The sequence below is a fragment of the Rickettsia endosymbiont of Ixodes pacificus genome (genome assembly GCF_000965155.1).
Taxonomy (GTDB): domain Bacteria; phylum Pseudomonadota; class Alphaproteobacteria; order Rickettsiales; family Rickettsiaceae; genus Rickettsia; species Rickettsia tamurae.
This window is the reverse complement of record NZ_LAOP01000001.1, coordinates 403,403-460,685: the sequence shown is the minus strand read 5'-3', so window position 1 is coordinate 460,685 and position 57,283 is coordinate 403,403. Positions and strand designations below refer to the sequence as shown.

Here is a 57,283-nt window from a genome sequence, read left to right as displayed (position 1 = left end):
AAAGACAACGTATCGGGCTTGCTAGAGCTTTTTACGGTAATCCAAAACTCATCATTTTAGATGAGCCTAATGCTAATTTAGATGAAGCAGGTGAAGTTGCCCTTGCAAGTGCCTTAAAACAAGCAAAACTTAAAGGAATAGCAGTTCTTGTAATTTCACATAGACCATCCGTATTATCCGTTGTTGATAAAATTCTAATATTACAGGATGGAGCCGTTGCAGTTTACGGAACGGAAGAAGAGATTCAAAAACACTTTAAAACTTTAACTTTAAAAAGCGGTACAATTCATATTAATAACTAAAGTGTCATATCAAAATAAGTTTAATTGTCATACCGTGGCCCCGCCACAGTATCCAGAAACAACTTAAAATACTAATAATTTCCTGGATCCCGTGAATAAATCACGGGATGACAGAGGAGAATAATGATTAAATATTATGCAGGACTTAAAACACAATAAACCTCAAATTATTCCGGAACAATTAAAACAATTATTGTCCTTAAGAGAAGATGCGTTAAACCTTAAAGGTCAGAGTTCTAAACGTAAAGCTTTAATAAACACTACATTAAAGAAAATCTCTCATGCTATAGAATTCTTATTAGTAAAACTTGATAGGTTTGTTAATTTTATTACCAAGAAAACCGATAAAGATCGTAATAACGTAGCCCAAGCTGCAAGATCACCTATACTTTTCGGTATTTATGTTATTATCTTTTTAGTATTAATAGGCGGATTATGGTCGGCTCTTGCTCCGCTTGATAGCGGTGCTGTAGCTGTCGGTATCGTAATACCAAGCACAAATAAAAAAACGATTCAACATCATGAAGGCGGAATAATCAATGCTATTTATGTTAAGCAAGGTGATAAAGTCAAAGAAGGCGATAAATTAATAGAACTTGAAGAAACTAGAATAAAAAGCGAACATGAAAATATTCTTGGTCAGTACCGTAATTTTTTAGCAACTGAAAATCGTTTAATTGCCGAACGTGATAATTTAGAACAAATCGAATTCTCTGATTTTCTAATGCAGGATATAAATTTACCGGAAGTAGCTAAAATAATTCATACACAGGAAAATTTATTTAGATCTAGAAAAGAAGTATATAACTCAGAGAAAGATGCATTACATCAAAATATTGCTCAACTTGAGAAAAAAATTGAAGGTTTAGAAGCAAAAAAAGTTGCCGCCTCCAAGACTGCTGAAGTTTATCAAGACCGTTTAAAAGCTTTAAGAACGTTAAAAGAAAAAGGCTTTGTACAAAAAGCAGCCTTATTAGACCAAGAGGCAAAAGTTGCCGCTTCAAAAAGCGATGTTGCAACAACTGAAGCCGAAATAGCAGGAATACGCCATGCTATTACCGAAACTCAAATTAAAATTATAAATCAACAAAATAAATACACTGAACGGACTTTAACCGAGCTTCGTGAAGCTCAAGTACAAACAGCATCTCTTAAAGAAAAATATAATTCCCTGACGGATTCGCTTAATCGTGTGATAATCAGATCACCTGTTAACGGTATAGTTAATAATTTAAAATATCATACAATAGGCGGTGTTATAAGTCACGGACAACCTATTATGGAAATTTCGCCAATTAATGACCCATTAATAATAGAAGCAAAGGTATCTCAAAAAAACATTGACTCAGTACATGAGGGATTAGTTGCAAAAATACGTTTCAGTGCATTTAAATCAAGAACAACTCCAACATTTACCGGTAAAGTAGTAAGCATATCTCCCGATATAGTACAAGATGAAAGACAGCATCCGGGACAACAGCAAGATAATTATTATGTTGCAAGAGTTGAAATCGATATGGATGAATTTAACAAAGTTGCTAAAGTTAAAAATCTTGAATTACACCCCGGTATGCAAGCTGAGGTACAAATCGTAACAGGTACTAGAACACTACTTAGATATTTACTTGATCCCGTTACTGATACTGCATTTAAAGCTTTCAGAGAAAAATAGATAATTTGAAAATTTTAGGTTAGATAACTTTACGGAACCTAGATATTTTGTAACAATATTTATTAAAAATTATTAATTTTTATTGACTTTAAACCAAAAAAGTATAACTTATTTGTAATCTAATTATATATATAAGGTTATGTTAGGCTACGAAAAAGAACAAAGAAGTTTAAATAAAGAACAAAAACAAGCTGTCGGATTACTTTCTATAGGTACATTTCTAGAGTATTTTGACCTTATGCTTTATGTGCATATGGCGGTGCTTTTAAATAATTTATTTTTTCTGGAATATGATTCTTTCACTTTTTCGTTGCTTACTGCCTTTTCTTTCTGTTCTACCTATTTGCTAAGACCTATAGGAGCATTAATATTTGGGTATATAGGCGATCATTTTGGCCGTAAGATTGTAGTTGTTTTAACTACCCTATTAATGGCTATTACTTGTGTGATTATAGGCATCATGCCAACATATGCACAGATAGGTATAACAGCCTCTTGGGTTCTTACTATATGTCGTATAATTCAAGGTATGTCGGCAACTGCAGAAGCACGAGGTGCAGAGCTGTATTTAACCGAAAATTCATCTCCTCCTATACAATATCCATTAGTAGCAATTATAACCGTATTTTCTGCCATAGGCACGACGGTAGCACTAGGTATTGCATCAATTTTTACTAATCAAAATATTTATCACCATGAATCAAGTTGGCGTATAGCCTTTTTCGTTGGTGCAACTATCGCTTTTGTAGGTACTATTGCAAGGACTAGTTTAAAAGAAGCAGATGCATTTTCAAATAAAAGAAACAAATTAAAACTAAGACTTCAAGAAAATAATATTATGCTTGAAGAAATTGACAAAGATATTCTAGATCAAAAAGTTCCAAACGCCACTTCTATTTGGTATTTCTTTATCCAGTGTGCTAGACCACCGTGTTTTTATTTCGTGTATATATATTGCGGTGATATATTAAAAAGAGAATGCGGATTTACTCCGAATCAAATTATAAATCAAAATTTTTGGGTATCTATAATAGATTTACTCGGTATTATCGGTCTTGCATTTATTAGCTATAAAATTCATCCTTTAAAAATCCTAAAGGTAAAATTATATCTATTTTTTACCTCTCTCATTTTTTTTCCTATAATGTTAAATTATAACCCTATTCCTTTATATATTTTTATTTTTCAATGTTTAGCTGCATTATTCGTATTTGATCACGTACCGGCATCTCCTATATTTTATAAATATTTTCCGGTTTTTAAGAGATTTACATATACTAGTATGCTAAGTGCAATAGCAAAATTATTTACTTATATTATAACGTCATTTGGTTTAGTTTATATTACCAATTATCTAGGATATTGGGGATTATTTTTAATTTTCATTCCGGTAGGTATAACTTTCTTCATGGGAGTAACTTATTTTGATAGAATGGAAAAGGATCGAAATTTATAATTTTATTAAAAGTAGAATTTATATTAAACTTTAAATTATTTTTATAACATTCAGCATATATAACCTCTGAAACTAAAGGTATTTCAAGTATTTCACTTAACACTAAAAAGCTTCTTAATGTCTCTTTAATTATTTTATGAGCTTTTTCAGGCGATTTTGCTTCTAAAGTTTGTAAATTATGTATTCTATCAAAAAGTTTTATAAGAGCAGTATCGTATCTTTTTTGTTTAATTAATAAAACAAGACTTTTCTCGCTACTTATTTTTCCACAAGGTTTAATTCTAGTTAGACCTTCTACATGCCTTGCTACTTCTTCATCAAAAATGTTGCTAATCATTTCTTCAGTAAGTTCAGTATCTTCAATAGTGTCATGAAGTAATGCAGCTTGTAGCATTCTAAAAGTAAAGAGTTTAGGCACTTCTTTTGCTACAAATTCCGCTACCATAATTGTTACTGCGATTGGATGAGAATAATAAGGGTCACCCGATTGACGCATTTGCTCACCATGATATTTACGAGCATAATAAATACCTTTTTTAACTTCTCTAATATCGATAGGTTGTTTTACTTGGGTATTTAAAAATAAAAGCCTATCGATTAATTTATCTGAATATTTACAGCTTTCAAAATTTTTTTCCCAATATTCTATATCTTTCATAAAATCTCCTAATTCTATATATTATTTTATTGGTTCTCTTATGATTATCTTTTATATTTTCTTTTTAAAATCCAATTATTATTTATTAAAAATCTCTATATTTAATAATTTTTCTATTTTTAATGCTAAAAAATAACTATATATTAAAAATAGTTTTTTATAAAGATTTACATGTCATCCTTAACTATCACCTACATTTTTCTCATTACAACAATCTTAATATCTTTATTTTGTCGTGATAAAAGACCTGCATATTTAGGCATAGGCATTACAATTTTAGCCGCTTTATTCAAGGCGTAATAAATATTATAGGAGTTGGGGCTTTATCTATTTTTGCTGCTATTACCTATGCCTATTCTAATTTACAGTTAAATAAAGTACTAAAAACCTTATTATTTATATTAATCTCCCTTTGTTTTACTTTATTTGCTTTTCATAAAGTTCCGGGATTTTTTAATATACTTGCTATTAATAAAGTACAGTTAGTTATCAGAATTATCCATACCGTTTTCTATGTATCTAAATTTTGATAAGGTAATGCCGGCTTTAATAATTTTCTCTATCAGTGATTTATATATTAGACATCTTTCTAAACCAGCTTATAGAGAGGAATTTAAAGAAGACACGGAACGCAGCACCGCAGCGTATATAGACACGTGAGGATGCGAGTACCGGTTCGACGTCTAAATTACCTCTAGAAACGAAGTTGGGAAAGATGTCTTTAGAAAAACAAGAGAGTAGCGGCACTGTAAAATACACATTACTATCTTTATTACTGTGTATAATAATTATTATGGTTCTATCTTTAATAAGCGGTTACGTAAAATACCAAGCATATTACCGATATGGGCAATTAATAATTTCTTTCTTGTTTGTATGGCTGAGGAAGTATTCTTTCAAGGGTTTTTACAAAACATTACAAAATCTTTTACTGAAACAGCAAATTTTAGCTGTTATTATAGCATCTTTAATATTTGGGGTCAACACAATTTTCAAGGCGGGCTAATATATATAGCTTTAAGCACTATATGCGGTTTTTTCTATGGTTATGCATATTATAAACAGGCTATGCTCTATGATAGTCCATTTTGGTCTAAATCTATACCATTTATTGTTATTTACTTATCCTGCTCTTAAAACTTTGTGAAATAAATCTAATTTTAATAGACAAAGTTATAGAGTTTTTTTATTTATAAATAGTAAACATAATAACTAAGTTTTATGAACAAAGACATCCCTACGGATTTATTACCTTCAGAATATGAGCTAACAAGCTCTAGTAGTGCTGCTTTGACTCTACTTTTAATGGGAGCAACTTTATTATTCTTGATAGGTTATTGCTGCTATTGTTGTTTTGATAATGAGCGAAAAGATATGGGGTTTGAATTAATCGGTGATCACCACGAACATGATGAATAATATTTTTAAATTATTGCATGGTTCTTAATGTCATTCCTGCGAAAGGCTTGCCTACGTGGCTCGAAAATAGTCATTGCGAGGAAATTGCATAGCAATTGACGAAGCAATCTCAGGAGTTTGTTATTATTTCATGAGATTGCCACGCAGTCTACGACTGCTCGCAATGACGGGGTGGTATCCACACAGGCAATGCCCAACCTACAATTTACTCGGATCAAAGCTAAAATTAATCTCTTTCCAATGGTTAAAACGAGCAGGATCAATGTTTTCGATAGGGCTTGCCTGCCATACTGCTCTAATTGCATTATCCGCTAAAGCTTCACAAACGCTAGCCGGAATATTAGGACAGATTTTTTCTTTAACCTTTGCCTGTTCAACATTACCTGCTTTATCTAGTGTAATGCTAATAATAACTTTTACCTTATTATTACCTCTAACCCCTGCCGGTACATTACTCCAATGTCTTTCAATTTGTCTTTTTATTAAAGATGTTTCACTATCGGAAAGAAGCAGCCCATCCGTATAAACCCCTTTAGCTTCTTTTGCATTATCAGCTTTTTTTGACCTTTGATGCTTATTGGATTTTACATTATTCCCTTCCGAAGATTGTTCTAAATTCTTCAGCAAAGAATCAAGCTCATCGGTTTTAGGCTCTTTTTTCTTCACCTCTTTAGGTTTCTCAGCCGGTTTCTTTCCCTCTTTCTTTTCTTCGGGCTTCTTCTCTTCTGCTTGTTTTTTTTCCTCTTCTTTAGGTTTTCTTCCTTTACTTCTTCTTTTTTCTCAGGCAACGCTTCTTTCGCTTCTTCAGGCTTTGGTTCTTCTATAGGTTTTTTCTCTTCTATTTTAGGCTTTTCTTCTATTGTTTTAGCCTCAGGCTCTTTTGCTTTTTCTTCTTTAGGCAAATCTTGCGGTTCTTCTTCTTTTGGCTTACTCTGCTCAGATTTTTTAGCGTCTTCGTTTTCTATGGGGGCTTCTTTTTGCTTTGTCTGAGTGATAATATTTGATTTATCGCTAACATGTAACATTTCAAAAGTTATAGTTTGCTCTTCCGGTAATTTTTCAAAAAGTGACGGCATACTGAATAGAAAAAAATATAAAAGAAGTAAGTGCAGAACAACAGAGAAGGTAAGGAAAACCGTAAAATTATCCTTATTTTGATTACTTTTCATTATTTTTAATATTTGAAATAAGAGCTACACGAGAAAAGCCAGCAGCATGAATTTCGGCAACTATCTTTACTACCTGCCCATAAGAAACATTTCTATCGCCTCTTACAAAAATTCTAGCATCCTTTTTTTCTTTAGTGATATTTGCAAGCTTGTCGGTTAAATGCGTTCTTTCTATTGGAGTTTCAAGTAAGAAAATTTCGCCTTTATTATTGATAGTAACAACCAAAGGCTCATCCTGCCCTGAAATCGGGCTTGAATTTGTCTCAGGCAAATCCACATTTACCCCTGAAACAAGCATTGGAGAAGTAATCATAAAAATAATTAATAGCACAAGCATCACGTCAACAAGCGGCGTAACGTTAATTTCGCTAACTACCGCTCTTTTACTTTTTCTATTACTTCCGGCAAGCTTTATAGCCATTACATTTTCTCCTGATCAATTGCCTTAGAAAGTATAGAATTTAACTCACTAATAAAATCTTCAATCTTATTATTGATAAGAGTAATACGGGAAATCAGATAATTATAAAAAATTACTGCCGGAATAGCTGCAAATAAGCCTATCGCAGTTGCAAGTAACGCCTCGGCAATTCCGGGAGCTACTACGGCAAGAGAAGTATTTTTTGAATTAGCAATCGATTGGAAGCTGTGCATAATCCCCCAAACGGTACCGAATAAACCCACGAAAGGAGCACTTGACCCGACGGTTGCCAAGAAGCTTAAATTCTTCTCAAGCTTTTCGACTTCTCTATTTTGAGCTAGATACATTGAATTTGTGATACGCTCTTTATGGTTATTTTTTAATGCATCAGAAAGCCCTTTAGTACTTAAACTCTTACACTCATCCATAGCGGATACGAATATTAAAGCTAGCGGATTATTAACCGACCTCTTTATGCTTTCATATAATTGCTCCAATACTCCACCGGACCAAAACACATTTTCAAAGTTCTTCATTCTTCGCTGTACTTGTGCTAGCTTAAATATTTTGTCCCAAATAATAGCCCACGACCAAATCGAGGCAATAAGAAGCATCAACATAACCGACTTACCGATAATGTCGGATGAACTTATTAAAGAAAAAATCGATAAATGATCTTGCGTAACAATTTCTAAGCTATCGCTAATATTAGTATCTGCACTCATTGAAATGTATATTATTTAATTATTCTAAAATTAAATAATATATTCATATTTTACTTTTGTCATTAGGTTATGTGAAAAATTTTTAGTGATCAATTCAGTGTCATACCGTGGCTTGACCACGGTATCTAGGAAAACAATTTAAAATACTAATAACTATTAGTATTTTAAGCTGGACCCCGTGATCAAGTCACGGGGTGACAAATACTTTTTATACTATTAATTTAATATCTCTTGACTTATCTCAATTTTTGCCGCCCTTAAATTTAACCTACGGTTGCATATGAAATTAATTGAATATTTTAAAAAACTTGAATCTATAGCTTTTGGCCCATGGCTTAATAAATACAAACAATTATTTACCTTAAAATTGACATGTTTGATGTAATGATTTCAAGCAAAGAATTAAAGAACATTTTAATAAAGAGTTAGTTATATTATCTAATGACGTTATTGAAAGAGAGATAGGAGCAGATACAAAGCAATCAGAAGTTGCGGTTATTTTTTCTTCGAACCATAGAGAAAATTTATATTCTATATTTACTTGGTTAACAAACTTTCAGTTAGAACAATATTCTAGATTTATATTAAATCTTCCAAAAGATTATAAGGATTATAAAGATTATTTTTTACAAGAAGAACAACAAAGCAGATATTCAAAAATCAAAACTTTTAATAATGTTCAAGATAAGAAATGGTTAGCAAGGAAATATTTCAATTTATCAAAGCACGAACCATCAAATAATTACCCATTATTTCAAGAAAATACTTTAAAATTGCAAAAATATTTAGAATATCCTTATGAATATAATACTGCAATTTATAAATCTGAATTTCTAGGTTCTGTAGATAGCTATTATAATTATTCTTGTGATAATATATAAAAATTATATATTAAGAAAACAATTAATTTATTAAGGAAATTAATATGCCAAAACAAGAAGATCTAAGACCTTATGTAAAAAAAATTGGTAATTATACTTATTATATTAACCCTAAAGGTGGAACGATAGTAACAGAACCTAATGGTGATGCTTATCGTTATGATATAATACATGGTCGAGGTGTTATTATCCCCTTAGAAAAACCCTTTATACCTAATTTGAATTTTTACGTTGATGAAACTAAGGTTATAGGAGACTCAAAATATGATACCGGATATTTTCATAAATATTTTGCTGGATTTGGATTTGAATAATACAAAAAAATATTGTACAAAATAGAAATTGGATTTATAATTTGTACAATATTAAATAAATTATATTATGTTTGATCGTGATATAACCGATTATATAAAATATTCAGCAAAATATTATCCGGTAGTTACTGTTACAGGGCCTCGTCAATCCGGCAAGACTACTCTAGTAAAAATGATTTTTTCAGATAAACCTTATGTCTCGCTTGAAGATGTAGATATAAGAGAATTTGCTAAAAAAGATCCTAGAGGTTTTTTATCTACTTATAGCCAAGGAGCAATTATTGATGAAGTACAATATTGTCCTGACTTATTTTCATATATACAAACGAAAGTAGATAATGACCAAATCGCCGGACAATTTATTTTAACAGGCTCACAGAATTTTTTATTACTTAAAAGTATCTCACAATCCTTAGCAGGTAGAGCAGCTATAGTATATTTACTGCCTCTTAGTCATAACGAAATCAATAGTAAATTACCTGTTACGGGAGAACCTCTAAATTTTATATTTAAAGGTTTTTACCCTAAACTTTACACTCAAGACTTATTGCCTACAATATGGTATAGAAACTATATACGTACCTACATCGAAAGAGATGTTAGGCAACTTAAAAACATTACCGACATTTCAACATTTCAAACTTTTTTGAAAATCTGTGCTACTCGTATAGGACAATTAGTAAATTTCTCATCTATAGCTACTGAGCTATAACACGGTAAAGTCATGGCTTTCTCTATTACAAACAAGCTTTATAATCTATTTAGTTAAACCACATCATAAAAACTATAATAAACGTTTAGTTAAGCAAGAAAAATTATATTTTTATGATACCGGTCTTGCATGCACTTTACTTGGACTCGAATCAATTGAACAGTTAGAAAAATATTATGCTAAAGGAAGTTTATTTGAGAATATGATAGTAGTTGAAATACTTAAAAATCGTCTTAATAAAGGGCAAGAAGAAGGTATATATTTTTGGCGGGATAGCCATGGACATGAGCTTGATATATTAATTGAAAGTAATACGCTAACTCCAATTGAAATTAAAGCAAGTAAAACTATAATTCAAGAATTTTTCAAAGGAATTAATTATTGGAACAATTTAGCAGGTCAAGCAAACGGTTATATTATATATGCAGGCACTACTGAGCAAATAAGAGGAAACATAGAAGTTTTACCTTGGAATAAAATTAATAAAATCATTACATCTGTATCACCCAAAACTCCAACTTAAATATAAAGACCTTTTTATTTCTAACTAAACATTCACTATCATTTTAAATTAAAAACTCTATATGGCTAAATCGTTATATTTTTAGATGTCGTGGTTAAATTTAGGGTAAAAAGAGATGGTTTTATTTTATACAACCCTTAAAAAGACCTTATTGGCATTATTGTGTGGATACTGAGGCGTCATTGCGAGCAGCCGTAAGCGTTGTTGCGTGGATCGGAAAACGCACTAGGTGTCATCCCGTGGCTTGACCACGGGATCCAAAAAACTACTTAAAATATAGTATTTTTAACTGGATCCCGCGATCAAGTCGCGGGATGACAATGAGAATCCGATCCGTGCAACCCCCTCTCCTCGCAATGACGATATCAACTACTTCGGAGCAATGCTAATATTTCTTCAATAACTCAAGAGCTTTTGCAAAATCTACTATATATTCTTCTTCTTTTTTTAAGTCTTTGATTTTTAAGCTATTATTCGTCTGCTCTTCGTCACCTATAAAAATAATAAGTTTAGCATTTTCATTAAGAACGCGTTGCATTCTTTTAGCTATTTTACCTAGGGGTTCTATGATAGTAGCAATATTTTCTGTTCGCAATTTATCTACAATTTCTAAAGCATAGCAAATATTATTTTCGCCTATAGGTAATACAAATACCGGCTTTACTTCAGATATATTATATTCTCGCATTAAAGCAATTCGCTCGATACCGGCAGCAAAACCGATAGCCGGTACATCATCGTTATTACCCATGATTTTAGCAAGCCCGTCATAACGTCCGCCGGCTAGAATAGTAGATTGTGACCCAAGCTTTTTCGTAGTGAATTCAAAAGCAGTATGACAGTAATAATCAAGTCCTCTAACCAAACGTGGGTTTATAGTATATTCTACGCCTAAAATATCTAGATACTTTATTAACTCCTCAAAATATTCTTTAGACCCATCAGTGTAATATTCAGATAAAACCGGTGCGTTTGCTATTATTTTCTGATCGGTCTCACTTTTAGAATCAAGTATCCGCATTGGATTTTTGGATAACCTTATTTTGCTTTCTTCTGATAATTGATCTTTAAAATCATTTAGATATTCTACTAATTTTTGCTGATAAACGCTTCTTGATTCACTACATCCAAGAGAGTTAAGCTCTAAGGTAGTATCCTGCTCTATTTCGAGTGCTTTTAATATATCAACGGCTAACTTCAAAGTTTCAGCATCAGTAATTGCTCCTTTAGCACCGATATACTCATAATTTAGTTGGTGAAATTGTCTTTGACGCCCTGCTTGCGGTCTATCATAACGAAAAACAGGACCGGTAGAGAAGAACTTTAATGGTAATTTATGTTGTAATCCGTTTGAGATAAGGCTTCTTATAATACCTGCTGTAAATTCAGGTCGTAATGCTACGGAATCATTGCTTTTATCTAAAAAACTATAGATTTCTTTGCTGATTACGTCAGAGCTTTCACCCATCGAGCGGTTAAAGACTTTAGTATACTCCAAAATAGGAGTACTCATTTGCTTATAGCCGTATAATACTCCAACATCTCTTGCTTTGTTAATTATATAGTCGTGAACTTTATAATCATCCGACAAAAGATCTTTCATTCCTCGGAGTGGTTGCAGCTTTTCAGTCATTTGCTTAATTTTGTGGTTTTGTGTGGATTAACGTCATTGCGAGGAGGCGTTGTTGCATGGACCATTTTATGTCATTCCCGCGAAAGCGGGGCCCCAGTAAAATCTAAAAAAACTTGTTTTTTAGACTTATTTTACCAAATATGTAACTTCTATATCAATATTGAAGTTATTTTTCTGGATCCCCGCTTTCGCGGGGATGACATCGAGTAGGTTTTTCTATCCACACAACAATACCTTGCGAGGAAAGGCAAAGCCTCGACGTGGCAATCTCAGGAATTTTTTACTACTTCATGAGATTGCCACGCTCCTTTCAGTCGCTCGCAATGACGACTCGGGTATCCATGCAACAACGCCGACTTGACCACGATATCCAGTTTTTTTTATTTTTTCTAGATACCGTGGTCAAGCCACAGTATAACATACGTCCCTAATTTTGCTCTTCTTTCATAAAGAACGATCTTATAATATATAAAACAAATATCGTAATAAACCAATATATTAACGCACGACCTGCCGTTAATATATTAAAGTTTCCTTTATATATTTCATCACCATACATTTGTGTAAGTAATAGATAGATACAAGCAAACAAAATAAACGGTGCAATAACAAATACTATAGGACATTTAAATGCTCTTTGAGCAGTCGGTAATTTTATCCTAAACATCATTACTATTATTGCTACAACAATATAATCAATAAGTGCTCCCATTGAAGTTAATTGCGTTATAATTTCAGTAGGACAAAAACCTCCTAAAAACGCTGCAAGTGCAGAGAATATTATAATCGTAACATATGGGCTATCATATTTAGGATGCAATTTTGCAAAACTTTTCGGTAGTAAACCGTCACGTGCGATAGCATAAAAAATACGAGAAGTACCGTAAATATTCATCATCAACACCGTCATCATACCACAAACCGCTCCGGTTGAAACAATTGCTGAACCAATTTTACTATTATTGATAGTTAAGGCATAAGCAAGCGGACGATCATTATTTAGCTGATCAAAAGGAGCTATACCGGTAACTAAGCCTGACATTACCACATATACTAAAGTAGTTAAAACTAGTGATCCTATAATACCGATCATTATATCACGCTTTGGATTTTTACATTCTTCAGCTGCAGTTGCAATTGTTCCAAATCCCGTAAAAGCTAAGAACAAAATAGAAGAACCCATCACGACTCCACCGAAACCGAAAGGCATAAAATTACTCCAATTAGTAGCATCAAAATGCGGAGCAGCTGCCACAACAAAAGCAAATATTGCTGCCATTTTTACAAAAACTAAAATAGCATTTATTTTTTTACTATCTTTAGTACCTAAAAATAAAATAAATCCAATAAATGCCGAAATTAAAAATGCCGGTAAATTTATTACTCCACCATTTGAAGGTACGGTAGTTAAGGCTTTTGGTAAATATACTCCGCCTGCTTCCAATATTCCTTGTATATAACCTGACCAACCGGCAGCTACTATTCCAGCAGATACTCCAAGCTCTAATATTATAACGCTACCGATCATCCAAGCTAATACTTCACCGAATGCAACATAAGAGTAAGTATAAATACTGCCGGAAGTCGGAAGCATAGCAACAAGTTCGGTATAAACAAGTGCGACGAAAATACAGGTAATACCGGCAATCATATAAGATATCATCACTGCAGGTCCTGAAAATTTAGCGGCAATTATACCGGTAACAACGAATACGCCCGTACCAACCATTGCACCAAGACTCAGTAATATTAAATCGAATGCTCCAAGCGTCTTACTAAGACCGCTTGAGCTACCTATCTCTTTTACTGATTCAAAACTTTTCTTCTTAAAAAAACTCATTATTTTCTCCTGTTTTAGTGAGCTTATTTTTTTGTGAATTGTGTCATTGCGAGCGACTAAAAGGAGCGTGGCAATCTCAGGAGGTCTAACTAGATTGCCACGTCGCTTCGCTCCTCGCAATGACGCAATTACCTCATATCCCTAGTAATCCATCCGCCGCCAAGTACCCTCTCTCCGGCATAAATAACGCATGCTTGTCCAGGGGCGACGGCTTTTTCTTCGGATAAAAATTTTATCTTCATTTTATCATCACCGAGTTTACTTATTTCGGCTAAACGAGGCGGTCTTGTTGAGCGGATTTTAACGGCTACTTCTAGCTTTTCGTTATCTTTAGTCTCATCTGCAAGCCAATTCACGTCTTTAATTATAAACTCCTGCACATGTAATGCAGACTCCGGTCCTACATATACTATATTGTCCTTAGGATCAATCTTTACTACATATAAAGGCTTGTTATAAGCTATACCAAGCCCACGACGTTGCCCTATAGTGTAATTAATTATACCACTATGTTCTCCTAGCTCAAACCCGTTTACGTGAACAATCTTACCGCTTTCGCTGCTACCGGGACGTATTTTATTTATTACGCTCTTATAATTCCCGTCAGGTACGAAGCAAATATCTTGGCTATCCGGCTTATCCGCTACCTCAAGCCCAAATTTACTAGCAAGCTTTCGTGTTTCATCCTTAGTAAGTCCTCCAAGAGGAAAGCTTAAATATTCTAATTGCTCTTTAGTTGTCGTAAATAAAAAATAACTTTGGTCTTTTGCCGGATCAAGCCCTGTATGTAATTCCGCTCCATTATCACCGTTTATTTTTCGTACGTAATGACCGGTAGCAAGCTTATCTGCCCCAAGTTCTCTAGCCGTTTTAATTAGATCCCTAAATTTTACCGATTTATTACATTGCACGCATGGAAGCGGTGTTTCACCTTGTAAATAGCTATCGACGAAATTATCTATTACCAACTCTTTAAATTTGCTCTCATAACCAAGTACGTAATGGGGAATACCTAGCTTATTTGCTACCATTTTAGCATCGTAAATATCCTGACCGGCACAACAGGCATTTTTTTTCCCTACTGCCATACCGTGATCATATAGCTGCAAGGTAATACCTATAACATTATGTCCCTGTTCATGCAGCATTGCGGCAACCGCCGAACTATCAACCCCGCCTGACATTGCGACAACTATAGTAGACTGCTTATCCCCTAAATTAATCATACCAACCTTAAACAAACAGCAAATTATACTAAATTTATAATTAAATTACAACACTATCTTTTAATATATTAAAATGCTATAATTGGCGTTGTCTAATAATTATCGATTTCGTCATTGCGAGCAGGCATTGTTGCGTAGGCCGATAAATCCACTGTGTCATACCGGGGACAAGCCCCGGTATGACATCGCACGCATTTTTTGATCCACACAACAAGACACATAGCTTAAAAAATTATATGTTATTTAAAATATTATACAAAACAGTTATTACATTAGCTCTAATTTATTTTCTACTGATTATTTTAGAATATGCACGTCAAGGTTTTATTAATGACCTATCATTACAAAAAGTAGATTTATCTATTCAGAATTCTATAAAGGAGCCTATTTATTTAGTTTCTTATGCCGACGATCCAGAGTATGTTTATCGTAATCAAAATGCAACTACTCATTATGCGATTAATAAAGGTATAGATTTCATATTTAACTACAAGAAAAAGCATATAAATCAAGCATTTATAGAAAAAAATCAAGAAATTTTTAATGAACCTGCAGGAGCGGGGTTATGGCTATGGAAGCCTTATATTATACTTGAAACAATGAAAAATGCACCGGAAGGAGCTATTATAGTATATTTAGATTCAGCATTTGTTATTAAAAAGCATATCAGTAATTTAACAAATCTTTTAGGCGATAATGATATATTACTGGTACATGATCGCAATCGTAAAAACGGTAGTTTTGTTAAAGGTGAAACTTTTGCTTTAATGGATTGTCTTACTGACGAATGCAGAAATGACGATCACATTTGGTGTGCCGTTATTATTGTACGTAATACCAAGCTTTCTCGTTCTTTTATTGAAAAATGGCTAAAAAGTTGTGAAGATATTAGAATTCTTTCAGGCAAAGATTATAATATTTACCCTAATTACGATGAATATAAATGGCATCATTCCGACCAATCGGTACTTAGCCTTATATATCACAAAAATCCACAATCGGTTAAAGTAATAGAGTATGAAGAAACAACACCTTCTTTATCTTGGTTTCACCGTAAATATTCAAATAGCTCGCCGTTAAAGCCTTGGTATAGCATATACGGTATAGATCCTATAATTAACTTTAATACTAACGGCAAAGTTTTACCTTCTACTGCTCTTATAAATACTCCGCCGATTGTTAGACTTCGTAAATGGGTTATTGAACATCAATGATGGGCTTTGTTGCGTGGCTCTTGAAAAACGCTCCGTTGTCACCCCGTGGTCAAGCCACGGGGTGACAGCTATAGTTCTCTTACTTTAAAGAAACTATAAGATAAAGTAAGTACTTTAATGTCTTGCATTTCAGGATCAAGCTCAAAATCCTTATCTATATAAAATGTAACCGGCATTAAGACTTTTTCGCCGGCTTTTAATAATTGTTCTTCAAAACAAAAACAATGAATTTTTACGAAATATTTTCCTGCTTTATTTGGAGTAACATTATATACGGAAGTACCTATTATATCGTTATCACTTAGATTCTCCGTTTCATAGAACACTAGAGTATTCTGCCCCGGAACAATTTGCACTCTTTGCTGCCTTGGGATAAAACGCCAAGGCAAATCTTTATCAACATTAGCATCGAACTCGATAATTATAGGTTTAGTGCCTTTTACCTTAGAATATACACTCACCGTTTCTTTTGCAGTAGTGCCGCCATATCCTGTAACTTTACAAAATAAATTATAGATAGGTACGGAAGCAAAGCTTAGTAACACCATGCTAATTATTAATCCCAGCAAGGAAAAAGCTAAATTTTTATTGGATTTTTTAGACATTATTTGATTTTATTTAAAAATACTCTAGAAAAAGTTTATTTTAGATCATATATGTGTTAGTATAAAGAAAAATAGTTTTTAAGGTTAGTATGACTAATAATATTAATGCATTAGCAATTTCTAGCGAATCAGGATTTTATAGCTACTTACAGAAAATCAATAAAATTCCTTCACTTACGCAAGAAGAAGAATTTTTATTAGCGAAATCCTATTTAGAAGAGAATGATTTACAAGCTGCACATAAATTAGTAACGAGCCATCTTAAGCTTGTTGCAAAAGTTGCAAGCGGCTATAGGACTTACGGTCTTCCTATTACCGAATTGGTTTCAGAAGGTAATATAGGTTTAATGCAGGCAGTAAAAAAATTCAATCCCGAACTTGGTTTCCGCCTATCAACATATGCAATGTGGTGGATTAAAGCAGCCATACAAGAATATATATTAAAATCTTGGTCATTAGTAAAGATGGGAACAACGGCCGCACAAAAAAAATTATTTTTTAGTCTTAATAAAGTTAAGCATAAAATTACTAATTTATACTCAAGGGCTATTACTACCGATGATTTTGCACAAATAGCAGATGAGCTAGGCGTTTCGGTTAATGAAGTTTCCGAAATGAATACTAGAATTTCAGGTCCTGATTTATCGTTAAATAACTCTATAAATAGTGACGATGCAGAATCCGGAGAGTTAATAGAACTACTACCGGAAACACGCCCTACTCCCGAAGCTATGGCTATTAATAAGCAAAATTCTACCAGTAAAAGGAAGTTACTATCAAATGCTATGAAGATTTTAAACGATAGGGAACTTCGTATTTTAACAGAGCGTAAATTAACAGATACTCCTAAAACTCTAGATATTCTAAGCAGTGAGTATAATATTTCTAAGGAACGTATTAGACAAATAGAAAATACGGCTTTTGAAAAAATAAAGAAGTTTATTTTAAACCATAGTAGAGAAGTAGCTTAACTTCATTCCTGCAGAGGTATGACCTTGTTGCACAACTCGTTTATGTCATTCCCGCGACTTGATCGCAGGATCCAGTAAAAAAATGATAAAAACAAAGAAAATTATATGAAAATTTAGTATATAATTTGCTTAAAAAACTGGATTCCTACTTTCGCAGGAATGACATTAGTTCAGCACACCTGACCATTCCGGATCAGAAGCATCTGCCGGTGTTATAATTTCTCTTTCATTATGACCTGTTAGATCAATTGCAAAAATTTTATTCTTTCCTGGAGCTTTAGCTCTTGAAGGCCAACCTTTAGCAAACATAATAACTCGTCCGTTAGGCGACCAACAAGGGCTTTCGACTAAATACCCGCTTGTTATTATCCTTTCGCTATTCTCATCATCTTGGGGGCATGCTTTCATAATTCCGATATTAAAAGTTTTTCCTCCGTCTCCTCTAGTAATCTTAGTAAATACTATATAATCTCCTCTAGGCGACCAGCTAGGAGCAGTGTAAGAACCTCCACCAAAACTAATACGCTGAACGTCACTTCCGTCCGAATTCATGATATATAATTGAGGTACACCGTTTCTATCGGAATTATACACAATTTTTTTACCGTCCGGTGAATAGCTAGGAGAGGTATTAATACCAAATCCGTCAGTTAATTTATGAAGCCGTTTAGTAGCAAGGTCGATTTCATAGATATGCGTCGAGCCGTTTTTAGCTATCGACATTACAGCTTTTCTACCGTCCGGTGAGAATCTAGGAGCAAAAGATATACCGGAAAAATCACCTACTACACTTTCTTTGCCTGTTTTTAAATCTTTTTCATAAACAAGTGCTCTTCTTTTGGTAGCATATGAAACATAAAAAATCTTATCCGCCGAACGAGCAAATCTTGGGGTTAAGACTAATGACTTTCCATTGGTAAGGTATTTATTATTAGCCCCGTCATAATCCATCAAAGCAATTCTTTTTATTTTCGGTAAAGAACTGCTTTCTGATACATACACTATTTTGGTATCAAAATAACCGGCATCACCGGTAATTTTTTCATAAATTTTATCGGCAATTTTATGTGCCGCTCTTCTCCATAAGGTTTCAGGTACTTCAAGAATTTCACCGGCGAGCTGTTTTTCAAGCAATGTATCCCATAATATAAAGCTAATTTTAAGTTTACCGCTTTCTAGTTTCTTAACTTCACCATTTACTAAAAGACTAGCATTAATTTGACGCCATGCAGCAAAAAGCGGTTTATATTCTATTCCTGTCTTCTCTTCTATAAAAGATGCAGAGGAAATAGGACGGAATAATCCTGAAAGCTTTAAATCATTAGAGATAACTTTAACCACATCGTGACCTACTACGTTATCAGTAGAACTATCAGCATTAAATTTATTTACTGCTATAGGCGTAGGGTCGGCTCGCCCATGCTCAATATTTATTGTTTCAAGTGCATAGCCGGTAAAGCTAAATAATAGTGATAGTATAAAATATATAATATTTCTCACTCAAAATACTCCTTTTTATCAAATTCCGTCAGTACGGTGTCATCCCGCGACTTGATCGCGGGATCCAGCTTGCAACACTATTATAAGTTATTTTTTTGGATACTGCGATCAAGTCGCAGTATGACATTAAAGGTTACTAGATTCCTGCTTTCGCAGGAATGACATCCACTACCCAAAAATCTTCATTAATTCTTCCCATTCTCTTTTAGTCATGCCGCTAGTTTCATGGGTAACTTTTTCACCTTTTATCATTCTTTTAATTACATCTAAACCTTTACGTGAAATATTCGCTCCCTGCAAACGATATTCCTCAAAAGCTTCGTAAGTAAAAGGTACCCAAGCTTTAACTATCTCAAGCATTTTTTCGGCATAAACTCTAATTTCATATTGTGCGTGAGGGGCGGCACGCAACCTTAAGAAATGAAGTAAATTATGTAAATTAATCTTCCAATACCATTCCGTATAATAATTTAAAGTTAAATTCATACGAGCAAGCTCTCTTGCTATCCCTGTGGCGTTCTCATCTATAATATTACCTTCTTCATCGGCATTCATCAGTTCCTTATAATGCCCGTAGCACTGTCTAGCATCTTCCTCTAAAATTGCAAGGACCTTTTCAGCCACTTCTTTCGGTAAGCTATCCCCTTCCCTACATTGTTTATTTACGGCAGATTGGGAAGCAATATTTGCCAGTTCAGGTAAATAAAATTCGTTGCCTAAAATAGAATACCTTGCCGAATATTCGTTAACGCTAGCTGTTCTATGCCTAATCCATTGCCTTGCAATAAATATCGGTAGTTTAATATGGAACTTGATGTCACACATCTCAAAAGGAGTGGTATGATAATGACGAAGCAAGTAGTTTATCAGCCCTTTATCTTGGTTTAATTGCTTCGTACCCTTACCGTAAGAAACACGAGCTGCTTGTACTATAGCACTATCATCCCCCATATAGTCGATAACTCTAATAAAGCCGTGATCTAAAACTTTTATAGGCTCATATAAGATTTCTTCAAGTGCCGGAACTGTTACTCTTTTTGTGGTGTTGTGCATTCTATTTATCCTTTATGTTTTTCTTTAAATTAACCTTTCCGATGTCATTCCCGCTTGGTATTGTTGCGTGGATCAATTTCACCTCTGTCATGCCGTGGCTTGACCACGGGATCCAGTTAAAAATACTAAAATTATTAGTATTTTTTATTGTTTTTCTGGATGCCGTGGACAAGCCCACGGCATGACATTTCATGACAAATAACTATATAAATTTTTACCGTTTCTTTTTAGCCATAATTTTGCCGGTTGGTATTCAGGATATATATCCTCAACTAACTGCCAAAAATTTTTGCTATGGTTCATTTCTTTTAAATGTACCATTTCATGAGCTACTAAATATTTTAGTACTTCAAAGGGGGCAAAAACTACCCGCCAATTAAAAGCAAGATTCCCTTTGCTACAACAACTCCCCCAACGGCTAACATTTTCCATTATTCTAATATTAGAATAAGTCAAATTATGTTTTTTGGATATATTCTCTACTATTATTTTTATTTCTGCTAATAATTTCTTTTTAAGGAATACTTCTATACTAAGTTTTTTTAGTACCTTACTGCAATACACTTCTAACGTAGAATCATTTAGTTTTATCTGATTTTTAGACGAATCAATATGTATTATTTCATAAGATTTACCCAAAATAGAAATCTTATCTTCATCCTTTGGTATCTCAGTTACATTACGACGTAATTTTTGCCTAACCCAATATTCTTTACTTAATAAAAAATTATGACCTTTTTCGACTTTTACCTTAAGAGGTAATACAAGCTCTGCACCTTTAGACGTAATTCGGATGGCTATATTTTTAGCTTTGCTACTCCTCCTTACTATAACATTTTGAGGTTCGCCGTATTTGGTAAGAGTAATAAAATCTTCCATTTAAAATTCTATATATTTGCTTGGATCAACCGCTATTTTGTTTTTACGCATCGCAAAATATAACTTATGTTCTACATGTCCGATAACACTATTTTTAGCAATTTTATCACCTTTTTTAAGTAACAAATCGTCTAAACTCGCATATGCTACTTCCAAATCATCTTTATCTAACTTAACTATTACTAAATTACCGAATTGTTTATTAAAGCCTGAATATATTACCGTTCCTGCAGCAATAGATTTAACTTCGCTATATTCTTTAGCGGCAATATCTATCCCTTTACTTTTACCGGCTTTAAACTCGGTAATAATTACCCCATTTAACGGTTTTACAAAATTTAATTGTTCTATCGCTTCTTCATCTTCGTCTTCATTCCGAAATATAGGAATCTCAATATTATCATTATCATCTTCTATAATTTTTGCCTTTGGTTCTTCGAGTCTACCACTAACTTTTTCTGATACGGGATCGTCTTCCATAGTTCTTTGAACTATCAACCCCTCGTCGTGTTCTAGTTCGGTAGAATTATTATTTGCAGTAACATCTCCTACTTTATACTCAATTGGAGCCGGTGGCTGATCAACACAAGAAACTAAACAAAAACATATAACGATACTAAGTGCAACAGGATATTTCATATATTTAACAAAACTATTATTTACATTAGAAAACAAATCTTACATAGTATATAATTTTTATCATTATTTTCCATCAAAAAATTAACTATGAAAACTTATAATATTGTCATAGCTAGTGATCATTCAAGTTATGAGCTTAAGTCTGAAATTATCAATTATTTAGAGCAGAAATCTCTAAAGATTTATGACTGCGGAACGAATAATACACAAACCGTTGATTATCCTGATTATGCTAAGAAAGTAGTAGATATTATTATTGAAAAATTAGCACCTATCGGTATTTTAATTAGTGATACGGGGATTGGTATGTCTATAGCTGCTAATCGTAGCTCGGAGATAAGAGCCGCTTTGTGCAATGATATATTAACTGCCGAAAATGCTAAAGCTCATAATGACGCTAATATTTTGATACTCGGAGCAAAAACCGTAGATCACAAAATAGTATTTGATATTATAGATAAGTTTTTAACTACCAAATTTGAAGGCGGCAGACATAGCACCCGCCTATCAAAGATAAAGTAGTTTTATATAGATAGACGTCGTCATTGCGAGCGGGCATTGTTGCATGGATATAAAAAAGCACTCGGTGTCATACCGTGGTTTGACCACGGGGTCCATAAAAACAACTAAGAACACTAATAATTTTAGTATTTTTAACTGGATCCCGTGGTCAAGCCACGGTATGACAATTAGGAAACTGGTCTACGCAATAAAGCCTATATCTGATAAACTAATATATAACTTTGCTTAATATGAATCTTCAAGAGTTTAAACAAAAATATAATTACGATGTTGCAACGAAAATGATGCAGCAATATCTAGACATTAAATTTGCTCATTTAGATTGTTTATTATTATTTAGAATGGGTGATTTTTATGAGATGTTCTATGAAGATGCAATTCTAGCAAGCAATGTACTTGGCATTGCTTTAACAAAGCGAGGCAAAAACGGCGAAGAAGAAATTGCGATGTGCGGAGTACCTTATCATGCTCTTGAGAATTATTTAACTAAGTTAATTGAAGAAAATTATAAGGTTGCTATTTGTGATCAACTAGAAACACCTGAAGAAGCAAAGAATAGAGGCGGTTATAAAGCGGTAGTTACTAGAGACGTCACACGTATTATAACTCCAGGAACTATAATTGAAGAAAATCTAATTGCTTCAGCAGAACCTAATTATTTAGCAAGTCTCGTAATACCAAAAAATAAAGAAACGGCTAGCCTTTGTTATGTTGATCTTTCTACTTCCGAAATTTTTGTAGTTAATGTACCGGAAGCCGAAATTCTTAATGAACTTGCCCGTTTAAAACCTCGTGAAATTTTACTTAGCGAAAATCTAAGATCTTCTAATCTTGCGGATAGTATTTTTAAACAATTAAATTTTCGTATTACCTATCAAGTTGATAGTTTTTTTGCAGTTAATAAATGTGGAAAAATTATTTTAGATTTTTATAAAATGAAAGATATTAAAGGAGTTGGAGAAATATCTAGCAGTCAAATTTGTGCCATAGGTAGCATTTTAGAATATTTATCGTTAACGCAAAAACAAAATATTCCTCATTTGCCAATCCCTAGAATTATCAATTTTCATAGCTATATGACTATTGATTTTGCAACTAGACGCAATCTTGAAATTGTAACAAACTCACAAGGCGGCTCGAAAGGAAGTTTACTAAGCACCCTTAATCATACGGTTACTAAACAAGGCGGACGTTTACTATATAATTTTCTTTCAAGTCCTTTAACCGACATTGCTAAAATAAATCATCGTTTAAATATTACCGAGTTCTTTTATTCCAACTTAGAAATAGTAAAAAGAACTAGAGAACTTCTAAAAAAAACTAGTGATATAGAACGCTGCTTAACCCGTATTACGATGAACAGAAGTTCGGGTCGTGATTTACTTAGTATTAAATATACCTTGGAAACTGCAACGATTATTAAAGGAGTATTTTTTGATGCTTACGGTTTTAATTTACCTGATTTTATTGAAAAAATTATTAAGCCACTGTCAGGTAATGAAGAGTTATATAATTTAATAGATGAAACAATACGGGAAAATGCACCGAATAATTTAAATGAAGGGGGTATAATAAAACATGAATATCATCCGAAAGTAGCACAATTACATGATTTAATTAATAACGGAAAATTACATATTGAAAAGCTAAAAGAGCAATATCGCAAAGAAACGAGAATAGACAGTTTAAAAATATCCCATAATAATGTTATAGGGCTTTTTATCGATATAACTGCTAAAAATGTCAATAAAATCACTGATTCCAAATTTATTCACCGTCAAACCACAGTTAATAATGTCCGCTACACTACTGCCGAATTACAAAAGCTTGAAAGCGACTTAGTCAATGCCAAAACCTTAGTAATAAGTTTAGAAAAAGAATTATATGCGGATATTTGTAGCCAAGTAATTGAAAAAGCTTCCTATTTACGAATACTTGCAAGCTCTTTAAGCGGACTTGACGTATTTTGTAATTTTGCTTACATCGCTGATGAATATGATTATGTTAAGGCTGAATTTACCGATGATTTAAGCTTTGACATCGTTAAAGGACGGCATCCTGTAGTAGAGAAAGCACTACAGCAAGAAAGCAAAAGCTTTGTATATAATGATTGTCATTTATCGGAGCTTGAGCGTATTTGGTTAATTACCGGTCCTAATATGGCAGGTAAAAGTACTTTTTTACGTCAAAACGCCATTATTGCAATCATTGCTCAAATAGGTTCGTTTGTGCCGGCTAAAAGTGCTAAAATAGGAGTAGTCGACAAAATATTTAGCCGAATAGGTGCTGCCGATGACTTAATTAAGGGACAATCGACCTTTATGGCAGAGATGCTTGAAACCTCAGCGATTCTTGCCCAATCTACAAAAAACTCACTAATCATACTTGATGAGGTAGGTAGAGGGACATCCACTTATGACGGGGTATCTATAGCATGGTCGGTGCTTGAATATATCCATGATAAGCTAAAATGTCGCTGTTTATTTGCAACGCACTATCATGAGCTAACCGTTATGAGTAATTTCCTGCCGGCTTTGCAAAATTATACTATTGCTATTGAGGAGTCAGGTAAAGATATTCTATTTTTACATAATATTATATCAGGTGCTGCCGATAGGTCTTACGGTCTTCATGTTGCGGCTCTTGCCGGTCTTCCTGCGAGTGTTATAAACAGAGCTGAGCAGATTCTGCTTAAATTTGAAAAAACTTCTACAGGTAAAGGAAAAAATATCTTATCGACGGAATCAAATAATTTGAGTTTGTTCAATCTTGAGCCTAATAAAACTACTATAAGCAACAAATTAGATGAAAAATTTAGAACTATAGATCCTGATAAACTATCCCCTAAAGAAGCACTTGAGTTAATTTATGAGTTAAAGAAGTTGGTTTGATGCGAGTTTGGCAGTGTCTGCGTGGATCGAAAACGCGTTCGATGTCATCCCGTGGCTTGACCACGGTATCCAGAAAAACAACTAAGAACACTAATAATTTTAGTATTTTTAACTAGATCCCGCGATCAAGTCGCGGGATGACATTTTTGCCTCCCTTTCCAATCAATATTTACTACAGGCTACAGGCGAAAAAATTAGGATTAGCGAAATTTTCTTTGCCGTAAGTAATTTCTTGTCCATGCGTATCTAAAATATTACCGCCGCCGGCTTTAATTAAAGCATGACCTGCCGCTATGTCCCATTCCATAGTTTGACCAAATTTTGGATATATATCAGCTGCTCCTTCAGCAATTAAGCATAGTTTAATTGAACTGCCTATTGCATTTATTTGACCGAATGAATATTTACTTAAAAATTCTTTAGTAGCTTTATTTGAATTATAAAAACCTATTACCGCGTTAAGCTCTTCATGTTTAAATTCATGATTAACAAATATTTCTTTAGAATTCTGTTCGATTTTTAACCGACCGTTTACATCGGTATAATATAGCTTTGCTGTATATCAAGCCGATGGTTGGAAAACCGTTTTCAATAAGCCCCTATATTTACCGTATATGTACTTTTACCGTTTACATAGCTCCGTGTCCCCATAGGATCAATTAACCAAAAAGTATCACTGCTTAATATAGGTAGCGGCTGCTCTTCACATACTATAGCTATTTGAGAAGTTAAGGTTTGTAGAGTTTGATAAATTATTTTACTAATTTCCTTATCGGCATTAGTGACTACTGACCCATCTGATTTAGTATCAGTCAATATTCCTGCCTTTTTTATATCTAATGCAACCTTACCGGTATTAATAATTAAATCTTTTAAAGCATTAATTAAATTGTCATTCATAATTATTTATTTAACATCTTTGCAGCTGTATCATCTTCTAACCACTGACCGGTATTTAAAAACGTAGATTGCTGCAACTCAGCGATTTGATGATCAGGTGACCCCGGTAACATTTGCCATCCCAAATATTCAATTCCATAATACCCTATATCAACCATACTTAAATAAGAGTCCATATTTTCTAAATCTTTTTTATTATTTGCAAAAATTACTATTTTTTTAGGTTGTTTTGGTATAATTTTTAAGAACTCTATAAGAGTTTTTACTCTATTTATATTACCGGTAAATATTATACCTAAATAAAAAATAGGGGCTCCAGCATCGCTTGGATTAAATCTAAATACATCTTTATCATTAACCTTATTAGTAAAATTAATATTGAGTCCGTAAAGTAAGGTATATAACCATCCTTCATAATTTTCAATTAAATTACATGGAGCCGTTATTTCTTGAAGACCTAAAACTGTTGCACCTTGCTGTTTCATCTTATTAATTAAATCTACCCACTTAGATTCAACAAGCATCATTTGACGCTGCACTATCAATTTTGCAATAGTTTTATTAACTGATGCGTTATCCGCTGCAAGACTATATAAATATTTAGTAAAATTTATATAAGAATTATCCTGATATCGAAATAATTTGGATTTCGGTGTTATAATAGTATTATCTATATTTATAAGTACCAGCGTATCTGCATCTATCTTCGGTAATAAATTTTTCATTGTTACTGAATCTACGGAGTAAGTAGGAATAATTTGACCGTAGCCCACATACGAAATAACTAAGCAAAGTAAACTCAATAAAACTTTATTTATTCGTGTCATAAGGATTTTTACCTTTCGCATTATTATTCTTTAAAGGTGGATTATTTCTTTTTAGCTTATTTATTTGAGGTATTAAATCACCAATGGTTTTATTATAATATGCAGCATCTTTATTTTCCGGGGTATTTTTATTATTATAATGATAACCAATAAATAATATATTAGAACTATAACTATTAAGTTGAAATTCCATTGAGCTTAGCAATTCTACGCTACTACTAATCATTATAAAGCATTTCGGTATAAAATTCATTTGAACAAGGAAATTGATCATCATTTCCGCTTCCGATATATTATTACTCGTCAATATACCCTTATAAAATACCGGATAAGTATTAGCAAAACTGTCTAAATTATTAAAAATAATATAATTATTGTTTGGAAAACTATTTGAAAAATCAATATCGAAATTTTTCTTTAAATAATCGGCAAACCATATTTCAAATTTAGGAATATTATTAAAATTACCGGTAAAGCCATCATTTACTGCTATTATAGGGATTTTGCTATTACTCATTTCATTTACAAAATTTGGAAAATCAGATTCTTGTAATTCTTTCTTATAACTATCATTAGTTAAAATCAATTGATTTATATAAATAGCTTTTGGATTTTTATTAATATTACGCAAAAGAGGAGTTAGTGTAAGATAAATATCTTTATCAATTTGTTCACCAATAGGCACTAAAGACTTAAACAAAAATTCATCTAAAACCGTTACTACTAATAAATCCTGAGGTACATAATTTTTATTATAATTTTCTTTAAAATCTTGTTTTATTTTATCTAAGTTATCTACTTCGATAATCTCTGCACAAGCTATAGACGTAATAAATAATATTAGAATAAATATATATTTTTTAAACATTTATGGTTCCGTTTTTTAAAGGTAGCGTGTCATACCGTGGTCAAGCCACGGTATGACAATTGTTATATATTAGTGTTACCACATCATACTGCTAATATCAATCCATATTAAACTATAATATGGTAAATATGTTTATGTTTGAAAGTTTTTTTAGTTCGCTTGGTGGTACTGTTGGAAATGCATTTGGCGACGGCATATTTTCAAGCGTGGGAAGATTTGCTGGTAAAATGCTCGGGGAGTATTTAGATCAATTAAATCATGAACCGATAGAATATGATAATATTAAAAATTTCAAAGAAAGCTTTAAGTATGTAACGACAAATTATGGCGAAACTATACCTCTAATTTTCGGTACTGCAAGAGTTAACGGAAAAATAATTTGGGCAGACACAATAAAAGAAGTCGCAAATAGTACCCGTCATAAAGAATATTTCCATTATTTTCATAACTTAAAATCCGTTACTAATTTCACTGAATATAGCTATTTCTTTTCTTTTGCAGTTAGTATTTGTGAGGGAGAAATTACTGAAATTAATAGAGTATGGGCGGGTGATGAAGTTATAAATTTAGGTAAGTATAATTTTAGATTATATAAAGGATCAGAAACGCAATTACCTGATCCTTTAATTGAAACCAACTTAGGTAGCGGTAAAACTCCTGCTTTTAGGTCACTTAGCTATATAGTATTTGAAGAATTACCTTTAGAAGATTTCGGCAATATTATTCCAAATTTCTCATTTGAGGTAACAAGAAAACCAAATATTTATTTACCGAGTAATTATGCAAAAGTTGAAAATTTAATCAGTAGCATTAACATGATCCCGGAATCAGGGGAATTTGTTTACGATACGGAAGTTCAATATAAAACTCAAGAAAGTTCTTACGGCGGTGTTGCCATGAGGCTATTAACTCCCATAATCATTATAATATTGCAGATAGCGTATTTAGTCTTAATCAGCTACAAAACACCTGCCCTAATATTAAATGGATAGCACCTGTAGTTTCTTGGTTCGGCGATAGTTTAAGATATAGGCTATTGCAGCATAAAACCGGCTATAGAGTTTAACGACCCTCTAACCTCATATTCATGCACTTGGCAAGTCGTTAGTTATAATAGAGAGAATGCTAAAATTATCTCTAAAGATGAGCGTGACAACCCTCATTACGGCGGCACGATTAATGATGCTAGTTTAGTGCGTTACTTAACCGAGTTAAAAAGACGTAATTTAAAAATTATGTTTTATCCAATGTTTTTCATGGATTTATCAGATAAACCGTGGCGTGGACATGTAACAGATTCTGCAAATGCAGTAAGCAATTTTTTCATAAAGCGGACGGTTATAATAATTTCATCCTGCACTACGCACGACTTGTTAAAGATTATGTCGATGCCTTTATATGTAAAACTCTACACGGGCTGTTGAAAAAATCAACAAGGTTGCAAATACTTTAATATTTTTTTATCTTTAATAGCAGTAGATAAAAAAACCAAAAAATAATTTTAAGTATCCGTTTAAAATTTTGTACTATCGCAATCATCAGTATTTGAATCTGTGTTTTCTGTACACTTCTAAATTTTGCTCCTCGTAAACCATGATTCTCCTTAGCTTCACCAAATAGACCTTCTATTTTCCACTTTCTCTCAATTAGTTTTTTCTTAAAATCAATTCTATTCTGTCTGACCTTTACCTCATCTATTTCATCCTGATAAGGATTACGATAAATAAATCGTCCTCTATTACTATAATTATCAGAAATACAACCTGATTTTAGAGAGCAATTTTTACAATGCCCTCCTGTAATACGATAACGTTTTATTTGTTTTTTATCTAATTTATCATACGGATAAAGATAATGTCCCTGTGGACACTTATATCTATCCTGTTCTCTATCATATTGAAATTCCCCCCTACTTATTTTTCCTTCACCAAGATTATCTACATGTAAAGGTATATAAGTTGTAATTCCAAGTAATTTAAAATATCCATAGGTTGGACCTCTACCATAACCTTTGTCTGCTATCCATTCTTTTACTCTAAAAGAAAAATTATTTAATATATTCCAAACTCTACTTGGAAGTACAATACACTCATGTTGTGATCCTGTACTTACATAACAATCTATTATAATACGTGAATCTGAATCAATTGAGTAGTGGGTCTTATAACATAGCTTTTTATAACCATTAGTTCTTGATACAAGACTACAATCAGGATCTGTCCTACTGACATGAGTTTGATTAGATATTTTCCTTACTTTTTTCCCTTCTCGGAAATCATGATAACGACGTTCATATTTTTTTAATTCTCTCTTTTGTGAATCACCTTGATCTTTTCTTAATATTAGGCTATTCATAGAGGCATTAGATTCAACTAAAGAGGCATCTGAAATAATTGTTTCTCCTTTTATAATATCTAGTTCATACCATTGCTTAATCAAGCTTATAAATATTTCTTGAAATAGTTCTACCCCAAATCTATCTCTTATCCTACTTAATGATGAATGATCCGGTACTTTATCCTCTAAACTTAAACCACAAAACCACCTATATGCTATATTTAACTGAATTTCTTTACATAATCGTCTATTTGACTTTATACCATATAAGTAACTTATTATTTGCATCCTAAAAAATAATACAGGATCAATTGATGGACGTCCGTAATTAGCACAATAACGATTCTTAGTTATTTCATAGATAAAAGAAAACTCTAATTCTTTAGCTTCATGAATCCTCACTAATAAATGATCATTAGGTATCATGTGCCTTAAGCTAAGGCTATTACATCTCACACTTTGATCAAGCTTATAACCCTGCATCTTTACACCTTCATTTAAGCATAAAAATACAGCTTATTCCTTAGATTAACTCTTTTCTACTTCTTTTTATAACTTTTTCAACAGCCCGTACACTTGATCTGACAGGTAGAGATTGATTAAGCAGCAAAAGTGCTGTCAGATAAGTAAGAATTAATAGACTTATCTTGAGCAATTTTAATGCTATCCTTGAAAGTTTGCATAGGAGTTTTTCCATAACAGAACTTTCCAGAATGCGGTCTAGTATTGTTATATTTGTTTAAATATTGATCTAAGTCAATCTGTAAATCCTCTAATGAGCTATAAATCTTTTTACGGAAAGCTATATCATAAAATTCATCTTTTAAAGTTCTATGTAATCTTTCGCATATTCCATTAGTTTGAGGAGAACGTGCCTTAGTTTTAGTATGATCAATATTTTCTATAGCCAAATATAACTCAAAAGCATGATGTTCTACCTTACCACAATATTCCGTTCCTCTATCTGTAAGGATTCTCAGTAGTGGTACATCATGATTATTAAAGAAAGGTATTACCTTATCATTTAAAATATCAGCGGATGTTATTGCAGATTTATCAGTATAGAGTTTGCAAATAGCCACTCTAGAATAAGTGTCAATAAAGGTTTGTTGGTATATTCTACCTACTCCTTTCATATTACCGACATAATAGGTGTCTTGTGCACCAAGATAACCGGGATGCTGAGTATCAATTTCTCCATGAGCCTCTTTAATTTGTTTTGCTTTTTTTAAAGCAGATATCTGCTCTTCTGTCAGTAAGATACCGTCCTGTGCAGATTTAGCTTCTAAAGCTTTGAGTCGTTTCTTTAGAGTTTCAAGATCGTTGCGTAGCCAGATAGAACGTACACCACTGGATGACACTATAATACCTTGCTTTATTAGTGCTTGGCTCGCACGAAGCTGACCAAGAGCAGGATTCTCTATAGCAAGATTTATTACTGCTTGTTCTATATGTTCTGATACACGATTCTTTACTATAGGTTTCTTACGACTCATATCCACAAGAGCCGCTTCTCCGCCCATCTCATATAGTTCCTTGAAACGGTAAAAGCTATCTCTTGAATAGCCCATTACTTTACACGCAGTACTAACACTACCTAGTTGTTTTGCAAGTTCTAATAATCCTAATTTAGGTTTGATTATTTTTTGATCATAATTTGACATATTGTTCCTATTAATTGAGTTTTATATTTAGTTCGTGGATATGATAGATAACTCCTTAGTTATCTACATACCCACAAACTCGTCTAATTTCAATCTTAATATGTCAGATCAAATCTGAAGGTTTACAATTAAACTTTACTTCAGGTGGCAATGACATTAATATTGCTTCGACATTTCCATCGGTCATTAAGCCGAATTTAGTACCGCGGTCATATAGCAAATTAAATTCTACATATCTACCTCGCCTTATAAGTTGGTATTCTTTCTGCTCAGTTGTCCAAGGTAAAAATAACTTACTTCTAACGATTTCGGGATATACCGACAACAAAGCCTTACCTACATCCTGTGTAAAGGCAAAATCCTGTTCAAAATTACCGCTATTTAAGTAATCATAGAATATTCCGCCTACTCCTCTCGGCTCTTTTCGATGCTTTAGATAAAAATATTCGTCACATTGCTTTTTGAATTTAGGATAATAGCTAGAATCATACTTATCGCACGCTTCTTTAAAAGCTGCATGAAACTTTGCAGTTTCGTTTTCTTCCGGATAAAAAGGTGTTAAATCGCCACCGCCGCCAAACCAACTTTTAGAAGTTTCTATATAACGAGTATTGAAATGCATAGCAGGAATTAACGGCGATTTAAGATGTGCGACTAATGAAATACCTGTTGCAAAGAATTTCCCGTCTAGCTCTGCTCCTGGAATTTCGCTACGGAATTCGGGAGAAAATTCACCGAATACGGTAGATATATTAACCCCGACTTTTTCAAATACTTCTCCTTTCATAAGAGACATAACACCGCCACCGCCGCCGTTACGTTGCCAGCTTGTGCGTACAAACTTAGCCGGTTTTAAACCTTTTGTCTGTGCATATTCTTCTTCGATTTTTTCAAATTCTTTGCACAATAAATCACGTAAATCAGTAAACCAACTACTTGTTATTTCTCTATAGTAAACTGATCCCCACTTTGTGCTTCGTTGTTCGTCGGCTCGCCTATTAGTATATAGGCTTCGCTCCTCACGCCTGTCACAAAATGGAGCTGAGTTTACTATATTTTCCATATTCATATTTAATTAATAATTCGTTTAATTACTTTTCTCATCATATACATAATCACTAAAAATACAGCAGCAATGATCATGATATAAAAAGCCGGAGCATAAAATAAGCCTGTATGCTCTACAAGCCAACGAGAAATAATAGGTGAAGTTCCACCGAATATCGCTATTGCAAAATTGTAGCTGAAAGCCACACCGGTAAATCTTTGTTCTGCCGTAAACAAGGATATAACGAATATATAAGCCGTACCTGCTATACTTCCTGCGAGCATACCAAGCATTGTAAGAGCTATAATTTGTTGCCACATCTCTTCTGCTGACATAAGTAACATGGTCGGTAAAATCAATATCAAGATAGCAACACCAACAAGCATTGCCATTTTAAATTTTCCGATAATATCGGCAGTACCGCCGGCAAGCGGCATCGCTATCATCGCAATAAACGAACTGTACGCTAAATATGATAAAGCAATAGTATTACTAAGATGCATTACATTATAATAGAAAACATTTATATATGTTTTTACTAAATACATAACGCTGCTAGCGATAGTACCTATACACATAGTTAAAAACATCGATCTCCAAGCAGTTCTAATTACATTGAAAAAAGGTGCTTTAAGAACTTGTTTCTTTTTCTCAAGCATTTTAAAAATCGGTGTTTCCGATACACGCAACCGCAAGTAAAATCCGGCAAGACCCATAAATCCGCCAAGCAGAAAAGCAAAACGCCAAGCAAAATCTATATGAGAGAAATAACGTTCGATTATAATACCGATAAATGTTGCGATTAACGTACCGGCAATATTTGAACCATGTACTAAACCTGCTGTAAAACCCGGTCTTAAATTTTGACGATGTTCAAGGATAAAAATAGCCGCTCCCGTTCCTTCACCGCTAATACATAAACCTTGAATAAGCCGCATTATAACTAGAGTTATAGGGGCATAAATCCCAATACTTGCATATGAGGGTATGAGACCCATAACAAAGGTCGGAATAGTCATACCTAGCATCGAGATTATTAAAGCGATACGTCTACCGTATCTATCACCGATATAACCAAATAATATGCCCCCTATCGGTCTTGTCAAAAAGCCAACCGCAAATACTCCAAGGCTTAGAAGAATTCTAATGAATTCTGATTCGCCTGGAAAAAAAACTTGTCCAATAATCAGCGAAAAAACTGAATATACCGTAAAATCATAATATTCGAGTACATTACCTGAAATAGCAGATAAAAAAATGAACTTAGACCTATTCATCGAGCTTTAAATAACTTAATTACTAATTAGTTATTATAGACAAGTTACATCATTTATAAAGTGTTAAATATGATTTATATGAGTGATCTTTAAACTAATTGAGATAAGAAAGTCTTAGCAGGAACAATTACAGGATAATTATAACTGAAGCAATCAATCTCTTTATATTCCATATTAAATACTACTTGAAAGGCAAAAGGGCAATTTAAAAGTTCTTGAAAATATTTTAAATTTGAGTTTAATTCTTGATTTGAAGAAGTTTTAGCTTCAACTAACATCCATGGTTTGTTATTTTTTGTTACTAAAAAATCTACTTCTTTCTTTTATTTATCTCTAATAAAATATAATTCATATTCACCAAATCCTAAATCACTCCAAAAATGACAGAATTTTAATAAATGATTTGCAATAAAATTTTCATATCTTGCTCCCATATCTTCTATGAGCGACCAGTCCCATAGATATATTTTCGGCTCTTTTATTAAACTTCTAGGAATATTATTTGACCATGGATAAATACGATAACTATAAAAAAACGACTCAAATGACTCAAGCCATCTTGTAATGGTTGGAATTGATACTTTAATTTTATTTGCAATAGAGCTATAAGATGCTTGTCTTCCTATAGAGGAAGTCAAAAAGCTTCCTAAGACTTCCATTTGAGATTGGATTTGTGTTAACTCTCTAATATCTTCTTTAAAAAGCTGAGTATTTTTAGTTTTTTTCCATCTATGCCAAAATGTGGAAGAATTCTTAAGATAAGGATCAGGAAAACCACCAAATTTAAATAAGGATTCAAATTGTTCTTCAGATATTTTTTTTGGTAGATTTATTTCTTTGGTTAGACTACTAAAATTTTCTATTACTTCAGCTAGTGTCAAAGGGTGCATACGATATGGGAAATATCTTCCCATCATACTATCACCACCTTTTTTATATACTCCAAGCTTTGAGCTGCCGGTAACTATAATGTGAGCTTGTTCTCCAACATCATAAAATCCTTTTAAAAAAGTTTGCCAGTTTGAGAATTTATGTAACTCATCAAAAATCACAATAGGATTATTTTGATCCGGAATATGTAGACCTATAAAATCTGCTATTGCTGTTGTTCCTTTTAAAATTAGCAAACGTGCTTTTTCTTCATCCCAATTTTAAGTAGTAGTTTTTATCTATTACTTTTTTAGCTAAAGTAGTTTTACCGACTTGACGGGCTCCTTCTATAAAAATCATTTGCCTATTTTCTTGCAAGTGATTTTTTATTACTAATTCATAAATCCTTTTCATATATTTATTATGACTATTATAACGTATAGCTAGACCATAGTAAATAGGTACATACTATGCTAATATATATGTTATAAATGATAATAAATAAATTATGGCAAGCAGTTACAGTTACGATTTAAGAATGAAACTATTCAAAGCTCTAGATGATGGGCTCTCAATTGTTAAAGCATGTAAAATATTCAATATAGGTCGTAACACTATATATAGATGGAAAACTCTTAAATGGGAAACAGGAGATATAAAAGCAAAACCTTATGGTCCAGCAAAGGGTTATAATGCAAAAATAAATCTCAAAGAATTTGAAGAATTAATTATCAATAATCATGATAAAACAGCTAAAGAATTAAGTATTATACTAGGTAATAGATTACAAAGAACTAGAATAAATTACTATAGAAAACTACTAGGGTACACTTATAAAAAAAAGTCATCTTCATCCCAGAAGGGATATTGGTTTAAGGAATGAATTTATAGAAAAGATACAGCAAATTTCTAAAGAAACTCTAGTATTCATTGATGAGTCAGGAATAGAAGATAATGCTTGTAGAGAATATGGATGGAGTATAAAAGGTACTAGATGTTATGGAAACAAAGTGTATCAACATAAATCCAGGATCAGTATGATAGCGGGGCTTCGTAATAATCAAATTATAGCGCCAGTAATATTTGAAGGAAATTGTAATAAAGAAATATTTACAACCTATGTAGAGACTATATTAACTAAAGAATTACATCCTGGACAAACAGTAATTATGGATAATATCAACTTCCATAAGAATAATATAATAAGAGAATTAATCGAGTCGGTTGGGTGCAGAATTTTATTCTTACCTACATATAGCCCAGACTTAAATCCTATAGAACATTATTGGTTTAAGATTAAGAACGAAATAAGAAAAGTTACGGGGCAATTCAAAGATATCAGTATGGCTGTAGAACACGTACTAAAGTTTATTTAACTGTACCTATTTACTATGGTCTAGCTATACATATTAATTTGGTCATAACTATTATAATATACACGTTATAATGGTCAAGTACTTATAACCTAGTTATCTATCTAGTGGGAACTACCGGAATTCCTACTTTTGTAAGTTTAGCACCTTTTGGCTTTTTAATTCCTGCAAATTTCTGTTCTTCTCCTATTTTTGCAGCGTCTCTGCTACCTTTAAGAGCACTTTTTACGGGCTTTGTGTTAAGATTCGTAACACCTTTTGAAGTCTTAATATCTTCATCAAAATATTTTATGTCTGTAGAAGTGTTTAAATGATAAACTCCACTACTTGTTTTGTATAAACTGATTTTGATTTTGTAAAGCTTTACCTTCTAAATCTAAGAATTTTCCATTTTTTTGAAGAATAGTTTCATCAAGCTTAATATTCTCATCTAATACTACTTTTCCAAAATCACCTACTTCTCCAACTTTTGTACCACTAAGATCATATGCGTAAAGTTTTTCTTCATGGAAATCTAAGTTGTTTAAAAAGTTCTCTATGGAATTCTTATCATTAGTAAAATTGCCTAATTCATAGGTGCCTATAATTTTCTCTTCTTTGCTTACTACTTTTTCCGTATATTTTTCTTCTTTAATAACTTTTTTGGTATTTTTAATAATTCCAAGATAGGCTAGAGCTTTTTTAAACTTACCCAAATTACGCTTTACCTCAACTTCTCCTATAACTAATTGCCCATCTATGGGTCTGCCCAGTTCATCTTTAAAATGAATTAATTTGGCATTTTTTACTCTATTTAATTCAGTTTCTTCAGTTTGAAAATGTAAATGTTTTTTTTCTGGCATAAATTCCTCCTTGAATAAATTTTGGTTTATTTCAAGTGTAAAGGAGTAAATTAAATTTTTGCAAGAAGTTTTTATTGTTAGTTATTTCTCAATAACTAACAAATATTAAGAATTAAAAACTACTGTGCCGTCCAGCCGCCATCTATCAAGAGTCCACTACCTGTTATTGATGATGCTTTTTCGTCACATAAGAATATTACTAAGTTTGCTATTTCATCAGCTTCTACAAATTTTTTCGTAGCTTGAGATTTAAGGATTACATCCCTTAACGCTGATTCTTCACTGATATGTCTAGCTTTAGCAGTATCTGCTATTTGATTCCTTACTAATGGTGTGTTGACGTAACCGGGACAGATAGCATTAACTGTAATATTATTCTCAGCTATTTCTAAAGCAATGGTTTTGGTAAGCCCAAGGATACTGTGCTTTGCTGCTACATATGCCGACTTAAAAGGTGATGCGACATATGCATGAGCGGAAGCGATGTTAACAATTCGCCCGAAGCCGTTTTTTTCATAATCGGTATTGCATATTTTATAGTATAGAAAGAGGCTATTAAATCTATACGCAAAATTTGCTCCCATTTATCTTCAGGAAGTTCATCGATAGGAGCAACATGCTGAATACCTGCATTATTTACTAATATGTCTATTTTACCGAATTCTTTTATTATTCTCTCAAACATAGAACGAATTTCATCAGGTTCTGCCAAATTTATTCCTTGATAAAATACGCTACTTGCACCAAGTTCTTTCAATTCTGCTGAAATTTTGGCTATTTCATCTTCTTTTGCAAAACCGTTAATAACTATTTTAGACTCAAGTTTTGCAAAATGTTTTGCTATCTTAAGCCCGATACCGCTAGTAGAACCGGTAATAACTGCTACTTTGTCTTTCATTTTTACCTCCTTATAAATATACCAGTGTTGTTGTATAGATCGAAAAACGCATTCGGTGTCATCCCGTGGCTTGACCACGGGATGACAGAGATGGATTCCATAAGTTAATCAAGTAATATTTGTCTTTTATTTAAAAGTAACTTATATTAGATTTCACTTAAAGAAATAATGTATAAATCTATGGAAATTGTTAATAGCGTTGATGCATCTGTATCTTGCCAGGGCAAAGAATCTCCATATGACCATCCAAAAGTTTATTTAGAGATAGATAAAGAAAAAAAGGAAGTTATCTGCCCATATTGTAGTAAGAAATTTAAATTAGTAACAAAATGACTATCAAGTTTCTTTCGGAAAGTACTATCAACCGAATTGCTGCCGGTGAGGTTATAGAAAGACCCGCATCGGTAGTAAAGGAATTAGTTGAAAATGCTGTTGATGCAGGTAGTACTAAAATAGATATTATCTTAGAACGTGCCGGTAAAAATCTAATCATTATTTCCGATGACGGTATCGGTATGACTGATAAGGAGTTAGAAATTGCCGTTGAACGTCATACAACTTCTAAGCTTGATGAAAGTGATTTTCTAAATATTCATACTTTCGGTTTTAGGGGCGAAGCACTGCCGTCTATTGCTGCCATTAGCAAAATGCTAATTACTTCCAAGAAACAAGGGGCTGACAAAGCATTTCAGATTAAATTAATCGGTGGCAATGAAAAACAAGTTACTATTTCTGTTCATAATGAAGGTACTAAAATAGAGATACGTGATTTATTTTTCGCAACACCTGCACGTTTAAAATTTCTTAGAGCTGATAAAACAGAGCTTGCAGCAACTGTAGATGTGGTTAAGAAAATCACTCTAGCACATCCTGAAATTTCTTTTAGTTTAACACATGACGGCAAGAATTTATTAAAACTAAAGGGACAAAATAAAGATGCAGAAACTAACCTAAAACAGCGTATAATTGATGTTATAGGCGATGATTTTATAAAAAATGCCGCTTATATAGATTTCAAAACACCTGATTTCTCTATTTGCGGCTATACTAGTATCCCGACGTATAATAGAGCTTCAAGTGAAGATCAGTTTTTATTTATTAATAATAGACCGGTAAAAGATAAATTATTACAGGTAGCTTTAAGGGTAGCATATCAAGATTATTTAGCTCGTGATCGTTATCCGCTATGTGCTATATTCTTACAAGTTGATCCGCAACTTGTTGACGTTAACGTACATCCGGCAAAAGTAGAGGTAAGATTTCATGACCCGAATTATGTGCGAAATTTATTAATAGAAGCAATTAAAAATGCTTTAACAAATAAAAGCCATGTTACTTCTACTACTATTGCAACTGATGCTCTTGAACTATTTAAAAATCCTTTAGTCAACAAACAACCACAGATAAGCAAAGCTATAAATGTTAATAGTAAATCGGCAGATTATAGACCTACTACTCATTCTACACTTAATAAAGTTCCTCAAAATCATGTTTGTCAAAAATTAATCGATACATTACCACATGCTAAAATAGAACAAGAAGTAGAAAACCGTATAGAACATGAACAGCAAACCCGTAAACAATATAAACTTGGGGCAGCTAAAACACAACTTCATACGACTTATATTATTTCACAAACCGAAGATAGTATAGTGATTACCGACCAGCATGCAGCACATGAACGTTTAGGGTATGAAAAAATAAAAGATTACCTTAAAACGGAAGAGTTAATCAAACAGCGTTTGCTTATCCCTGAGATAGTAGAACTGCCAAATGAAAAAAAAGCAGATTGTTTATATGAACATAGAGAAAAACTATATAAACTCGGTTTAACTCTAGAAAAATTCGGCGAAAAATCTATTATAGTAACTGAAATTCCAAATATCCTTGGAGACGTAAACGTACAAAAGTTAATTCAGGATCTCGCTGATCATTTATCGGATTTTGGTGAGAATATAGCTTTGACGGAGTTAATAGAGCATGTGACGGAAACTTATGCCTGTCATTACTCTATTAGAGCAGGACGAAAATTATCAGCGGACGAGATGAATGCTTTACTGCGTCAAATGGAAAATACGCCGTTTTCAGGTCAATGTAATCACGGTAGACCTACGTATATTGAGTTGAAGCTTAAGGATATCGAACGCTTATTTGGACGGTAACTCGTTTAAGCATTCGGTGTCATACCGTGGCTTGACCACGGTATCTAGAAAAACAATTTAAAATACTAAATAATTTTAGTATTTATTATTGGATCCCGCGATCAAGTCGCGGGATGACATAAGTAAAATCGATCCATAGTAATTAAGTATGTAGAGTATTTTACTTGACTATTTTTCAATTTCGTTTTATTCTGCTTTTCTTAGAATAATAAAATAATATCTTGATTTAAGGTGTCAGCTAATGGCAAAGAAAAATAAAAATGTTTTGGTAAGGCTAGTAAGTACTGCCGGCACAGGTGTTTTTTGGGTAAAAAAACGTAATCCAAAGACCCAAACCGAGAAAATTTCTTTTCGTAAGTATGATAAAGTAGTTAGAAAACATGTTCTTTTTAAAGAAGAAAAAATAAAGTAATTGTAAGTAATATATGGCAGTAAAAATTCGTTTAGCTAGAGGCGGTGCTAAAAAGCGTCCTTTTTACCGTGTAGTAGTAGCTAACGCAACAGCACCTCGTGACGGTGACTTTTTAGAAAAAGTCGGAACTTATAATCCAATGCTTGCTTCAGATAATAGTGAGCGTGTGGTTTTAAAAAAAGATCGTATAGAATATTGGCTTGGCACCGGTGCTAAACCAACTGAGCGAGTCGCGAAATTTATTGAACAAGCGGGTGTTACTCTTCCTGAGAAAGTTAAAAAGGAAATGGAAGTTAAAGCAAAAAACCGCAAAGCTAGACCAAGTAAAAAGGAAGCTAAAGAAGCTTAGTTTATAGTGTGTTTTCGTCATTGCGAGCAGGCATTGACTGTGTGGATCAATTTCACACCTGTGTCATCCCGCGACTTGATCGCGGGATCTAGTAAATTTGACTATTACAAGCTATTTTTCTAGATACCCGTGGTCCAGACCATATCTTTTTCTCTATAATCATATTAATATGCCGGATTAGCTCAGTGGTAGAGCAACCGCCTTGTAAGCGGTAGGTCATCAGTTCAAATCCGATATCCGGCACCATCAAAATTTTTCTTGTTATACTTGACGCTATCTTTGTATAGATACCAAATCATCATTGCGAGCAAGCTTTTACAAGAATGACATAGAAAAAAACATACAATAGCGACATCCTTTAAAATTTTTATCTATGATAGTAATCGATAAAACATCTTATAGAGCTGTGGGATTTGATAAACGTATTAAATTCCTAGTGCTACATTATACACAGTGTGATTTTAAGCAATCTTTAGATTTTTTAACTGGTGAAAGGTTAAGTAGCCATTATTTAATAAACAATGAAAACCCTGAATATATATTTCAATTAGTAGAAGAGCATGATAGAGCATGGCATGCCGGAGTAAGTTACTGGCAAGGTTATGAGCGTATTAATGATACATCAATCGGTATTGAAATCGTAAATCCTGCTTTTGAAGTAAATGCAAAAAACAATAATATAACCTGGCTGCCTTATTCAAAGCAACAAATTAATAGTGTTATAAGTTTGTGTAAACAGATTATTGCTAGATATGATATTAAACCTACTAGAGTGGTTGGGCATTCTGATATTGCTTCAGGTAGAAAACAGGACCCAGGTCCACTATTTCCTTGGAAACTATTATATGATAACGATATTGGAGCTTGGTATGATGAACAGGTGTTTAACGATCTATTGTCACAAGTTGATATAACCGATATTAAAGCAATTCAGCAAAAATTTATTACATACGGTTATAAACTTGAAGCTACCGGAATTTTAGATTCTAAAATGAAAGATGTTATAATTTCGTTTCAAATGCATTTTCGTCCTAGTAACTTTTTCGGTGATTTAGATGTTGAAACAATAGCAATTTTAGATGCATTAATATTGAAATATAAATCCGAGTTAGGCAATTAATATGGTACAATTCATAACAATACCGTGTCTCACTGATTACTCGGTTACTTTGAAGTTAATGGAAGACCATGTTAATAAGGTAATTGATACTAATGAGCCGGAAATTGTTTATTTAGTTGAGCATTCGGAAGTATATACAGCCGGTACTAATTACAACTCAGAAGAAGTATTAGATTTTGGTGACATTCCGGTAATTTACACAGGACGTGGCGGTAAATTTACTTTTCATGGACCGGGTCAGCGTGTTATTTATCCAATTCTTAATTTAGCCTTACCAAATCGCCACAAAGATTTAAAGCTATATATAAAAATGCTTGAAGAATGGATTATAAATAGCTTAAATTATTTTGGAATTAAAGCATATATTATTAAAGATAAAGTAGGAATTTGGGTAAAAGTAAGGAAAGATGAATTTGCTAAAATTGCTGCAATAGGTGTTAGAGTAAGAAAATGGGTTACATATCACGGTGTAGCTATAAATATTTCAACAGATTTAAGTAAGTTTAGTGGGATTATTCCTTGTGGACTTGAAAATTCTTTAGTAACATCTTTAAATCAGTTAGGAATTCATATTGAAATGTCTGAATTTGATAAAATTATTCAAACTGAATTTAATAAAATATTTAAATGATCAGAAAATTTTTACTCACAATTTTAGCAATTTTTGCTCTTTGGATTGTTGGTTTTGGTTATTATTTATATTTAATAAATTCTTATAAGCTTAATAGTAATACCACTAATGCAATAATAGTATTTGCAGGAGGAGGACATAAAATTGAAACCGGTATTGCAATGCTTAAGGCAGGCTATGCCCCTATATTATTTATTACCGGTATAGAATCTGCAGGGCAATTAAAAAATTTGCTAAAAGAACATAGCGTAATAGAACAGCAAGTAATACTTGCTCCGAATAAAATAATGTCTGAAGAAGATAATATTAAGAAAGCGGTTGATTTTATTGTAACTTACAATCTTACTTCAATAATTTTAGTAGAGCATAATTATAATATGCCTTTTATGCTAAATAAGCTTGAAAAAGCGATTCCTTCTTCTAATAATATCTATATAGTACCATATCCTGTTTTTCCAAACAAAAATATATTAAAATCCTATCATCGTTATTTAATGAGTATACTCGTTTAATTTGAAAATTAGCTACGTTGTTTCTTGCTGATAATCCTCACGTACTAGTCTGCGGTTATCATCTTCAAGACGCTTTACTCTTTTCTAGTACAATATTTTAGAACGGCTACGCAAAATAATGCAGAGATTAAAGAGCCTATTATTACTGCAGCTCTCATAGAGTTTGAAGGACAACTACTCTCAAACGTAATACTACCTATAAATAAACTTAGGGTAAATCCAATTCCTCCAAGTATAGCTATAGAATAAAATTTTAACCATGAAGTATCACTTGGCAAATTACAGAGTTTAAATTTTACAAATGGATATGAAAATAGCATAATACCTAATTGCTTATCTACAAATAAACCAAATATTATCCATTAACAGGTATAAAAAGTGCTATAATGGTTCCGCATAAAGTACCGTGAATACCTGACTCCACCATACTAATCCATAATAATAAACCTACAATTATATAATAAAATAATTGTTTAACTTGTCGATAATTCAATATAAACAAGATGAATATAATTACAGAGGAAATTAGTAATGCCGGAGTATTGATTGTTTTAATATAAAACAAGGCTAGTATAGCATCGTCAATTAATGAGAAACCTATAATAAAAGCTCGTAATTCTAAAGATATATGTCGGCTGAAAAAGGATAAAATACCAAGGACAAAAGCAGTATCAGTTGCTATAGGAATAGCCCATCCTTTTATTAATCCCGGTTTATCATAATTAAAAAACATATACATTAGGGCAGGAACTACCACACCTCCAACCAAGGGCTGCCGCCGCAGGTAATATTAGTTTTTTTATTTTTATATTCACCTTCTACTAGGTGAAATTTCATCTCTAAACCTATTAATAAAAAGAAGAAAGTCATGAGACCGTCATTAACTAACTCTATAAAAGTTGTTTGTAAACTTACATTTCCTATTGTTAAAGAAAATTTACTGTAAATAAAAGAAGAATAATATTTTGCTAGGAAAATATTATTGCTGACAATTATTGCTAAAGTAAAAGCAATAATTAATAATATACCGGCAAAAGTGCCTGATTTAATTAATTCTCTTAACTGGTTATTTATACTCATGATTTTAATATTAGGCTCATAATAATAAGTTATTTAAATTCATTAAGAAAGTCAAAAATCTATATAAATCCACAGCAATAATTTATTTTTTAGTGAGATAAAAAGTTGTTTTTTGTACTTTTATAAGCTTGTATAATAAGTGTAAGAAGATATAATTATTAATTACAAAATAAAAATATCTAAGCAATTCTTATGTTAGCAGAACAGCAAACCGAATGGATTATCAGCAATAACCTTGTAAATAAGGGATGGTATATAGATAATGATAATAAAAAGAATGTTTATTTCCAAAAACCAAAATCAAAAATAGAACAGACAAGATTAAACGGAAAAAGACCGGATTATATCTTATATGAAAGTAATATTGATAAACCTATTGCAATAATAGAAGCAAAAAAAACAGGAGTGGATTTAAGGCAAGCTTTGGATCAAGCTGCGGAATATGCAAAATTGCTTGATGTACCTATAGTGTTCGCAATGAACGGAGCTTACTGCGAAGCTCGTTTTGTTTCAAATAATAAAGAGCTTATATTAAACGATGACGAAGTAAGGGAATTACTGCGTGAAAAAGAATTATTAGCTTTTTTAGAAGCAAACAGTAATGAAGCTTGGACTATACCGAAAGAAGTTAAAGTATCACGTGAAGAATTAATATCAATATTTAAAAACTTGAATAATCTTTTAAGAAGTGAAGGGCTCCGAGCAGGAATAGAAAGATTTAGTGAGTTTGCAAATATATTATTCTTAAAATTATTAAGCGAAAACAACGAAAAATCTTGGTGGAATAATATCAAAGCACAATCAAACGATGATATTATTGGTTACATTAATAGCTATGTTATAGAACAAATTAAGAATAAATACGGTGGTGATGTTTTTACGCCTATTTCTCTAAGTAATTCCAATACTCTTCGTCATATTATTGATGCAATCGATCCTCTCATTTTATCTACAATTGATACGGATATAAAAGGTGATGCATTTGAGTATTTCCTAGAAAAAACCACATCAACAGAAAATGATTTAGGTGAATATTTTACACCGAGAAATATCGTTAAAACCATTATTAATTTGGTTGATCCTAAATTTAAAGAAACAATTTATGATCCTTTTTGCAGTACCGGTGGGTTCTTAACTGAAGCTTTTAATTATATCAAAGAAAATAATATAATTAATACCGATGAAGATTTAGAAAAATTAAGATTTAATACATATTATAACGGAATTGCAAAAAATAACGGTGATGCTGCTTGTGTTTTGCATTGCCTGCAAAATTTAAAAGAGGGTGGTAGAATGGCATTGGTAGTACCTGAAGGGTTCTTATTCAGAAAAACCACCGCTGCTGTTCGTCAATTTTTACTATCAAAAGCAAAGTTGCAACTCGTTATCTCTTTACCGCAAGGTACTTTTTTACCTTATACGGGAGTAAAAACGTCAATACTTTATTTTACCGATGCACATAAGCCAAATAATCAAAAAGAATATTGACTTACTCTAGACAATAAAAAAAGAAAAATGGTTGGTATAAATGATTTAAATAAAATTGATTCCTCAGACATTAGTAAGGTAGATAAAAATCCTGATTTAAAAACTAATATGTTTGAACTTGGATTTGAAATTATAGATTTAAAGAAAATAAAGAATAATGGGTATAACTTAGTAGGTAATCATTATAGAGAAGCGATAAAAAAGGAAAAGTTTACTTTGGTAAAGTTATCGAAAATATGTCATATATATAATGGTTCAACCCCTTCAAGAAAAGAACAAAAATATTGGTATAACGGTGATATACCTTGGTTTACCTTAGAAGATTTGGAAAATGGGGAAAACGTTTAAAACTAAACAATTTAATTACAGAAAAAGCCTTAGAAGAAACTAGTGTAAAATTATTACCTACTAACACTATATTACTATCTTGTACAGCAACAATAGGCAAAGTTGCTTTTTCTAAAATACCGCTTACTACTAATCAACAAATAAATTGGTTAGTTATTAAAGAGGAATATGCAGATCAAATTTTACCAAAATTCTTATTTTACACCTGTAAGTCATTAGAACAAAAGTTATTAGATATTTGTACAACCCAAACAACTAAATATATATCCATTACTAAATTAGACGAAATTGCAATTTTTCTTCCACCTATTGAAGAACAGCAAAAAATTGTTGAGGAGTTGGATAGTTATCAAAAAATAATAGATGGGGCAAAACAGATAATAGATAATTGGAAACCCAGTTTTGAAATAAATAAACAATGGAAAATTGTTAAAATTGGTGACATTTGTAATAACAAAGTGCAGTATGGTCTTTCACAAGACATGAATATAGAGGGTGAAGGGTAAAAATACTTAGAATAGGAAACTTACAAAAGGGATTATTAGAGTTTACAGATATAAAATATGTTAAAATTGATAAAGAAACTTTTAGACAATTTAAACTTAATAAAGGGGGTATTTTATTCAACAGAACCAATAGTTTTGAATTGGTAGGTAAAACCTCTATATTTGAAGTAGAGTCAGAATATTGCTTTGCCTCTTATTTGATAAGAATAGTTGTCAACCAAGAAAAAATACTGTCTAAATTTTTAAATTTATATATGAATACTGATTTATTTCAAAAAAATCTTAAAAATTATGCTAAACAATCTAATAATCAAGCAAACATAAATGCTCAGATACTTTTAGCACAAAAAATCCCTCTTCCTTCTCTTTTAATTCAAGAAGAGATTATTGCAGAGTTAGAACATGAAAGAAATATAATTGAAGCAAATAAAGAAACCATAAAGCTTTTTGAAAACAAACTAAAAACCAAATTAAATTCTCTTTGGCAATAATTGATGTACATTAACTACTTAAAAGATTTGATTGGTTTTAAGTCTGTAACTCCTGAGAGCGATGGGGCTATTGAGTATATTGATGATTTGCTTAAAAAACACGGCTTTAAGACCGAAATAAAAATATTCGGCGATTCTAAAAGCGAGCAAGTCACTAACCTTTATGCTGTTTTCGGTAGCAATGAGCCTAATATTTGCTTTGTTGGGCATGTAGATGTAGTGCCGGCAGGCAATCATAAGCTTTGGCATAATGCGAGTCCATTTAAGTCTCATGAGCAAGATGGAAAGATATACGGCAGAGGTGCGGTGGATATGAAAGGGGCTATAGCGTGCTTTCTAGCTGCCGGTTTAGATTTTATAAAAAATAATACCGATTTTAAAGGTTCCGTTAGTTTCTTACTTACTAGTGATGAAGAGGGAAAAGCAAAACATGGTACTAAAGAAATGCTGCAATATATTCGTAATCAAGGGCATAAAATTGATTTTGCCGTTGTCGGTGAACCTACTTGTGAAAAAGAAATAGGCGATACAATTAAGATCGGCAGAAGAGGAAGTGTTAACTTTAAATTAAATATAGAAGGTTTAGCAGGGCATGTAGCTTATCCTCATAAAGCAAATAATCCGTTGCATTGCTTAATAAGAATATTGAACGAGTTAACAAATATAAAACTTGATCAAGGGACTAGACCTCTTCGGAAACTCGCTTATAGGGAGGAATTTGAAGGAGACACGGAACGCAGAACCGCAGCGTACACAAGCGTACGTGAGGATTCGAGTACCGAATCGACGTACAAATTACCCCTAGAAGTAGAGTTTCCGAAGAGGTCTAATGAATTTTTTCAAAGCTCTAACCTTGAAGTAACGAATATCGATGTCGGTAATAATACTTTAAATGTAATTCCGGCAAGTACAGAAGCATTTTTCAATATACGTTTTAATAATTTACATAGTGCAGAAACTTTAGCAAAACAGATAGAAGAAATTATTAAACAGAATTGTAAAGAATATAAAGTAGATTATAAGTTAGAATATAGTAGTTCTGCTGAAAGTTTTATTCAGAATCCTAGAGATAAAATAAAAGAATTTGCTAAAGTAGTAGAGCATACGCTTAAAATAAAGCCTGAATTCTCTACAAGCGGCGGTACGTCGGATGCAAGATTCGTCAAAAATTATTGTCCGTTAGTAGAGTTCGGTTTATTATCCGAAACGGCACATAAAATAAACGAATACACAAAAATTAGCGATTTACAAAAATTATATGATGTGTATTATAATTTTTTGATGGAAATACTTTGATGTCATTCCCGCAGAGGCAGGAATGACATCGAATCCATGCAACAATGCCTTACGGTAACGACATTACTATATGCGGATGTGATGAAACTGGTAGACATGCAAGATTTAGGTTCTTGTGCCGCGAGGCGTGGGGGTTCAAGTCCCTTCATCCGTACCACTTAAATTTTCTCATAAAAAATAACATAAAATTTTTATGCAGCAATTTAGTATTTATCAAACAAGCGATGAATTACTTCTAAAATCGATATTGCTTCTGATAGAAAAATGCTATCACTCTGATCTTAAAAGCGTGATATTAACTGCAGATACAGATCACCAAGAAATGCTCAATAAAAATCTTTGGACTTATTCACGTAAGCAATTTATACCTCACGGTAGTAAGCTTGATCCACAGCCTGAAAAACAGCCGATTTATATTACCGATGAGTTACAAAATCCTAATAATGCTAGTGTGCTTGTTATTATTTCGCCTACGGATGTAGGAAAAATTTTACAAGCAGAAGAGTATATAAGAGTTTTCAAAAGGATAATTATAATAACCGATTTACCGGAAGATTTAAAAGAATTAACAGTTAAAATAAATAAATTTACCGGACAGGAAAACAAAATTGATTGTTTTACTCAAAATCCTCGTGGAACTTGGAATAAAGTAGTCTAATAAATTTATATTCTTTTACGTACAAATAAATATAATCCGATCATTAAGGCAATAACCAAATTGGAATAACAAGCAAAAATAAAATCTAGATTTTTTGAGGCAAAATTTTGCAATATAAAATGAATTGAAGTAACTAGCAATACTGTTAAGGCAGAAAATAATACCGGCATAAAAGTTGTCTTTTTGCTATAAGGATATCTCAAAAAAACTGCAAGAGCTAAAAAAGGTAATACAAAATTATATAAAGGCCAAATTATTCTTTGATGTGCTTCAGCAATTAATTTAATTTTTTTAGTAATAGCTAAATCATGAGGAGGGGCAAGTAATTCGCTTATATAATATTCGTTTGCTTCTTTATTATGTTTAGTTCTTTGCGATACTAAAGGATTATCATTTTGCAGTTTTATCATTAAAGAATCGAAAGTTAACTGAGTTAAATTACCGTTTACGTCATATTCTTGTCTTATGCCTTTATTAAGTTCAAAAATCGGGCTATTATCATATATATTAAGAGTACCTGAACCCGCAAATACTACTGATGGGTTATCAGCGTTGCGATTATCAAATATTATTACGCCGTTCATAATATTCCCTGCTGATTTTTTATCTATAAAAACAGTGATATCTTTCGTTACTTTATTAAAAGTTTTCTCTTCAATCATACTTGATATATAATTATTCTTTATAAAGCTTAAACGTGATTTTAAGTTTATATGAGATAACGGCAGGATGGTAGAAGATATATAATAAGCAAGTAGCATAACTATTAATGCGACATATAAAGCAGGCAATGCTAGCTGTACATTATTAACTCCTGAAGCTTGTAATATAATTAATTGTCGCTCGACTTTTAAATTATTATAGATATAGATCACGGCAATAACCGTTATTACCGGTAACAGAATAAATAATAAAGTAGGAAGTACTAAAACTATTAAACTGAAGAAGTTCATAACTTTTATACCTTTATCAAATAAATATAAAAGTTTTAATATTTGCGTTATCCATACTATACTAGTCACTGAAAAAGTAACGACTATAAGCAGCGGTAAGATATTTTTTATAAAGTATTTTCGGTATAGTAGCATAATGTTTATTTGATTTTTTGATGTCATTCTCGTTTGGCATTGTTGCGTAGACCGGTAAAATCCACTGTGTCACCTAAGTTCGCTTGACCACGGGGTCCATAAAAACAATAAAAAATACTAATAATTTTAGTATTTTTAACTGGATCCCGTGGTCAAGCCACGGGATGACAGAGGTGAAATTGATCCACGCAACAATGCCTTCTCGTTTTTAGCTAGGAGCGACATCAAACGCTTTTCAAAAACTGTTCAGTACTATGGATGGTTAGATGGGTTTTGTGGGAACTCGTTCCCGGTTCATTTCAAAATAATTAAAAACCAAGTTCACTGTGTGAACCTAATCGTATTAACTCCAATGTGTCAGCATTGGGTTTTCTATAAATTAATACTAAATCCGGTTTAATATGACAATCTCTACAATCTTTTCAATTACCTATAAGGGCATGATCTCTCATATGTATAGGTAATGTTATATCAGCAACCAAGTACCTAACTGCTTTCAGTAAAATATCATCCAAATTTATTCCATGTTTTCTACATTTTTCACGTTTATAGTCACGTTTAAACTGTGCAGTACGTTTAATCGTTCTCATTTAAATCAGATAACAAATTATTGATATTACCAACATGAACTAATTTGTCGCTTCTTGCAGCTTTCATAGCTTTAATTGTTTCATCATTTGGGATAAGCGGCTCAAACGGCAATGCTTTTTCACGAGCAACACGAAATAACAGCATACGAACAGCATCAGATAAAGTAAGTCCCATAGCAGCAAGCACTAAAGCTGCTTCTTCTTTCACGTCTTCATTAATACGGGCTCGCACAATAGAATCAGCCATACGCATCAAGTTAAGCCATAATTGTTAATAATTTTAGTGTATTTAAGGAAGATAATCTGGTTTTACGATATTTATCTTTCAAAGAAAATCTCCCCCAATCTATAATTAATTTCTTAAGGAACTGCTTTAAATCATTAAGACGTCCAGTAATAGACAGGAATAATTCTCTTGACCTTTTCTGTAGTTCAATAAATGCTTTGGTTAAACTAATTTCTCTATCATTTGCTAATTCTACACAATTCGATAATCCATGAAAAATAAGCACACTACATAATTTACCATATAATTCACACAAAACTCTTGCAGGTTTACTTCTCCCTTTAAGATTTTCAATTTTTGCATGACTTTTATATAATTTAAATAATAATTCAATTTGCCATCTTGCTCGATAAATTATCATTATATGCTCAGCATTAACCATATCCTCTGATATATTAGTGATAAATATTGACCAATCTAGTAATCTCTGGTTTCTTGAAGAAGATTTATATTTATGAGACTTAGCTAATAAATTAGCCTTCCTTCTTCTACCAATAGCCTGTTCATCAGTCAATTTATGACATATAATCCGTAGCTTAACTTTTGCTTGTTTACCTAAAAGTACATCTTTTGATAAAAAGAATTTATTATCTAATAGGTTTAATAAATCAATTTTTTCCTCAGTGATAGGGTCATATATATTAGTATCTGCTTTATAACGACTAATAAAATATGCACCAAGTTCGATAATTTGAATAAATGAAGCTGGGACAAAATAACCTAAATCAGATATTAATAAGTCCTTAGTAGATATGTTTGATAAATGTTCTCTATATCCTTGATCAGCCCTTATACCTTATCCGCCATATTGGCAGGTAGAATAATATGGCTACTATCCAATAATTTAACGCTATTAAATTGCTGCAAAATGTTGCATGCTGCAAAATGTTGCAATCAAGCGGCATAGTATTTCTAAATAATTTCAAGCATTGTTCATACATTGACTGCATAAATTTTACTGCTACCTCAGTAAACCTAAAGTCTAAGCCTTGGGCAGAAATATCTATAGTTTCTTCACTTAAAAAGTTACGCATTCCATCAAGACTACAATTACTATCGCTCATATTACCAAACACTATAGCTTTTAGAAAAGCTGAACCAGTTATTTTTCGTTGTCTCTTAATAAATCCTGTTGTAATGGATAAATTATTGGCTGTCTCTCCAAAAAACTCTTGGCATAGTTTTGCTAAGTTTACTATTTTCCCCATAGGATAAATTCTCACAATTTAGTTGTTAATCTTGCAAAAATTTATACCATATATTAGCTTCTTTTTAATTCATAATTTACTACCGTAATACCAGTATAACCTACTTGCTTTTCTTAACTTGATGCGTATGATAGAATCAGCAGACATAAAAATCTTCTTTCAATAATGTAGCTACATTGTAGCACGCATATTAAAAACTTTCAAGATTAAAAACCAAGTTTTTATATATTTTTTCTTAATTACTGCCTCATTAATGAAAATCCCCGATCTTTCTTATTATATTATTTGCAAAGACTCGATAAATTAATTTACCTATCAATATTGTTATAAATGCAATAATAATGCCGTAGATTATATCACTTGGGTAATGCATGGCAAGGCTTATGCGAGATAATGACACGAGTATAATAACACAAATCATTAAGATTTTTAATGGTAATTTAATATAATCCCAAATAAAATACGTTACTAAAACGCTAAGAGCTGCGTGGCTGCTTGGAAAGCTTGAAAAGCATCTTTCGTTTGCAGTATTTATTACGGTCATGAAAGGAAGACTGCAATAAGGGCGAGGGAAATTAACTGAAAATTTAAGAGCGGTAAAAATTAAACCGAATACCCCGTATATTATACCGATTTCAACTAATTTATTATAACCGCGCCAAAATTTATTTTGCCGTTCATTATCATTTTTAATTTTCTTTAATTGAATATAAAAATATATACAGTATAAAATATATATTAAGGCGAAATTAGCGATATTAAAACAAAACGAAATTATTTTTAAAAAATAAGGTATTAGACCAATGTTAGTAATGTTATTCAAAAATAAGAATATTTCTTGATTTAAGCCGCAAAAATTATAAAAAACTTCAAACATCATTTTAAATATTTATGTTACAAGTAACAATACTTGGGTGTGGAGCATCTATAGGCGTACCGGTGATCGGGTGCGATTGCAGTATATGCACATCTCCTTCAAAGTACAATAAAAGGACTAGATCAGCAATATATATTAAAGATGAAAATAGTCAAATATTAGTTGATTTCGGTTTTGATATTAGAAATCAACTATTACGAGAAAAGATAAATAAGCTCGATTGTGCTATATTAACACATTATCATTCCGATCACGTTAACGGCATCGATGATTTACGGGTATTTACTTTTATGCAAGATAAGCCATTCGAAATCTATACAGATCACGATAGTGCTGCAAAGCTCCATACAAAATTTGATTATCTATTTAATAATAAATTATTTAAGCTTGGGCGACTATTCACAACTCAATCTGTTAGTTTTTTTGATAAAATTAAGATTAATACTATCGAAATACAATTTTTTAGACAGCATCACGGCCCTATAGATAGCTTGGGCTTACGTATAGGTGATTTTGTTTATTCGTCCGATGTAATCGATTTTCTGCCTGAATCAGAAAAATTTTTAAAAGATATAAAAATATGGATATTAGATTGTATGGATTATAAATCAAATCCGAATCATGCAGGGCTTGATAAAGTTCTAGAATGGCGTGAAAAATATAAACCTGAGCAGATATTATTAACCAATATGAGACACACGATAGATTATCATGAGATTACGAAAATGCTTCCAAATAACGTTAAGCCGCTTTATGACGGTTATAAATTTACGGTCTAGTTTATGATTATTTTAGAAAAAGTCTGTAAGCGTTACGGCAAGAATTACGCAATTAAGAATGTTGATTTAAGTTTTACTACTAAGGAAACTACTGTAATAATCGGTCCTTCGGGAAGCGGTAAAACTACTCTGCTTAGAATTTTAAATAATTTAGAAGAACCAAGTAGCGGTACTTTTTTGGTAGACGGGAAGAAGCTATTACCTAAAGATAGGAGAAAGCTTCGCTTAAAAGTCGGTATGGTTTTTCAAAATTTTAATCTCTTTCCGCATTTAACGGTAGGAGAAAACCTAATCTATACGCCGGTAAATGTTTTAAATTTGCCAAAAGAACAAGCAATTTCTATGGCAAAGGAATTACTTGCAAAATTTAAGCTAACGCAAAAATTTGACTCATATCCGGTAAGCCTATCAGGAGGGCAAAAACAACGTATAGCAATAGCAAGGGCTTTAATGATGAAGCCGGAAATTTTGTTATTCGACGAACCGACTTCGGCACTCGATCCTGAAAATATTAAAGATGTTATAGCGAATATAAATTTATTAAAAGATCAAATGAGTATGGTAGTAGTCACGCACTATTTGAAGTTTGCAAAATTAATAGCGGATCGTGTTATTTTTATGGATCAAGGGCAGATTTTAGCAAACCAGCCTGCCGAGGATTTTTTTAGTAAACCGGCATCGCATCGAGCTAGGTTGTTTTTAGAGAATATAGGCGATTTAATGTGATTTTCTTGATAAAGATAAAATTATAGCCTATAATTAGTATTTAATTTAGTATTAATTATAGGTATACTCGATGAACTTGAAAAATTGGCTATGTCGTCTAATAAGTTCTGCGGTGCTTACGTATTAAGTATACGCTCCGCTCCTCGTCTTACAGACCGATTACTCTTTTCCAAGTTGATCTTTCGTATAACTTTCTTCGTTTACTTGGAGTCTAATAATGGAACATATTTATGCAAATCTAACAGTTAGTATATCAGAATTTAAAAAAAGCCCTACTGCATTATTGGATAAGGCAAGCGGTGAGCCTGTTGCCTTATTAAATCATAATAAACCGACTGCTTATCTAATTCCGGCTGAATTATATGAGCAAATTATTGAAGCTTTAGATGACAAATATTTATTAGAGCTTGCTACTATTAGATTAAAAGATAAAGAAAAAGCAATAGCGGTTAATTTAAATGATTTATAAGTTAGAATTTATTCCGGTTGCTAAAAAAGAATGGGATAAATTAGGCTCTACAATAAAAGAACAGTTTAAAAAAAGTTATTAGAGAGACTTAAAACACCTCATGTATCCAAAGATGCAATAAACGGTGGAAATAACTTATATAAAATAAAGTTGAGATCAGTCGGTTATCGACTAGTATATGAAGTAGATGATAAGCGTATAATAGTACTTGTACTTGCTATTGGAAAAAGAAATCGGAATGAAGTATATAGCAAATTATTCTCTCGTATTTAACTTCTTAGTATCATACTTGTAAATGAAAATAATATCACCATATGAATAAAAAACTTATCCTATTTTTTAGTATAATGTTACTATTATCACATCGTACAGTTTTGGCACAGACACGAGTAGAATTACCGCAAAAACTAAAAAGTTTTATTAAAAAGTTTGAATTGCAAAAAGACGAATTACAAGGAGGAGCAATTGCAATTTTATACAAAGGTGAGGTTATTTATAAAACAACGTTTGGAAATCAGAAAGGTAATAGCGGAGTTATTACGGATAAAACTTTATTTCCGTTAGCATCGGTTTCAAAAGCTGTTTCAGCAACGGCAATTGCATTAATGGTAGATCAAGGAAGTTTAAATTTTGACGAAAAATTCAAATTACCATACTTAAAAAATGCTATTAGTCTTAATAATATTTTAAGCCATACAACAGGTTATCAATTCTCAGGAAAATTGAAATTGAGCAAGGAATGAGTCGCTCAAAGCTTTTAACGCTGCTAAAAAAACAACAAGCTAGTTGTAAACCCGGACAATGTTATAAATATAGTAACACTGTTTTCAGTTTGCTTGAAGAAGCTTTAAATTGTAAAAAATCAATTTTAAATGCTGCATAGATAATTTGTGTACAACACTTAAAACGCAAGATATACAAATATTACCGCTAGAGCCGAATGTACAACTTGCTTATCCGCATTCTAAAGCATAATAGACGGACAAGATTGCTGCCGTTTCCGCCTTACTATCCAAAGACGGTACCTGCATCTGCCGGTATTTTTGCATCAATAGATGGAATGATTGAAATATTCAAACTTAGTTTTGGTTATAAACCGAATCTTATTTCTAAAAGTACTTTAGATCGTATGTATAAAACAGTAAAATCAAACAAAGATGTTTTTGGATTTAAATGGCAACTGGTTTGGCCTGTTGATCAAAAATGATCGAGTCATATTATGCTCTTGGATGGCGTATTCTTAAAGTAAAAGGACGTTCAAATAAGGATTTAATTTTTCACTCAGGCTATATTAACGGTATTAATTCTTTTATTGGTTTTATACCGTCAGAAGAACTTGGAATTATTATTCTAGTGAACCAAGAAGGTAGTTTTCCACTTAAAAATGGGCTGGGATTTTGGTTTGATTATATAGATTAAATTATATACTCAGATAGAACTTCGTATACCTATTCTTTATTTACTTGTAGTATATTATATGAATAAAAAACTTATAAAACTTATTTTTATAATTTGCAGCACCGTAATTGTAAGCGGTTTATTATACAAATATATCAATCAACATTATCCAAAATTTTTTAAAGAACCGCAAAATATAGGGAGTTTTTGTGCGTCGTTATTAATATTATTTAGTATAATTTACAGTACTATTAGCCAAAATGAAATACGCAGATTTTGTTTGCAATTAGCAATGTGGGCAGCAATTTTCTTGGTTATAATAACCGGTTATGCTTTTAGGTTTGAGCTGAGCTACGCTTATCATAGAGTAATGTCTGCTTTAATTCCATCATATAAATGGTCTACTGAAGTCGGAGAAATTATTATAGCCCGTAGCGGAGACGGACATTTTTATATCAATGCTTTTGTAAATAACGTTAAAATAAAATTTATGGTAGATACCGGTGCAAGTGATATAGCTTTGACTAAAGAAGATGCCCAAAAATTAGGCTTTGACTTAACTAAATTAAAATATACTAGAACTTATCTAACAGCTAACGGCGAAAATAAAGCTGCCCCTATAACCTTAAATAGTGTAGTAATCGGTACGGAATTTAAGAACATCAAAGGACATGTAGGTC

General features: G+C 32.3%; 61 protein-coding genes, 2 tRNA genes and 12 pseudogenes (2 of these 75 cut by a window edge). 42 read left to right on the top strand and 33 right to left on the bottom strand.

Annotation, left to right across the window (positions count from 1 at the left end; genetic code table 11):
- The 3 genes from REIP_RS02520 to REIP_RS02510 all read left to right on the top strand — a co-directional run.
- Window positions 1-302, top strand: the 3' portion of a protein-coding gene (locus REIP_RS02520) for a type I secretion system permease/ATPase (protein WP_045803750.1). It extends 1,459 nt beyond the left edge of the window; the window shows 302 of its 1,761 coding nt (coding positions 1,460-1,761); its start codon lies beyond the left edge, outside the window; its stop codon occupies window positions 300-302.
- Window positions 303-438: 136 nt separating this feature from the next.
- Entirely contained in the window at window positions 439-1,974 is a 1,536-nt protein-coding gene (locus tag REIP_RS02515) for an HlyD family type I secretion periplasmic adaptor subunit (protein ID WP_045803749.1), read from the top strand.
- Window positions 1,975-2,113: 139 nt separating this feature from the next.
- Window positions 2,114-3,430, top strand: a complete 1,317-nt coding sequence (locus tag REIP_RS02510; protein WP_045803748.1) for an MFS transporter — start codon at window positions 2,114-2,116, stop codon at window positions 3,428-3,430.
- Here the strand turns inward: REIP_RS02510 and REIP_RS02505 are convergent.
- Entirely contained in the window at window positions 3,381-4,088 is a 708-nt protein-coding gene (locus REIP_RS02505; protein WP_045803747.1) for an HD domain-containing protein, read from the bottom strand. The two genes, REIP_RS02510 and REIP_RS02505, sit on opposite strands and share 50 nt — an antisense overlap.
- A gap of 561 nt (window positions 4,089-4,649) precedes the next feature.
- Here REIP_RS02505 and REIP_RS11540 point away from each other — a divergent pair.
- From REIP_RS11540 to REIP_RS02495, 3 genes and pseudogenes are all read left to right on the top strand, one after another.
- Window positions 4,650-4,813, top strand: a pseudogene (locus REIP_RS11540) (palindromic element RPE1 domain-containing protein); the annotation flags it as partial.
- Between the two features lie 52 nt (window positions 4,814-4,865).
- On the top strand, window positions 4,866-5,225 hold the full coding sequence (locus REIP_RS02500; RefSeq protein ID WP_045803746.1) for a type II CAAX prenyl endopeptidase Rce1 family protein: 360 nt from the start codon (window positions 4,866-4,868) through the stop codon (window positions 5,223-5,225).
- An 84-nt stretch (window positions 5,226-5,309) separates the two neighbouring features.
- The gene (locus REIP_RS02495) at window positions 5,310-5,507 is read left to right on the top strand and encodes a hypothetical protein (RefSeq protein WP_045803745.1); all 198 of its coding nucleotides are present in this window, start codon (window positions 5,310-5,312) and stop codon (window positions 5,505-5,507) included.
- Window positions 5,508-5,705: 198 nt separating this feature from the next.
- On the opposite strand, the pseudogene REIP_RS02490 reads toward REIP_RS02495, so the two are convergent.
- The 3 genes and pseudogenes from REIP_RS02490 to tolQ form a co-directional block, all read right to left on the bottom strand.
- Window positions 5,706-6,676 (bottom strand): annotated as a pseudogene (locus tag REIP_RS02490) (energy transducer TonB).
- The gene (gene tolR / locus REIP_RS02485) at window positions 6,666-7,097 is read right to left on the bottom strand and encodes a protein TolR (protein WP_023508051.1); all 432 of its coding nucleotides are present in this window, start codon (window positions 7,095-7,097) and stop codon (window positions 6,666-6,668) included. Before tolR ends, REIP_RS02490 begins: the two are co-directional and overlap by 11 nt.
- Window positions 7,097-7,822: a protein TolQ gene (tolQ, locus tag REIP_RS02480; RefSeq protein ID WP_023508050.1), complete on the bottom strand. Its 726-nt coding sequence runs from the start codon at window positions 7,820-7,822 to the stop codon at window positions 7,097-7,099. The genes tolR and tolQ overlap by 1 nt, the downstream gene beginning before the upstream one ends.
- Before the next feature lie 925 nt (window positions 7,823-8,747).
- On the opposite strand from tolQ, the gene REIP_RS02475 reads away from it, so the two are divergent.
- From REIP_RS02475 to REIP_RS12225, 3 genes are all read left to right on the top strand, one after another.
- A complete protein-coding gene (locus REIP_RS02475) occupies window positions 8,748-9,017 on the top strand; it encodes a hypothetical protein (RefSeq protein WP_045803744.1) in 270 nt (89 codons plus the stop codon).
- 67 nt (window positions 9,018-9,084) lie between these two features.
- Complete coding sequence (locus REIP_RS12230; protein ID WP_231569182.1) at window positions 9,085-9,729, top strand: ATP-binding protein; 645 nt, start codon at window positions 9,085-9,087, stop codon at window positions 9,727-9,729.
- On the top strand, window positions 9,719-10,252 hold the full coding sequence (locus REIP_RS12225; protein WP_331385741.1) for a DUF4143 domain-containing protein: 534 nt from the start codon (window positions 9,719-9,721) through the stop codon (window positions 10,250-10,252). The genes REIP_RS12230 and REIP_RS12225 overlap by 11 nt, the downstream gene beginning before the upstream one ends.
- 200 nt (window positions 10,253-10,452) lie before the next feature.
- On the opposite strand, the pseudogene REIP_RS13575 reads toward REIP_RS12225, so the two are convergent.
- The 4 genes and pseudogenes from REIP_RS13575 to mnmA form a co-directional block, all read right to left on the bottom strand.
- Window positions 10,453-10,571, bottom strand: a pseudogene (locus tag REIP_RS13575) (folate-binding protein); the annotation flags it as partial.
- 66 nt (window positions 10,572-10,637) lie between these two features.
- Window positions 10,638-11,885: a histidine--tRNA ligase gene (gene hisS, locus REIP_RS02465; protein ID WP_045803743.1), complete on the bottom strand. Its 1,248-nt coding sequence runs from the start codon at window positions 11,883-11,885 to the stop codon at window positions 10,638-10,640.
- Between the two features lie 427 nt (window positions 11,886-12,312).
- A complete protein-coding gene (locus tag REIP_RS02460; protein ID WP_045803742.1) occupies window positions 12,313-13,725 on the bottom strand; it encodes an amino acid permease in 1,413 nt (470 codons plus the stop codon).
- Between the two features lie 128 nt (window positions 13,726-13,853).
- A complete protein-coding gene (mnmA, locus tag REIP_RS02455) occupies window positions 13,854-14,951 on the bottom strand; it encodes a tRNA 2-thiouridine(34) synthase MnmA (protein WP_045803741.1) in 1,098 nt (365 codons plus the stop codon).
- A gap of 236 nt (window positions 14,952-15,187) precedes the next feature.
- Between mnmA and REIP_RS02450 the strand changes: the two genes are divergently transcribed.
- Window positions 15,188-16,165: a hypothetical protein gene (locus REIP_RS02450; RefSeq protein ID WP_045803740.1), complete on the top strand. Its 978-nt coding sequence runs from the start codon at window positions 15,188-15,190 to the stop codon at window positions 16,163-16,165.
- Window positions 16,166-16,233: 68 nt separating this feature from the next.
- On the opposite strand, the gene REIP_RS02445 is transcribed toward REIP_RS02450, so the two are convergent.
- Window positions 16,234-16,770: a cytochrome c oxidase assembly protein gene (locus REIP_RS02445; protein WP_008580370.1), complete on the bottom strand. Its 537-nt coding sequence runs from the start codon at window positions 16,768-16,770 to the stop codon at window positions 16,234-16,236.
- Window positions 16,771-16,859: 89 nt separating this feature from the next.
- Here REIP_RS02445 and rpoH point away from each other — a divergent pair, with 89 nt between their 5' ends.
- Window positions 16,860-17,741 carry an RNA polymerase sigma factor RpoH gene (rpoH, locus tag REIP_RS02440; RefSeq protein WP_045803739.1) on the top strand — a complete coding sequence of 294 codons (882 nt, stop codon included), beginning with the start codon at window positions 16,860-16,862 and terminating at the stop codon, window positions 17,739-17,741.
- Window positions 17,742-17,906: 165 nt separating this feature from the next.
- On the opposite strand, the gene tolB is transcribed toward rpoH, so the two are convergent.
- The 5 genes from tolB to REIP_RS02415 form a co-directional block, all read right to left on the bottom strand.
- On the bottom strand, window positions 17,907-19,241 hold the full coding sequence (gene tolB / locus REIP_RS02435; RefSeq protein WP_045803738.1) for a Tol-Pal system beta propeller repeat protein TolB: 1,335 nt from the start codon (window positions 19,239-19,241) through the stop codon (window positions 17,907-17,909).
- A 168-nt stretch (window positions 19,242-19,409) separates the two neighbouring features.
- Entirely contained in the window at window positions 19,410-20,294 is an 885-nt protein-coding gene (gene thyX, locus REIP_RS02430) for an FAD-dependent thymidylate synthase (RefSeq protein WP_045803737.1), read from the bottom strand.
- 1 nt (window position 20,295) lies between these two features.
- A complete protein-coding gene (locus REIP_RS10740; protein ID WP_156147399.1) occupies window positions 20,296-20,466 on the bottom strand; it encodes a hypothetical protein in 171 nt (56 codons plus the stop codon).
- Window positions 20,467-20,483: 17 nt separating this feature from the next.
- Window positions 20,484-21,173, bottom strand: coding sequence for a M48 family metallopeptidase (locus REIP_RS02420; protein WP_045803735.1), 690 nt, complete (start codon window positions 21,171-21,173; stop codon window positions 20,484-20,486).
- Window positions 21,174-21,848, bottom strand: a complete 675-nt coding sequence (locus tag REIP_RS02415) for a murein hydrolase activator EnvC family protein (RefSeq protein WP_037231368.1) — start codon at window positions 21,846-21,848, stop codon at window positions 21,174-21,176. It abuts the gene before it with no gap.
- A gap of 51 nt (window positions 21,849-21,899) precedes the next feature.
- On the opposite strand from REIP_RS02415, the gene rpiB reads away from it, so the two are divergent.
- The 4 genes from rpiB to REIP_RS13570 are packed head-to-tail and all read left to right on the top strand — an operon-like array spanning window position 21,900 to window position 25,341.
- Window positions 21,900-22,334 (top strand): ribose 5-phosphate isomerase B, encoded by a 435-nt coding sequence (gene rpiB, locus REIP_RS02410; RefSeq protein ID WP_023507749.1) that lies wholly within the window; start codon window positions 21,900-21,902, stop codon window positions 22,332-22,334.
- A gap of 43 nt (window positions 22,335-22,377) precedes the next feature.
- Window positions 22,378-22,563 (top strand): hypothetical protein, encoded by a 186-nt coding sequence (locus REIP_RS12215; RefSeq protein ID WP_231569351.1) that lies wholly within the window; start codon window positions 22,378-22,380, stop codon window positions 22,561-22,563.
- A 1-nt stretch (window position 22,564) separates the two neighbouring features.
- On the top strand, window positions 22,565-25,225 hold the full coding sequence (mutS, locus tag REIP_RS02405) for a DNA mismatch repair protein MutS (RefSeq protein WP_045803734.1): 2,661 nt from the start codon (window positions 22,565-22,567) through the stop codon (window positions 25,223-25,225).
- Window positions 25,225-25,341 (top strand): palindromic element RPE4 domain-containing protein, encoded by a 117-nt coding sequence (locus REIP_RS13570; RefSeq protein ID WP_410525687.1) that lies wholly within the window; start codon window positions 25,225-25,227, stop codon window positions 25,339-25,341. The genes mutS and REIP_RS13570 overlap by 1 nt, the downstream gene beginning before the upstream one ends.
- 46 nt (window positions 25,342-25,387) lie before the next feature.
- Here REIP_RS13570 and REIP_RS02400 read toward each other — a convergent pair.
- The 3 genes and pseudogenes from REIP_RS02400 to REIP_RS02390 form a co-directional block, all read right to left on the bottom strand.
- Window positions 25,388-26,125: pseudogene (locus REIP_RS02400) on the bottom strand (3'(2'),5'-bisphosphate nucleotidase CysQ).
- Window positions 26,126-26,127: 2 nt separating this feature from the next.
- Complete coding sequence (locus REIP_RS02395) at window positions 26,128-26,973, bottom strand: DUF2608 domain-containing protein (RefSeq protein ID WP_045803733.1); 846 nt, start codon at window positions 26,971-26,973, stop codon at window positions 26,128-26,130.
- The gene (locus REIP_RS02390) at window positions 26,936-27,820 is read right to left on the bottom strand and encodes a DUF2608 domain-containing protein (RefSeq protein WP_045803732.1); all 885 of its coding nucleotides are present in this window, start codon (window positions 27,818-27,820) and stop codon (window positions 26,936-26,938) included. The genes REIP_RS02395 and REIP_RS02390 overlap by 38 nt, the downstream gene beginning before the upstream one ends.
- 134 nt (window positions 27,821-27,954) lie before the next feature.
- On the opposite strand from REIP_RS02390, the gene REIP_RS12210 reads away from it, so the two are divergent.
- A complete protein-coding gene (locus REIP_RS12210; protein WP_231569179.1) occupies window positions 27,955-28,812 on the top strand; it encodes a hypothetical protein in 858 nt (285 codons plus the stop codon).
- 457 nt (window positions 28,813-29,269) lie between these two features.
- Here the strand turns inward: REIP_RS12210 and REIP_RS02375 are convergent, their stop codons facing one another.
- The 7 genes from REIP_RS02375 to REIP_RS13135 form a co-directional block, all read right to left on the bottom strand.
- On the bottom strand, window positions 29,270-30,583 hold the full coding sequence (locus tag REIP_RS02375) for a transposase (protein WP_172686766.1): 1,314 nt from the start codon (window positions 30,581-30,583) through the stop codon (window positions 29,270-29,272).
- Window positions 30,584-30,756: 173 nt separating this feature from the next.
- Window positions 30,757-31,821, bottom strand: a complete 1,065-nt coding sequence (locus REIP_RS02370) for an IS481 family transposase (protein WP_045803566.1) — start codon at window positions 31,819-31,821, stop codon at window positions 30,757-30,759.
- Window positions 31,822-31,924: 103 nt separating this feature from the next.
- The gene (gene hemF, locus REIP_RS02365) at window positions 31,925-32,890 is read right to left on the bottom strand and encodes an oxygen-dependent coproporphyrinogen oxidase (RefSeq protein WP_231569178.1); all 966 of its coding nucleotides are present in this window, start codon (window positions 32,888-32,890) and stop codon (window positions 31,925-31,927) included.
- 2 nt (window positions 32,891-32,892) lie between these two features.
- Window positions 32,893-34,146 (bottom strand): MFS transporter, encoded by a 1,254-nt coding sequence (locus REIP_RS02360; RefSeq protein WP_045803731.1) that lies wholly within the window; start codon window positions 34,144-34,146, stop codon window positions 32,893-32,895.
- Window positions 34,147-34,235: 89 nt separating this feature from the next.
- Window positions 34,236-34,424 (bottom strand): hypothetical protein, encoded by a 189-nt coding sequence (locus tag REIP_RS11525; RefSeq protein WP_052691080.1) that lies wholly within the window; start codon window positions 34,422-34,424, stop codon window positions 34,236-34,238.
- Between the two features lie 45 nt (window positions 34,425-34,469).
- The gene (locus REIP_RS02355; protein WP_052691079.1) at window positions 34,470-35,273 is read right to left on the bottom strand and encodes an ATP-binding protein; all 804 of its coding nucleotides are present in this window, start codon (window positions 35,271-35,273) and stop codon (window positions 34,470-34,472) included.
- Window positions 35,274-35,286: 13 nt separating this feature from the next.
- On the bottom strand, window positions 35,287-35,430 hold the full coding sequence (locus tag REIP_RS13135; RefSeq protein ID WP_197069185.1) for an AAA family ATPase: 144 nt from the start codon (window positions 35,428-35,430) through the stop codon (window positions 35,287-35,289).
- A 94-nt stretch (window positions 35,431-35,524) separates the two neighbouring features.
- Between REIP_RS13135 and REIP_RS09100 the strand changes: the two genes are divergently transcribed.
- Window positions 35,525-36,392 (top strand): IS630 family transposase gene (locus REIP_RS09100; RefSeq protein ID WP_156147374.1). Its coding sequence is split into 2 segments (ribosomal slippage): window positions 35,525-35,851 and window positions 35,853-36,392, totalling 867 coding nucleotides; the frame shifts between segments, so codons are not numbered across the junction.
- Between the two features lie 104 nt (window positions 36,393-36,496).
- Entirely contained in the window at window positions 36,497-36,703 is a 207-nt protein-coding gene (locus REIP_RS12205; protein ID WP_231569177.1) for a hypothetical protein, read from the top strand.
- A 9-nt stretch (window positions 36,704-36,712) separates the two neighbouring features.
- On the opposite strand, the gene REIP_RS12200 is transcribed toward REIP_RS12205, so the two are convergent.
- Window positions 36,713-37,231: a hypothetical protein gene (locus REIP_RS12200; RefSeq protein ID WP_231569176.1), complete on the bottom strand. Its 519-nt coding sequence runs from the start codon at window positions 37,229-37,231 to the stop codon at window positions 36,713-36,715.
- Between the two features lie 119 nt (window positions 37,232-37,350).
- Window positions 37,351-38,129 (bottom strand): annotated as a pseudogene (locus tag REIP_RS02335) (3-hydroxybutyrate dehydrogenase).
- A gap of 168 nt (window positions 38,130-38,297) precedes the next feature.
- Between REIP_RS02335 and REIP_RS09095 the strand changes: the two are divergent.
- The 8 genes from REIP_RS09095 (at window position 38,298) to REIP_RS02300 (ending at window position 43,315) form a co-directional block, all read left to right on the top strand.
- Window positions 38,298-38,462: a zinc-finger domain-containing protein gene (locus REIP_RS09095; protein ID WP_082068210.1), complete on the top strand. Its 165-nt coding sequence runs from the start codon at window positions 38,298-38,300 to the stop codon at window positions 38,460-38,462.
- A complete protein-coding gene (gene mutL, locus REIP_RS02330; RefSeq protein WP_045803730.1) occupies window positions 38,459-40,291 on the top strand; it encodes a DNA mismatch repair endonuclease MutL in 1,833 nt (610 codons plus the stop codon). The genes REIP_RS09095 and mutL overlap by 4 nt, the downstream gene beginning before the upstream one ends.
- Before the next feature lie 241 nt (window positions 40,292-40,532).
- Window positions 40,533-40,703, top strand: a complete 171-nt coding sequence (rpmG, locus tag REIP_RS02325; protein ID WP_045803729.1) for a 50S ribosomal protein L33 — start codon at window positions 40,533-40,535, stop codon at window positions 40,701-40,703.
- Between the two features lie 13 nt (window positions 40,704-40,716).
- The gene (gene rpsP / locus REIP_RS02320) at window positions 40,717-41,052 is read left to right on the top strand and encodes a 30S ribosomal protein S16 (RefSeq protein ID WP_040256643.1); all 336 of its coding nucleotides are present in this window, start codon (window positions 40,717-40,719) and stop codon (window positions 41,050-41,052) included.
- Window positions 41,053-41,223: 171 nt separating this feature from the next.
- Window positions 41,224-41,298: transfer RNA gene (locus tag REIP_RS02315), tRNA-Thr, on the top strand.
- A gap of 127 nt (window positions 41,299-41,425) precedes the next feature.
- Window positions 41,426-42,172: an N-acetylmuramoyl-L-alanine amidase gene (locus REIP_RS02310; RefSeq protein ID WP_045803728.1), complete on the top strand. Its 747-nt coding sequence runs from the start codon at window positions 41,426-41,428 to the stop codon at window positions 42,170-42,172.
- Between the two features lies 1 nt (window position 42,173).
- Complete coding sequence (gene lipB / locus REIP_RS02305) at window positions 42,174-42,803, top strand: lipoyl(octanoyl) transferase LipB (protein WP_045803727.1); 630 nt, start codon at window positions 42,174-42,176, stop codon at window positions 42,801-42,803.
- A complete protein-coding gene (locus REIP_RS02300) occupies window positions 42,800-43,315 on the top strand; it encodes a YdcF family protein (protein ID WP_045803726.1) in 516 nt (171 codons plus the stop codon). Before lipB ends, REIP_RS02300 begins: the two co-directional genes overlap by 4 nt.
- Window positions 43,316-43,389: 74 nt before the next feature.
- On the opposite strand, the pseudogene REIP_RS13130 reads toward REIP_RS02300, so the two are convergent.
- A pseudogene (locus tag REIP_RS13130) lies at window positions 43,390-44,124 on the bottom strand (Na+/H+ antiporter NhaA).
- 40 nt (window positions 44,125-44,164) lie between these two features.
- Window positions 44,165-44,395: pseudogene (locus tag REIP_RS13125) on the bottom strand (Na+/H+ antiporter NhaA); the annotation flags it as partial.
- A gap of 192 nt (window positions 44,396-44,587) precedes the next feature.
- Between REIP_RS13125 and REIP_RS09080 the strand changes: the two are divergent.
- From REIP_RS09080 to REIP_RS02260, 7 genes are all read left to right on the top strand, one after another.
- Complete coding sequence (locus REIP_RS09080; protein ID WP_082068207.1) at window positions 44,588-45,883, top strand: N-6 DNA methylase; 1,296 nt, start codon at window positions 44,588-44,590, stop codon at window positions 45,881-45,883.
- Window positions 45,884-45,910: 27 nt separating this feature from the next.
- Complete coding sequence (locus REIP_RS08400) at window positions 45,911-46,231, top strand: hypothetical protein (protein WP_052691078.1); 321 nt, start codon at window positions 45,911-45,913, stop codon at window positions 46,229-46,231.
- On the top strand, window positions 46,189-46,737 hold the full coding sequence (locus tag REIP_RS08395; RefSeq protein ID WP_052691077.1) for a restriction endonuclease subunit S: 549 nt from the start codon (window positions 46,189-46,191) through the stop codon (window positions 46,735-46,737). The genes REIP_RS08400 and REIP_RS08395 overlap by 43 nt, the downstream gene beginning before the upstream one ends.
- Before the next feature lie 2 nt (window positions 46,738-46,739).
- Window positions 46,740-47,228: a restriction endonuclease subunit S gene (locus REIP_RS02275; RefSeq protein WP_082068206.1), complete on the top strand. Its 489-nt coding sequence runs from the start codon at window positions 46,740-46,742 to the stop codon at window positions 47,226-47,228.
- 3 nt (window positions 47,229-47,231) lie between these two features.
- A complete protein-coding gene (gene dapE, locus REIP_RS02270; RefSeq protein ID WP_045803724.1) occupies window positions 47,232-48,524 on the top strand; it encodes a succinyl-diaminopimelate desuccinylase in 1,293 nt (430 codons plus the stop codon).
- 72 nt (window positions 48,525-48,596) lie between these two features.
- Window positions 48,597-48,681: transfer RNA gene (locus REIP_RS02265), tRNA-Leu, on the top strand.
- A gap of 36 nt (window positions 48,682-48,717) precedes the next feature.
- Window positions 48,718-49,182 carry a DNA polymerase III subunit chi gene (locus REIP_RS02260; RefSeq protein ID WP_045803723.1) on the top strand — a complete coding sequence of 155 codons (465 nt, stop codon included), beginning with the start codon at window positions 48,718-48,720 and terminating at the stop codon, window positions 49,180-49,182.
- Between the two features lie 5 nt (window positions 49,183-49,187).
- Here the strand turns inward: REIP_RS02260 and REIP_RS02255 are convergent, their stop codons facing one another.
- Window positions 49,188-50,270 carry an LptF/LptG family permease gene (locus tag REIP_RS02255; RefSeq protein WP_045804274.1) on the bottom strand — a complete coding sequence of 361 codons (1,083 nt, stop codon included), beginning with the start codon at window positions 50,268-50,270 and terminating at the stop codon, window positions 49,188-49,190.
- Window positions 50,271-50,306: 36 nt separating this feature from the next.
- Here REIP_RS02255 and REIP_RS13120 point away from each other — a divergent pair.
- Window positions 50,307-50,470: pseudogene (locus REIP_RS13120) on the top strand (tRNA(Ile)-lysidine synthetase); the annotation flags it as partial.
- Window positions 50,471-50,578: 108 nt separating this feature from the next.
- Here the strand turns inward: REIP_RS13120 and REIP_RS02250 are convergent.
- The 4 genes and pseudogenes from REIP_RS02250 to REIP_RS02235 all read right to left on the bottom strand — a co-directional run bounded on the left by REIP_RS02250 (window position 50,579) and on the right by REIP_RS02235 (window position 53,231).
- Window positions 50,579-50,860 (bottom strand): annotated as a pseudogene (locus REIP_RS02250) (type II toxin-antitoxin system YafQ family toxin).
- Window positions 50,847-51,107, bottom strand: coding sequence for a type II toxin-antitoxin system RelB/DinJ family antitoxin (locus REIP_RS02245; protein ID WP_045804273.1), 261 nt, complete (start codon window positions 51,105-51,107; stop codon window positions 50,847-50,849). Before REIP_RS02245 ends, REIP_RS02250 begins: the two are co-directional and overlap by 14 nt.
- 10 nt (window positions 51,108-51,117) lie before the next feature.
- A pseudogene (locus REIP_RS02240) lies at window positions 51,118-52,354 on the bottom strand (IS4 family transposase).
- 239 nt (window positions 52,355-52,593) lie between these two features.
- Window positions 52,594-53,231: pseudogene (locus tag REIP_RS02235) on the bottom strand (phosphatase PAP2 family protein).
- 14 nt (window positions 53,232-53,245) lie between these two features.
- Between REIP_RS02235 and REIP_RS02230 the strand changes: the two are divergent.
- The 8 genes and pseudogenes from REIP_RS02230 to REIP_RS02195 all read left to right on the top strand — a co-directional run.
- Window positions 53,246-54,010, top strand: a complete 765-nt coding sequence (locus tag REIP_RS02230; RefSeq protein ID WP_045803720.1) for an MBL fold metallo-hydrolase — start codon at window positions 53,246-53,248, stop codon at window positions 54,008-54,010.
- Between the two features lie 3 nt (window positions 54,011-54,013).
- A complete protein-coding gene (locus REIP_RS02225; RefSeq protein WP_045803719.1) occupies window positions 54,014-54,736 on the top strand; it encodes an amino acid ABC transporter ATP-binding protein in 723 nt (240 codons plus the stop codon).
- A gap of 217 nt (window positions 54,737-54,953) precedes the next feature.
- Window positions 54,954-55,205: a type II toxin-antitoxin system Phd/YefM family antitoxin gene (locus REIP_RS02220; RefSeq protein WP_037214092.1), complete on the top strand. Its 252-nt coding sequence runs from the start codon at window positions 54,954-54,956 to the stop codon at window positions 55,203-55,205.
- A pseudogene (locus REIP_RS13565) lies at window positions 55,195-55,478 on the top strand (type II toxin-antitoxin system RelE family toxin). The gene REIP_RS02220 and the pseudogene REIP_RS13565 overlap by 11 nt, the downstream one beginning before the upstream one ends.
- Window positions 55,479-55,519: 41 nt before the next feature.
- Window positions 55,520-55,948: a serine hydrolase gene (locus REIP_RS08390; RefSeq protein ID WP_231569174.1), complete on the top strand. Its 429-nt coding sequence runs from the start codon at window positions 55,520-55,522 to the stop codon at window positions 55,946-55,948.
- Between the two features lie 197 nt (window positions 55,949-56,145).
- Window positions 56,146-56,412: a hypothetical protein gene (locus REIP_RS12180; protein WP_231569173.1), complete on the top strand. Its 267-nt coding sequence runs from the start codon at window positions 56,146-56,148 to the stop codon at window positions 56,410-56,412.
- Window positions 56,409-56,624: a serine hydrolase gene (locus tag REIP_RS02200; protein WP_045803717.1), complete on the top strand. Its 216-nt coding sequence runs from the start codon at window positions 56,409-56,411 to the stop codon at window positions 56,622-56,624. The genes REIP_RS12180 and REIP_RS02200 overlap by 4 nt, the downstream gene beginning before the upstream one ends.
- 58 nt (window positions 56,625-56,682) lie before the next feature.
- Window positions 56,683-57,283: the 5' portion of a TIGR02281 family clan AA aspartic protease gene (locus REIP_RS02195; protein ID WP_008580673.1), read on the top strand. Its footprint extends 95 nt past the window's final position; the window shows 601 of its 696 coding nt (coding positions 1-601); it begins with the start codon at window positions 56,683-56,685; its stop codon lies off the right edge, out of view.

Bases quoted from the DNA above. Each gene is read 5' to 3' on its own strand.
- REIP_RS02460 (WP_045803742.1), bottom strand. From the start codon at position 13,725: ATGAGTTTTTTTAAGAAGAAAAGTTTTGAATCAGTAAAAGAGATAGGT.
- tolQ (WP_023508050.1), bottom strand. From the start codon at position 7,822: ATGAGTGCAGATACTAATATTAGCGATAGCTTAGAAATTGTTACGCAA.
- REIP_RS12200 (WP_231569176.1), bottom strand. From the start codon at position 37,231: ATGCCAGAAAAAAAACATTTACATTTTCAAACTGAAGAAACTGAATTA.
- hemF (WP_231569178.1), bottom strand. From the start codon at position 32,890: ATGAATATGGAAAATATAGTAAACTCAGCTCCATTTTGTGACAGGCGT.
- REIP_RS12210 (WP_231569179.1), top strand. From the start codon at position 27,955: ATGTTTGAAAGTTTTTTTAGTTCGCTTGGTGGTACTGTTGGAAATGCA.
- REIP_RS02420 (WP_045803735.1), bottom strand. From the start codon at position 21,173: ATGGAAGATTTTATTACTCTTACCAAATACGGCGAACCTCAAAATGTT.
- mutS (WP_045803734.1), top strand. From the start codon at position 22,565: ATGAATCTTCAAGAGTTTAAACAAAAATATAATTACGATGTTGCAACG.
- rpiB (WP_023507749.1), top strand. From the start codon at position 21,900: ATGAAAACTTATAATATTGTCATAGCTAGTGATCATTCAAGTTATGAG.
- REIP_RS09080 (WP_082068207.1), top strand. From the start codon at position 44,588: ATGTTAGCAGAACAGCAAACCGAATGGATTATCAGCAATAACCTTGTA.
- thyX (WP_045803737.1), bottom strand. From the start codon at position 20,294: ATGCACAACACCACAAAAAGAGTAACAGTTCCGGCACTTGAAGAAATC.
- REIP_RS02495 (WP_045803745.1), top strand. From the start codon at position 5,310: ATGAACAAAGACATCCCTACGGATTTATTACCTTCAGAATATGAGCTA.
- mutL (WP_045803730.1), top strand. From the start codon at position 38,459: ATGACTATCAAGTTTCTTTCGGAAAGTACTATCAACCGAATTGCTGCC.
- REIP_RS02445 (WP_008580370.1), bottom strand. From the start codon at position 16,770: ATGTCTAAAAAATCCAATAAAAATTTAGCTTTTTCCTTGCTGGGATTA.
- REIP_RS11525 (WP_052691080.1), bottom strand. From the start codon at position 34,424: ATGTTAGTTGAAGCTAAAACTTCTTCAAATCAAGAATTAAACTCAAAT.
- REIP_RS02360 (WP_045803731.1), bottom strand. From the start codon at position 34,146: ATGAATAGGTCTAAGTTCATTTTTTTATCTGCTATTTCAGGTAATGTA.
- REIP_RS02230 (WP_045803720.1), top strand. From the start codon at position 53,246: ATGTTACAAGTAACAATACTTGGGTGTGGAGCATCTATAGGCGTACCG.
- REIP_RS02370 (WP_045803566.1), bottom strand. From the start codon at position 31,821: ATGTCAAATTATGATCAAAAAATAATCAAACCTAAATTAGGATTATTA.
- REIP_RS09095 (WP_082068210.1), top strand. From the start codon at position 38,298: ATGTATAAATCTATGGAAATTGTTAATAGCGTTGATGCATCTGTATCT.
- REIP_RS02220 (WP_037214092.1), top strand. From the start codon at position 54,954: ATGGAACATATTTATGCAAATCTAACAGTTAGTATATCAGAATTTAAA.
- REIP_RS02260 (WP_045803723.1), top strand. From the start codon at position 48,718: ATGCAGCAATTTAGTATTTATCAAACAAGCGATGAATTACTTCTAAAA.
- REIP_RS08390 (WP_231569174.1), top strand. From the start codon at position 55,520: ATGAATAAAAAACTTATCCTATTTTTTAGTATAATGTTACTATTATCA.
- tolR (WP_023508051.1), bottom strand. From the start codon at position 7,097: ATGGCTATAAAGCTTGCCGGAAGTAATAGAAAAAGTAAAAGAGCGGTA.
- rpoH (WP_045803739.1), top strand. From the start codon at position 16,860: ATGACTAATAATATTAATGCATTAGCAATTTCTAGCGAATCAGGATTT.
- lipB (WP_045803727.1), top strand. From the start codon at position 42,174: ATGGTACAATTCATAACAATACCGTGTCTCACTGATTACTCGGTTACT.
- REIP_RS02515 (WP_045803749.1), top strand. From the start codon at position 439: ATGCAGGACTTAAAACACAATAAACCTCAAATTATTCCGGAACAATTA.
- REIP_RS02225 (WP_045803719.1), top strand. From the start codon at position 54,014: ATGATTATTTTAGAAAAAGTCTGTAAGCGTTACGGCAAGAATTACGCA.
- REIP_RS13135 (WP_197069185.1), bottom strand. From the start codon at position 35,430: ATGAAAAGGATTTATGAATTAGTAATAAAAAATCACTTGCAAGAAAAT.
- rpmG (WP_045803729.1), top strand. From the start codon at position 40,533: ATGGCAAAGAAAAATAAAAATGTTTTGGTAAGGCTAGTAAGTACTGCC.
- REIP_RS02255 (WP_045804274.1), bottom strand. From the start codon at position 50,270: ATGCTACTATACCGAAAATACTTTATAAAAAATATCTTACCGCTGCTT.
- REIP_RS12215 (WP_231569351.1), top strand. From the start codon at position 22,378: ATGGATATAAAAAAGCACTCGGTGTCATACCGTGGTTTGACCACGGGG.
- REIP_RS02245 (WP_045804273.1), bottom strand. From the start codon at position 51,107: ATGGCTGATTCTATTGTGCGAGCCCGTATTAATGAAGACGTGAAAGAA.
- REIP_RS12230 (WP_231569182.1), top strand. From the start codon at position 9,085: ATGTTTGATCGTGATATAACCGATTATATAAAATATTCAGCAAAATAT.
- REIP_RS02390 (WP_045803732.1), bottom strand. From the start codon at position 27,820: ATGTTTAAAAAATATATATTTATTCTAATATTATTTATTACGTCTATA.
- REIP_RS02510 (WP_045803748.1), top strand. From the start codon at position 2,114: ATGTTAGGCTACGAAAAAGAACAAAGAAGTTTAAATAAAGAACAAAAA.
- dapE (WP_045803724.1), top strand. From the start codon at position 47,232: ATGTACATTAACTACTTAAAAGATTTGATTGGTTTTAAGTCTGTAACT.
- REIP_RS12180 (WP_231569173.1), top strand. From the start codon at position 56,146: ATGTACAACTTGCTTATCCGCATTCTAAAGCATAATAGACGGACAAGA.
- REIP_RS02375 (WP_172686766.1), bottom strand. From the start codon at position 30,583: ATGATACCTAATGATCATTTATTAGTGAGGATTCATGAAGCTAAAGAA.
- REIP_RS08400 (WP_052691078.1), top strand. From the start codon at position 45,911: ATGGTTGGTATAAATGATTTAAATAAAATTGATTCCTCAGACATTAGT.
- REIP_RS02200 (WP_045803717.1), top strand. From the start codon at position 56,409: ATGATCGAGTCATATTATGCTCTTGGATGGCGTATTCTTAAAGTAAAA.
- mnmA (WP_045803741.1), bottom strand. From the start codon at position 14,951: ATGATTAATTTAGGGGATAAGCAGTCTACTATAGTTGTCGCAATGTCA.
- REIP_RS02395 (WP_045803733.1), bottom strand. From the start codon at position 26,973: ATGCGAAAGGTAAAAATCCTTATGACACGAATAAATAAAGTTTTATTG.
- REIP_RS02450 (WP_045803740.1), top strand. From the start codon at position 15,188: ATGTTATTTAAAATATTATACAAAACAGTTATTACATTAGCTCTAATT.
- REIP_RS02310 (WP_045803728.1), top strand. From the start codon at position 41,426: ATGATAGTAATCGATAAAACATCTTATAGAGCTGTGGGATTTGATAAA.
- REIP_RS02505 (WP_045803747.1), bottom strand. From the start codon at position 4,088: ATGAAAGATATAGAATATTGGGAAAAAAATTTTGAAAGCTGTAAATAT.
- REIP_RS02475 (WP_045803744.1), top strand. From the start codon at position 8,748: ATGCCAAAACAAGAAGATCTAAGACCTTATGTAAAAAAAATTGGTAAT.
- hisS (WP_045803743.1), bottom strand. From the start codon at position 11,885: ATGACTGAAAAGCTGCAACCACTCCGAGGAATGAAAGATCTTTTGTCG.
- REIP_RS02300 (WP_045803726.1), top strand. From the start codon at position 42,800: ATGATCAGAAAATTTTTACTCACAATTTTAGCAATTTTTGCTCTTTGG.
- rpsP (WP_040256643.1), top strand. From the start codon at position 40,717: ATGGCAGTAAAAATTCGTTTAGCTAGAGGCGGTGCTAAAAAGCGTCCT.
- REIP_RS13570 (WP_410525687.1), top strand. From the start codon at position 25,225: ATGCGAGTTTGGCAGTGTCTGCGTGGATCGAAAACGCGTTCGATGTCA.